The 44981-nt window shown below is 54.7% G+C and carries 30 protein-coding genes (1 of these 30 cut by a window edge); 26 read left to right on the plus strand and 4 right to left on the minus strand.

Annotated features, from left to right (window positions below):
• From AC6ROY_RS08775 to gyrA, 17 genes are all read left to right on the plus strand, one after another.
• Positions 1-453: the 3' portion of a cell wall elongation regulator TseB-like domain-containing protein gene (locus AC6ROY_RS08775; protein WP_500099845.1), read on the plus strand. It extends 45 nt beyond the left edge of the window; the window shows 453 of its 498 coding nt (coding positions 46-498); its start codon lies beyond the left edge, outside the window; the stop codon is at positions 451-453.
• A 203-nt stretch (positions 454-656) separates the two neighbouring features.
• Entirely contained in the window at positions 657-1196 is a 540-nt protein-coding gene (locus AC6ROY_RS08780; RefSeq protein WP_500099846.1) for a hypothetical protein, read from the plus strand.
• Complete coding sequence (locus AC6ROY_RS08785) at positions 1189-2688, plus strand: AAA family ATPase (RefSeq protein ID WP_500099847.1); 1500 nt, start codon at positions 1189-1191, stop codon at positions 2686-2688. Before AC6ROY_RS08780 ends, AC6ROY_RS08785 begins: the two co-directional genes overlap by 8 nt.
• 159 nt (positions 2689-2847) lie before the next feature.
• Positions 2848-4503, plus strand: a complete 1656-nt coding sequence (locus AC6ROY_RS08790) for an N-acetylmuramoyl-L-alanine amidase family protein (protein WP_500099849.1) — start codon at positions 2848-2850, stop codon at positions 4501-4503.
• A 12-nt stretch (positions 4504-4515) separates the two neighbouring features.
• Positions 4516-5094, plus strand: a complete 579-nt coding sequence (locus AC6ROY_RS08795) for a GerMN domain-containing protein (protein WP_500099850.1) — start codon at positions 4516-4518, stop codon at positions 5092-5094.
• Between the two features lie 45 nt (positions 5095-5139).
• Positions 5140-7908: an S-layer homology domain-containing protein gene (locus AC6ROY_RS08800; RefSeq protein WP_500099851.1), complete on the plus strand. Its 2769-nt coding sequence runs from the start codon at positions 5140-5142 to the stop codon at positions 7906-7908.
• Between the two features lie 190 nt (positions 7909-8098).
• Complete coding sequence (gene nth / locus AC6ROY_RS08805; RefSeq protein ID WP_500099853.1) at positions 8099-8818, plus strand: endonuclease III; 720 nt, start codon at positions 8099-8101, stop codon at positions 8816-8818.
• Between the two features lie 2 nt (positions 8819-8820).
• Positions 8821-9093 (plus strand): NAD/NADP transhydrogenase alpha subunit, encoded by a 273-nt coding sequence (locus tag AC6ROY_RS08810; protein WP_072327619.1) that lies wholly within the window; start codon positions 8821-8823, stop codon positions 9091-9093.
• 95 nt (positions 9094-9188) lie between these two features.
• Positions 9189-12890, plus strand: a complete 3702-nt coding sequence (locus AC6ROY_RS08815) for a dynamin family protein (RefSeq protein WP_500099855.1) — start codon at positions 9189-9191, stop codon at positions 12888-12890.
• A 790-nt stretch (positions 12891-13680) separates the two neighbouring features.
• Positions 13681-15567 (plus strand): ABC transporter ATP-binding protein, encoded by a 1887-nt coding sequence (locus tag AC6ROY_RS08820; protein ID WP_500099856.1) that lies wholly within the window; start codon positions 13681-13683, stop codon positions 15565-15567.
• The gene (locus AC6ROY_RS08825; RefSeq protein WP_500099857.1) at positions 15564-17414 is read left to right on the plus strand and encodes an ABC transporter ATP-binding protein; all 1851 of its coding nucleotides are present in this window, start codon (positions 15564-15566) and stop codon (positions 17412-17414) included. Before AC6ROY_RS08820 ends, AC6ROY_RS08825 begins: the two co-directional genes overlap by 4 nt.
• A 7-nt stretch (positions 17415-17421) precedes the next feature.
• Entirely contained in the window at positions 17422-17931 is a 510-nt protein-coding gene (locus AC6ROY_RS08830; protein ID WP_500099858.1) for an RpnC/YadD family protein, read from the plus strand.
• Between the two features lie 173 nt (positions 17932-18104).
• Positions 18105-19076, plus strand: a complete 972-nt coding sequence (locus AC6ROY_RS08835) for a GDSL-type esterase/lipase family protein (protein ID WP_500099859.1) — start codon at positions 18105-18107, stop codon at positions 19074-19076.
• Positions 19077-19100: 24 nt separating this feature from the next.
• Positions 19101-20078, plus strand: a complete 978-nt coding sequence (locus AC6ROY_RS08840) for an ABC transporter ATP-binding protein (protein ID WP_500099860.1) — start codon at positions 19101-19103, stop codon at positions 20076-20078.
• Positions 20071-21063, plus strand: coding sequence for an ABC transporter permease (locus tag AC6ROY_RS08845; protein ID WP_500099897.1), 993 nt, complete (start codon positions 20071-20073; stop codon positions 21061-21063). The genes AC6ROY_RS08840 and AC6ROY_RS08845 overlap by 8 nt, the downstream gene beginning before the upstream one ends.
• 68 nt (positions 21064-21131) lie before the next feature.
• Positions 21132-23108: a DNA topoisomerase IV subunit B gene (parE, locus tag AC6ROY_RS08850; protein WP_500099861.1), complete on the plus strand. Its 1977-nt coding sequence runs from the start codon at positions 21132-21134 to the stop codon at positions 23106-23108.
• 14 nt (positions 23109-23122) lie between these two features.
• Complete coding sequence (gyrA, locus tag AC6ROY_RS08855; protein ID WP_500099862.1) at positions 23123-25561, plus strand: DNA gyrase subunit A; 2439 nt, start codon at positions 23123-23125, stop codon at positions 25559-25561.
• On the opposite strand, the gene AC6ROY_RS08860 is transcribed toward gyrA, so the two are convergent.
• A complete protein-coding gene (locus tag AC6ROY_RS08860; protein ID WP_500099863.1) occupies positions 25562-25729 on the minus strand; it encodes a hypothetical protein in 168 nt (55 codons plus the stop codon).
• A gap of 214 nt (positions 25730-25943) precedes the next feature.
• On the opposite strand from AC6ROY_RS08860, the gene AC6ROY_RS08865 reads away from it, so the two are divergent.
• Positions 25944-26357, plus strand: coding sequence for a MarR family winged helix-turn-helix transcriptional regulator (locus AC6ROY_RS08865; protein WP_500099864.1), 414 nt, complete (start codon positions 25944-25946; stop codon positions 26355-26357).
• 111 nt (positions 26358-26468) lie between these two features.
• Here the strand turns inward: AC6ROY_RS08865 and AC6ROY_RS08870 are convergent, their stop codons facing one another.
• The 3 genes from AC6ROY_RS08870 to AC6ROY_RS08880 all read right to left on the minus strand — a co-directional run bounded on the left by AC6ROY_RS08870 (position 26469) and on the right by AC6ROY_RS08880 (position 29259).
• Entirely contained in the window at positions 26469-27167 is a 699-nt protein-coding gene (locus tag AC6ROY_RS08870) for an RluA family pseudouridine synthase (RefSeq protein WP_500099865.1), read from the minus strand.
• A 2-nt stretch (positions 27168-27169) separates the two neighbouring features.
• Entirely contained in the window at positions 27170-28033 is an 864-nt protein-coding gene (locus AC6ROY_RS08875) for a class I SAM-dependent methyltransferase (protein ID WP_500099866.1), read from the minus strand.
• A gap of 110 nt (positions 28034-28143) precedes the next feature.
• A complete protein-coding gene (locus tag AC6ROY_RS08880) occupies positions 28144-29259 on the minus strand; it encodes a peptidylprolyl isomerase (RefSeq protein ID WP_500099867.1) in 1116 nt (371 codons plus the stop codon).
• 232 nt (positions 29260-29491) lie between these two features.
• Here AC6ROY_RS08880 and glgB point away from each other — a divergent pair, with 232 nt between their 5' ends.
• The 8 genes from glgB (at position 29492) to AC6ROY_RS08920 (ending at position 44945) form a co-directional block, all read left to right on the plus strand.
• Positions 29492-31438 carry a 1,4-alpha-glucan branching protein GlgB gene (glgB, locus tag AC6ROY_RS08885; protein ID WP_500099898.1) on the plus strand — a complete coding sequence of 649 codons (1947 nt, stop codon included), beginning with the start codon at positions 29492-29494 and terminating at the stop codon, positions 31436-31438.
• Entirely contained in the window at positions 31431-32600 is a 1170-nt protein-coding gene (locus AC6ROY_RS08890; protein WP_500099868.1) for a glucose-1-phosphate adenylyltransferase, read from the plus strand. Before glgB ends, AC6ROY_RS08890 begins: the two co-directional genes overlap by 8 nt.
• 7 nt (positions 32601-32607) lie before the next feature.
• Complete coding sequence (gene glgD, locus AC6ROY_RS08895) at positions 32608-33717, plus strand: glucose-1-phosphate adenylyltransferase subunit GlgD (protein ID WP_500099869.1); 1110 nt, start codon at positions 32608-32610, stop codon at positions 33715-33717.
• Between the two features lie 55 nt (positions 33718-33772).
• The gene (glgA, locus tag AC6ROY_RS08900) at positions 33773-35209 is read left to right on the plus strand and encodes a glycogen synthase GlgA (RefSeq protein ID WP_500099870.1); all 1437 of its coding nucleotides are present in this window, start codon (positions 33773-33775) and stop codon (positions 35207-35209) included.
• 408 nt (positions 35210-35617) lie between these two features.
• A complete protein-coding gene (locus AC6ROY_RS08905; RefSeq protein ID WP_500099871.1) occupies positions 35618-36361 on the plus strand; it encodes an RHS repeat domain-containing protein in 744 nt (247 codons plus the stop codon).
• Positions 36362-36376: 15 nt separating this feature from the next.
• Positions 36377-38821: a S8 family peptidase gene (locus AC6ROY_RS08910; protein WP_500099872.1), complete on the plus strand. Its 2445-nt coding sequence runs from the start codon at positions 36377-36379 to the stop codon at positions 38819-38821.
• Positions 38822-40794: 1973 nt separating this feature from the next.
• A complete protein-coding gene (locus AC6ROY_RS08915) occupies positions 40795-43782 on the plus strand; it encodes an RHS repeat-associated core domain-containing protein (RefSeq protein WP_500099899.1) in 2988 nt (995 codons plus the stop codon).
• 620 nt (positions 43783-44402) lie between these two features.
• Entirely contained in the window at positions 44403-44945 is a 543-nt protein-coding gene (locus AC6ROY_RS08920) for a hypothetical protein (RefSeq protein ID WP_500099873.1), read from the plus strand.
• Positions 44946-44981 lie beyond the last annotated feature (36 nt).

Below are 44981 nucleotides of genomic sequence, written 5' to 3' on the forward strand. Positions count from 1 at the left end.
ATCCTGATCGTTTTCGTGTTAAGCTGGATCTACCAGTCCGTGTCCCGGGAGGAATGGAAGCTGCAGCGGGCTGCCGTACAGACGGCTTATGAGAAGACCGCGCTTGTCAAGGCAAATGTTGTGGAACGCTTTATCGCCGACAAGGCGTACACGGTCATTACAGGCGAAAACAAGCTGGGCCAAGGTCTGTACGTCTGGGTCGGCCGCGATGGCGAGCTTCGAACCGAGATGGCCGCGAACGGGATTACTGGCGACGCAGCCGCCCGGAAAGTAAAAGACAGACTGCCCGGAGCGGACATTTTACGAATAACGCCTGGCTTGCAGGCCGATAAGCCGGTATGGGAAGTTTTTTATACGTATACGCCGGAAGGACAGAAGGAACAGCACTTTTATGATTATTATCAATTTACGGACGGCGCTCTCATCGACACATGGCGTTTGACCATTCAATAGCCGGCTCTCCGGAATCAGGCGTCCCGTTGCGTTTTCGCGCAGCGGGGCGTTTTTTGCTTGTCCAAAGGCGGATATCGACATGCTGCCACACATTACATTGTCATTTCGTATATCACATATGCTATACTTTCTATACAAGTTTATTGATATACTTTACAGGCAATTACAACTCTGATTTCTCAGGAAAGGGTGAATATATACAGATGAACATACGTCCTGTGCCCGTTTTGTTAAGTCTGGTCATTACGGCATCCTTGTTGTTTGGCGGCTACTTTGCCTATCAAAGCTACGCGATGGAAAGTCCGCTCCAGAAGGCTGTCTCCGGGATCGAAGGGGTAGAGCTTGTATCGACCAAGCTGTCTGCCGATGCGGCTGAAGTTCAGATCAAGCTGGAAGCCGACAAAAGCTTGCGCGAGGTTGTTCAGCTTGTGCAAAGCGAAGGCCGTCAAGTGATCGGCAGCCGCGAGCTGCAGCTAAAAGTTGTTAACGAGCCGTCGGCCAAGCTGGAGTCGTGGTGGTCGTCCGCCTTGTTTGAGGTGGCCCAGGCGATGGATACGAAGCAATATGCGCAAATTCCGGCAACGCTGCAAGCCCGGATGGAGGCTGATCAAGCTTCGGGCATCCGCGCGAGCTCCGAGATGGATGAGCGATTCGTATATATTACACTGACCGACGGTCAGGCAAGCAAGTTTCTGATGCTGCCACGAACGCCGGTGAAGGTGGGGGTGTGGCCGAATGAGTAAATATGGGAAAGAGATTTTACTTGGCGCTGTGCCGGTTGTAATCGCATTTCTGTATGTTGTCGGCATTAATATCATTCCGATTGTATTTATGACGGTTATTTTGGGCGCTTTCTTCTATATGAATCGGACCCGCAACGGGGCGGGGGTCAGCCAGGGCCGAAAGGCGCGGGCGAAGACGCCGACGTTTATGACCTTTGATGATATCGGAGGACAGGACCGGGCGAAGCGTGAGCTGCAGGAGGCGCTTGACTTTTTGATCCGGCATGAGGATATCAAGCGACTCGGCATTCGCCCGCTCAAGGGGATTTTGCTGACAGGTCCTCCGGGAACCGGTAAAACGCTGATGGCCAAAGCGGCCGCTCATTATACGAATTCGGTGTTTATGGCCGCGGCGGGCAGTGAGTTTGTCGAAATGTATGTCGGGGTCGGGGCAAGCCGTATCCGTGATTTGTTCAAAGAAGCAAAGGCGCGCGCCCTGAAGGAAAAAAAGGAGAGCGCCATTATTTTCATTGACGAAATTGATGTGATCGGGGGCAAACGCGACGGCGGACAGCACCGCGAATACGACCAGACGCTCAACCAGCTTCTGACCGAAATGGACGGTGTGCATGCCAGCGAAAGTCCGCGCGTGCTCATCGTTGCAGCCACGAACCGCAAGGAGATGCTTGACAGCGCGCTGTTGCGTCCGGGCCGGTTTGACCGGCATATTGACGTCGAGCTGCCGGACAAGAAGGGGCGGCTTCATATTTTGCGCCTGCATGCGAAAAACCGCCCGCTCGCCGAGACGGCGAACCTTGAAGCGATTGCGAAGGAAACGTTTCAGTTTTCCGGCGCTCAGCTGGAAAGCGTGCTGAATGAAGCGGCGATTTACGCGATGCGCGAGGAGTCCGGCACGATCAGCCAGCAGCATTTGTCGCTTGCGGTGGACAAGGTGATGCTTGGCGAGAAGACGGATCGCGAGGCGACCAAGGAAGAACGCGAGCGGGTCGCGCTGCATGAGCTTGGACATGCGATTGTTGCGGAACGCGTCCGTCCCGGCTCGGTGTCCCAGGTATCGCTTAGCCCGCGCGGCAAGGCGCTTGGCTTCGTTCGGCATAATCCGCAGGCTGATCAGTATCTGTACACCCGGAAGCAGATTGAAGAGCAGATGATGGTCGCTTTGGGCGGCTCGGTGGCCGAGGAAATGTTCTACGGCGGCCGCAGCACAGGATCGCGCAACGATTTTGAGCAGGCGCTGCAAATGGTGCGGACGATGATGGACTCCGGACTGACGCGGCTCGGCATCATTGACCGGAATATGGTGACCAAGCAGGAGCTGATGCGGGAAAACGCCGCGATTCTGGAAGAGGTGACAGAAGCAACACGCGGTTTGCTGGAGCGTCACCGGCTTGTATTCGAGCAGTCGCTGGAGCTGCTGATTACGGAGGAAGTGATGTCGGGCGAGCAGTTTCGCGAGCTGCTGGCGCGGCTCGAACAATCGCAAATTGCGTAAGCATACCGCTTGCGGACGGAAGGCAATCCTGAAGGATTGTCTTTTTTGTCGTGCTGTGGGCGGGCGGCAAAAATTATCGCAAAGGCTGCAACTTTTTGGCCGAAATAAAGTCTAATAGAGTGATAGAAATTGTCAAATTTTTAAGGTTTGAGGTGTGAGATGAGGTTCATATCGGCTTGGTTCACATGTTTCCTACTGTCGCTGTTGTTGATTCCGGTCGCCTTTGCCGAAACGTCGTCGATCCAGTTGTTCATGAATGGCAAGCAGTTAATTCCCGAGGTTGCCCCGATTAATGTGAAGGGCAACGTTATCGTGCCGATCCGGATTATTGCCGAATCGGTTGGCTCCAAGGTCAGCTGGGATGCCAAGCAGCGCAAGGTGAGCATTGCCAAGGGTTCCACCGGTATTGAATTGTTTATCGACAAAACGTCTGCCACCGTAAACGGGAAGGCATACAAGCTGGAAGCGGCGCCCATTATCAAAGAAGGCAATACGATGCTGCCGCTGCGCTTTGTGGCTGAACAATTGAATACCGATGTTGAGTGGGAAGGCGCGACTCAGTCCGTATTTATGCATCAGAAGCAGTCGGTTGACGAAAGCGCTCCGGATGACGGCAAGCAGCCGGAGCCGAATCAGCCGGCAGCCGGCAAGCCGGAAGAAGAACCCGGAAGCAAGCCGGGGACAGCGGCTGGCGGCCAATCTGGCAGCATGCCGGACAAGCCCTCAAACAACGGCAGCAAGCCTGGCGACACGCCGGACAAGCCTTCGGGCAACGGCAGCGGGTCTTCCGGCAAGCCGGACGCGACATCCCCGTCCACCGGCAAAGATCCGGGTGCGGCTCTTCCCGTCGGCGGCTCGACAGGCGGCACCGGGACGCCGGTGAAAGCCGGAGAAGCAGGCTTGCCCCCGACGGGCCAGCAGCCGCTTCCTGACTCGCTGTATGCGATTACGCTGGACAAAGAGTCGCTGCTCATTCAAACGTCGCGCAAGGATGCGGTGAAGCCCGCTATGTTCCGGCTCAGCAATCCGAACCGGATTGTCGTCGACATTCCTGGCGTCCAACTGGATACGGCGCTGGCGAACAGGATGAATGGTTCGACGGAAGGCGCACTGGAAATCGCCAATGACAAGATTGCGAAAATCAGGTACTCGCTATTTTCAAAAGAAGATTCTATCGTTAGAATAGTAGTAGACTTGGCGCAACCCGCCCAGTTTAACCTGGTTCCTGGTGAGAAGGCCGGTGAATTTTCACTGAAGCTCGCCCCTTCGCGAACAAATTATGTCGTATTTATTGATCCTGGACACGGTGATCAGGATACGGGAGCTGTGGCGAAGCAAACGGGACGCTACGAGAAGACGCTGGTGCTGGCGATCGGCAAGAAGGTAGCGGCGCTGCTGGAGAAGGAGAAAAAAATTCAGGTCGTGATGACCCGCTCCGACGATACGTTTCTGGAGCTGCCTGAACGGGTTTCGCTGGCCAATCAGGCTGACGCCGATCTGTTTGTTTCGATTCACGCCAATTCTACAACTGGAGAAACGGTGCGCGGCACCGAAACGTATTATTACACGGAGCAAAGCGCTGATTTCGCTAAAGTGATGCACACGTTTCTGCTCAAGGGAACCGGCTTTCCCGACCGCAAAGTAAAGAAAAGCGCGTTTCATGTTATTCGTAATACGACCATGCCTTCCGTATTGCTGGAAATCGGGTTTTTAAGCAACCGCGCGGAAGAGAGTCAGATGTTCCAAGAAGCTTTTCAGGACCAGGTAGCCGCATCCATCGCAGCAGGCATCAAGACGCAGCTAAATCTGGAATAAGGAGTGTTTCTGATGCACAAACATTGGGGCAAGATCGCGGCCGCGACAGCGCTGTTTGCCTTGGTAGCTTCCGGCTGCGGCCAGAAGCCGGCCGTTCAGCCGCAGGCAGCTCCGGCTCTGGAGCCGGTCAAGGCAACCGAGCCCGCGAAGACAGGCAGCTCCACCGGACAAACTCCTCCGGCCGCGCCGCAAAAGCAGTCCGCTACCATCAAAGCTTATTACACCGACACGAACCTGGAGAAGCTTCTGGAGAAGCAAGTCAAGATCGAGTACAGCCAGGCTGCAGACAAATACGCCGCTGCCTTTCAAGTGTTGAAAAAGGCGCCGGACGACAAAGCTGTAGCATTGGCCGAGCATTTGGTGTTCAAAACAGCTGTGCTGAAGGATGGCCAGCTGACGCTTAATTTGTCTATGCCTGCTGAGGCAAGGCTGGGAGCCGGCGGAGAGGAAATGCTGCTGACCGCGCTCCAAAGCACGGCCTTTCAGTTTGAGGAAGTAAAGACGCTGGAGATTTTGCTGGAAGGCAAGCAAGTCGAAAGCCTTATGGGGCATATGGAGCTGCAGCATCCCTTCAAGCGGCCGGCCAAGTAACAGTCAGCAGCATAGCGGAAGACAAGGAGAGGGGAAAGCGAGTTCATGAAGAGAAGAAAGAATAAAAATCATACGCGCAAGCTGACAGCGGCCGTTGTGGCACTGACGCTTGCTTTCAGCGGATCGGCCTTCGCGGCTGATTCGACAACTGGCTCGTCGGCAGCATCTGGAGCCCTTGTGCTGCGGTTTGCCGATGTAGACGGCGCACACTGGTCGATCAAGCATGTCACGAAGCTGGCATCGCTTGGCATCATTCAAGGCTATGAGAAAAATGAATTCCGTCCCGATAATACGGTATCCCAGCAAGACGTCATCGTGATGGCCATTCGGATGATGGGACTTGAAACGGAAGCGCTGTCGAATAAAGCCGAGACGGTGCTGCCTGTGCTTGTTAGCGATTATGCGAAACCTTATGTCGCCTATGCCTTTGACAAGGGACTTATTACAGCGGCTGAGGAAGTGGAAAGCGGAGCGACCAAAAGCGTGTGGGGCTCGCGTGACGCCACCCGTGAATGGGTAGCCAAGCTGGTCATCCGGGCAATCGGGAAAGCTTCCGTAGCCGCGCAGCAGGCGGCATCGCCTTCCGCGTTCAACGACGCCGACAGCTTCTCCTCCTGGGCCAAGGGTTATGTCAACGCCGCGGTGACGCTTGGGATCGTGCAAGGCTTTGAGGACAACACATACCGCCCGGCCGGCAAAGTGACGCGCGCGCAGATGGCAACGTTTTTGAGCCGGGCGGACAAAGAGCTGACAACCCGCTCCAGCCGCGTGAACATCGGATACGTGATGGAGCTGACCGATAAAAAAATCAGCGTGCTGAATGAGAAGGGCGATACGACGACCTACAATTTGTCCACGGACACGGTTGTCTATCGGGCCAAGGACGACACCCGTATTCCGCTTAGCCAGATCAAGCTGACCAACGAAGTGTACCTGGTGCAAAACCTGAATAACGCGTTGTATATCGAGCTGACCAACGAAGAAGAAAAGATGGAAGTGACCGAAGGCACCTTGAACGATGTGTTTTTGGATGAGATGCGGGTTTCCGTTCAAGTAGGCGGCACCAGACGTCTGGCCGAAATTGCGCCAAACGTGTCGGTGACGGACAACGAAGGACGCGGGCAAAGCATCGGCTCCATTCCGCTGGGAAGCATCGTCCAGCTGAAGCGGAATACATTGCTCAAGGAAACCAAAATTACTCATATCGTGGTAAAGCAAACGCCGCTTAGCAAAACGGCTGACGGGACGATTCTCAGTCTTGACCAAACGGAGCGCCAGATCAGCTTCCTTGAAGCGACGGGCGGACAAAACGAAACGTATTCGACAGCGGAGCCGATTGTGGTCAAGCTGCAGGATGGGATGGTATCGGACTTATCCAAGCTGCATATCGGCGATGCGGTCAGCTATGAGATCAAAGCCAATAAGCTTGCTGCCATTACGGTGAAAAAGCAAGCTGATGTCGTGACGACGATACAGGGCAGCATGACGACAGAGGTGAGTAAAGACTCGCGTATTTTGACGATCACGCCAAGCGGCGGCAGCTCGCTCTCTTCTTATTATGTAAATGATAACGCGCTGGTGTCGATTGGCGGTCTGTCGTCGGCAAGCCTCTTCGATCTGGAAAAGGGCGACGAGGTTACGCTTGATTTGTTGAACGATAAGGTCGTGAAGGTGACGGTCAATAACCGTCAGGTCGATACGTTTGAATTTGCCAGCATCGTCAGCTATGAGTCGACGACCAAGGTGCTTACGGTGGCCAAGGATAATGGCGGGTACGGCGCATTTCAGCTGACGGATGCGACCATTATCAAATACGCAGGCTCAACGATTCCGCTGGCGAATTTCCAGACATCGTTTATTGGTACGCAAAGCGGCACCACGGTTACAGACCGCAACAAAAAGGTCAATATGAAGGTGTCGAAGGACAAGGTCGTGTCCATTGAAATCACGCAGTCCATTGATGGCGTGGTGTCTCAAATCAATACAACGTTAAGCGATGTTACGCTGCGTACAACCGGCGGTAAAAGCTTGACATTTAAAGCGCCGGGCGCGGTTGTCGACCTGCAAAGCAAATCAAACGGAACGTTGGCCGATTTGAAGGTAGGTGACTCGGTGCAGGCGAATCTGATTTTTACGCAGGATATGTTCAGTTCGTTTGCAGTGAAAAAATCCGGGGTGTTCAAGCTGCTCGTCGTTACGCCTTCAACCAAGCAGGTGACGGTGAAGGAAGAAAACGGCCCGGCGACCTTTACGTTTACGATCGACAGCCTCGATAAAATTTATAACCCGAACAAGCCTGCGTCTGCGTTCGAGGATTTACTGGTTGATGAGTATGTAAAAGCGAGCTTTACCGGCAGCAAAATGGATATGATCTCCATTGTCAATACGGTGCGCGGAAAAGTTAACACGGTTGATGCGGCGCTTGGCACCATTACGGTTCAAGATTTCCAGGGCGGCGTTCACGTGCTGCCGCTTGGACAAAACTTCACGGTCAAGAAAGCTGACGGGACATTGTCCGCAGCGCTGGGTGATCTGAAGGCGGGCGATCGCGTCGAAATTATCAAGGACGCCAGCGAGAAAACCATTATTCATCAGGCTGCGGCGCATAAGCGGACAGTTGCCTCGTATGATACGATTCTCGGTCATCTGCTGCTGAAGCCGGCGGCTGCAAATAGCAAGGATCGGTACGCCTTGTTTGGCCGAGCTTATGTGCATAAAGGCACGGGATTGGTGAATGCTTCCAGTCTGGTTGAAAACAATGAAGTGACGCTTTATACCATTGATGATAAAATCTATGAAATTGAGCTGCCTTAATTCGTTGTAGTGCAACCTTGCTATGCTGAAAATCGTCTCCATGGTGTGCAGATTTGCTGCTATGGGGACGATTTTTTGGCGTTTTGCGAGGATTTCGGAAAAAATTCGCAAATTCAAGACATATTTCATTGATTCGGCTTCGCTGATTCGGTAAACTAAAGGATAGAAGCGCAGGAGAGGCGGGTTGCTTGTGAACCGAGTACAGGCTCGACGGATACTGGACACCATTGCAGGCATGTTTCCCGACGCTCATTGCGAGCTGAATCATTCGGGCCCGTTTGAGCTGACGATTGCCGTGCTTTTGTCAGCGCAGTGTACGGACGAGACGGTCAACAAGGTAACAGCGACCTTGTTTCAGAAGTACAGGCAGCCGGAGGATTATTTGGCTGTTCCGCTTGAAGAATTGGAGCAGGATATACGCCGCATCGGGTTGTTTCGGAATAAAGCGAAAAACATTCAAGCCCTGTGCGCGCTTTTATTGGACAAGTTCGGAGGCGAAGTGCCTCGGGAGCATGCGAAGCTGATTGAACTGCCAGGTGTTGGCCGGAAAACAGCCAATGTCGTCATGTCCAATGCCTTCAGCGTGCCTGCGATTGCCGTAGATACCCATGTGGAGAGAGTATCCAAGCGGCTTGGGCTTGCAGGCGAGGATGATTCCGTGCTGGAGGTCGAGAAGAAGCTAATGAAGCGTGTGCCTCAGGAGGAATGGACGGATACCCATCATCGCCTTATTTTTTTCGGCCGCTATCATTGCAAGGCGCAATCGCCCAAGTGCGAGAGTTGTCCGCTGATTGACTTGTGCCGAGAAGGTAAAAAACGTATGAAACCTGTCTCCAAAAGGAAACCTAATCCAAAGCATGAAAAACCTAGATTAGTCGCAAAGGACTCGAATGAAGAAAGGATAGGATAAACATGAAGTGCATTTCGGTTTATACAAATGATTTTGAGGTTTTCTCGGATATTTATGAGCGTATTTTGCAAACGCCTCTGCAGGAGAACGAAGAAATGCAAGTGGAGGGCGTCGTTGTTTCCGAATCCGGCAGCGTACCGGAAAATTATTTGACTCGCATGAAGCAGCGTCCGGAAGTCGTCGTCATGAAAGTAAAAGACAAGGACATTACCATTTTGCAGCATCGCGACGTTTTTGAAATCTTTATCCCCGAGAAAGAAAATGTGGTACACTAAAAACCGAAGCAATTCGGTTTTTTCTTTTTGTCAGTAAGGGGATTTGGTAGGGCGTGTCTGAGACACGCCCTAGAGAGAGCAGGATGGGAGAACTCATGAAAAGCACACTTACTTCAACGCTGGAGTTGCCGGATCAGTCTGGCGAGCAACTTCAGCCTACCACGACTGAGGAAGCAATTAAGGGCTTGCAGGCGCAGATGCTGGCGGCCGGAGACGCGGCTCACGCGGAAAAGGTCGGGCAGCTGCTGGCCAAGGCGGAAAGCGGACGATTAAATCTCGCCTTCTGCGGCCATTTCTCGGCAGGCAAGTCAAGTCTGATCAATCGGCTTTGCGGGCATCAGCTGCTTCCGTCCAGTCCGATTCCGACGAGCGCCAATATTGTAAGCATCGCAAGCGGCGAGGAAGGCGCGACCGTTTGGTATCATCGCAAATCGTCGTCGGGGCAGGCTCGCTCTGAGCGTGTGCCGCTAGACCAGCTCGCTGAGCATTGCCGCAATGGCGAGGCTGTGGAGACGATCGAGATTACGTATCCGATCGAGCTGCTGCAGGGTCACGCGGCATTGCTGGATACACCAGGGATCGACTCGACCGACGATGCGCATCAGCTGGCGACGGAATCTGCGCTGCATTTGGCTGACGTCGTGTTTTATGTGATGGACTATAACCATGTGTTGTCCGAGGTGAACCTCGGCTTTACGCGAAAAATGGCGGATTGGGGCAAGCCGCTGTATTTGATCGTAAATATGATCGACAAGCATCGCGAGCATGAGGTGGCTTGGGACGCTTATCAAGCGGGTGTGCGCGACGCCTTCGCCAGCTGGGGCGTTCGGCCGGACGGCATCCTGTACACTTCAGTGAAGGCGCCCGACCATCCGGCCAGCGAATGGGCCAGGCTGGACTGGCTGATCGGCGGCCTGATCGAACGCAGGCAGGCACTGGTGCATCAGAGCCTGGAAAAATCGGCGCAGGCGCTTGCGCTCGCGCATGCGGAGAAGCAGGCGGAGCTGGGCGAGCCTGGGAAGGAAGCGCTGCGGCAGCAGCTGGCCGAAGACGAATCTGTCGGAGCCGCACAGTCGGAGTCGGTCGAAGCTGCGGCGGAGCTGCAGCGTCTGCAGGCGCTGCCGGCCGGGCTGCTGTCCGAGCTGCGTCAGGAATTAGGCAGGCTGCTGGATAATGCGAACATTACGCCTGCCGCTACGCGTGATTTGGCTCACACCTATTTGGAGAGCCGCAAGCCGGGCTTCAAGGTCGGTTGGCTTGGTGCGGCTGCCAAGACGGCAGCGGAGCGGGCGCAGCGGCTGGAGCTGCTGACCAAGGATTTTGCGTCGCAGGTGCAAACGCAAATTGCGCGTCATGTGCAGCAGGCTGTGAAGCAGCGGCTGGAAGGCCAAGGGCTGCCGTCTGAGCGGGTCAATGAAGCGAGCGGACGGATCGTGTGCGAGGTTGAACCCGCTTGGCTGGCTGCTCAAGTCAATGAAGCAGCGGTCTTCGGCGGGGAATATACGCTGACCTATGCGAAGCAAATCGCTACAGAAATAAAAGCGATGTACCGCAAGCAGGCGATGGCGGTTGTGGAGGAGCTGATCGGCGAGCTGGACGAAGCACTCGGTGAAGCACGCGAGGCGCTGACGTCCCGGCTGGGCGCATTGGAATCGCGGCTGGGCGCGTTCCGCGCGCTGGAGCGGCTGGAGCAGGCTGACGTCGCTTACCGCGACGGCCTGCTGGCGCAGCTGCCGCTGAGCGCAGCGCCTGCGCTGCCGGCGCTGGAGGCGGCGCCGCAATCCCAAGCGGCCTCCGCGCTTGCCGGAGCCGCGCCTGCAGCGAGCGCCGAGGCTGCGCCGGCGCTGGCTTGGCTGGCCGCCGACGCGAAGGCGGGCGGCGCAGCGACGCTGGCCGCAGGCGGACATCGCGAGCGGCTGCGGGAGACAGCGGGACGGCTTGAAGCCGCCGCCGCCGAGCTGAGCGGGCTGGCCGCGCTGCAATCGGTGCGGCGCTCGCTGCTTGATAAGGCCGAGCGCTTGCGCGGCAACCGCTTTACGATCGCGCTGTTCGGTGCGTTCAGCGCGGGCAAATCGTCGTTCGCCAACGCGTTGATCGGCGAACGGGTGCTGCCGGTGTCGCCGAACCCGACGACGGCGGCGATTAACAAAATTATGCCGCCGGAGCCGGAGGCCGGCTGGCCGCACGGCACGGCCAAGGTGCGGATGAAAAGCCGCGAGCGGCTTGTGGCTGATGCGCTGTATTCCCTTGAGGCGCTTGGGGTCAAGGTGGAGACAATTGAGCAGGCGCTGCAGGCAATCGGGCGGCTGGAGGCCGATCGCATACCGGGCAAAGGGAAGCCGCATTATGCGTTTTTGCGTGCGGTGCAGCAGGGCTGGGGCGCGATGAATGGGCTGCTGGGCGAGGATGTGCGAATTACCGCCGATGAGTTTGGAGCTTATGCGGCGGAAGAAGCGAAGTCTTGCTTTGTCGAACTGATCGAATTGTATTACATGAATCCGCTGACTGAGCAGGGAATTGTACTTGTCGACACGCCGGGGGCCGACTCGATTAATGCGCGTCACACCGGAGTAGCGTTTGATTACATCAAAAACGCCGACGCCATTTTATTTGTCACGTATTACAATCATGCGTTTTCCCATGCCGACAAGCAGTTTTTGCTGCAGCTCGGCCGGGTAAAGGAAAGCTTCGAGCTGGATAAAATGTTTTTCATCGTCAACGCCGCTGACCTCGCTTCCTCGGCCGAGGAGCTGGATGGCGTTGTCGGCCATGTCGAAAGCAATTTGCTGCAGCACGGCATCCGCCATCCGCGTATTTATCCGTTGTCCAGCTATTATGCGCTGGAAGGCAAGCTGCAGCAGGACGATACGCTTGCTGCGCAGTCGGGAATTACGGCCTTCGAGCGTGATTTTGTCCGCTTTACGTTCGAGGAGCTGACCGAGATTGCGGTTCGCGCGGGACAATCTGACATTCGGCGTGCGGCGGAAACGCTGCAAAGCTGGACCGACAGCGCGCGCACCGATGCTGCGGATCGCGCGAAACAGAGCGACAGACTGCGTGCCGCTTTGCAGGCAGGCGTGCAGCGGCTTGAGCAGGCGGCGGATGCAGCAGATGTGAGCGAGCTGTTCAAGGAAATCCAGGAGCTGCTGTATTACGTGAAGCAGCGGACAACGTACCGGTTCGGCGAGCTGTTTAATGTCGCGTTTAACCCGTCGCTGTTCAACGATGATCCGCGCGACAGCAAGGCCGTGCTGGCGTCCGCCTGGGAGGACTTGCGCCGGATGATTTCGTTTGATCTGTCCCAGGAGGTGCTTGCTACGACGCTGCGGATTGAAAACAAAATCAACCGCATGGCCAAGCTGGCGGCAGATGAATGGACGAAGCGGCTGCGGATGGACATTCCTTCCTTCGAGCCGGTTGATTTCGAGCCGTTCAAGCTGAACACGCCGGAGCTGCAGGAGCTGCTGCAGGCAGACGATGTGCAGGCGAAATGGCTGGCGTCGTACTTCAAAAACGCCAAGCAGTTTTACGAAGGCGATGGAAAATCGCAGCTGCGGCGCGACCTGGAAGCCAAGCTGGTCGAGCCGATGACCCGCTTTACTGAAGCGCAGGCGCAGCGGCTGGAGGCCGCGTATGCAGAGCAGCTGCGGGCCGTCGTCGCCGAGCTGGCGGGCCGGTGGACCACAGAGCTGCAGGAGCACGCAGCGGGGCTGCTGGAGGCGCTGGACATGAAGCTGGACCTGCCGGCCATGCGGGAAAAGCACAGCCGCCTGCAAGCGTTTTTGGCTTCCTTCTGAGCCATCATGTTGAGGGGCTATCCGTTGACCGGGCATCATTTGAATTCTGAGGCGCAGCTTCACGGACTTGAGCCGTGAAGCTGCGCTTTTACGTGTTTAAGCATGTACTGCCCGAGTTTTATCTCACATCGGATTAATGCGAATAATGACGGATTAGCGGTAAGGCGCCGCCGGATGTTCAAGCGAAGCTGAACTGAAAATAAAACGCTTTATTTCGGAAATAAGGTTGTTTTTAAGAAAAGCCTCTCAAAGGCTCGAATCCGTATTATTTGGGCGAAAAAGGTGGGTAGCGCCGCTGAAATCTCAAGATATGGGGCAATACCCGATCTCAGCCATGATTATGCACATAGAGGCTGTTGCCGCTTGTTACCGTTGGTGGTAAACTCCTAACAATAACGGCAAACGTTACGAGTTTTGTCACACTTTCAGCGCTGACCGACGCTTCAAGCGGTCAAATCGAGGAGCTGTGGGGCTTCAACAGCCCAGCGTTTCGTTCACTGAAGCAGAAGCATGGAGCTTTCACCCGGCCATTTGGCACTGAGGCTCTAAGCTGCTCTTTTGCTTTATTGCTTTACCGCTTTAATTCAGTTTTGAAGAATCTTCATCGAAGGCGCTTCGATCCGAAGCTTTTCTTGATATCGGTTTCAAGCGCTGACGAAGCACCAAGCTTCCCAGCCATGTATAGCGGTTACAACCGCGCCATCCAATCAAAAATGAACAGTCACGCAGGATGAACCAGCCCCGGTACTAGCAACAACAGGGCGGGCGTCCGGGAGGAGGAACGGGCAGTATGCATGTATTTAAGCAATTGAGAGAGTATTACTGGTCAGAGCGAAGGTTTTTTGTCATTTCGATGCTTTGCTTGATGACGGCGACTTGCTTAGGGCTCGTGTATCCGAATTTGTTTCGTTATTTGATCGACCAGGTCATTGGCAACGAGCAATATGATGAGGTGCCGCTGCTGGCCGGTGCGGTGCTGGGCGTCATGGCGCTGAAGGCGGTCTTTCAGTTCACTCACGGGGCGTTCAGCGCGAGACTTGGCAATCAAACCGCCTATAATTTGCGCAGGGCGCTGTACAGCAAGCTGCAATTTTTATCATTCCAATATTATGACAAGGCAAGAACGGGCGACCTGATGTCCAGACTGACTGCTGATTTGCAGGCTGTACGCGATTTTGTCGGCTTTGGTTTCGTTCAGATTTTGAACGTCATCATGATGTTTACGTTCGGAATGATGATGATGATGTCGCTGAACTGGCAGCTGGCGCTGATTACGCTGGCCGCAATGCCGTTTCTCGTGTTTACGGCCATCCGGTTCGAAGGGCGTATTCATCCGGCGTTCCGGCTGATCCGCAAATCCATGAGTACGATGACGACTACGGTTCAGGAAAATATTACAGGTGTGCGCACGATCAAGTCATTTGCCCGCGAGCCGCATGAAATCGAGAAATTCGCGGAGCGCAACAATGAATACAAAGATAACAACATCGTCACCTCCGGCATCTGGGCCAAGTTTTTCCCGCTGATGGAGCTGGTCGCCAACCTCAGCATCGTGCTGCTGATCGGGGCAGGAGGCTGGATGGCGATTCAGGGCAGCTTGACGCTCGGCGAGCTGGTCGCCTTCTACAGCTTGGTCGGGTACATTATTCAGCCGATGTGGAATATCGGGTTTCATATTAACAACTTTACGCAATCCAAGGCGGCGGGCGAGCGGCTGCTGGAAATTTTACACCAATATGTGCATGTGAAAAATAAAGAAAATGCTTATGCGCTTGTCCCGCAGCAGGTTCAGGGACATGTCCGTTTCGAAAACGTTACGTTTGCCTACGGGGAATCCCGAAAGCCGGCAATCGCCGACCTTAGTCTGGATGCGCCGGCCGGCTCGGTGATCGGGCTGCTCGGCGGTACCGGCTCCGGCAAATCGACGATTATTCAGCTCCTGTTCCGCGCCTATCAGGCCAAGGAAGGGCGAATTACGCTGGATGGACACGATATCCGCGACGTGACGCTGGAAAGCTTGCGCAGCCAGATGGCGGTCGTATTTCAGGAAACGTTTCTGTTTTCCTCGACGATCCGCAACAATATTGCTTACGGCTCCGGCGATGTGTCACAGGAGCAGATCGAGCATGCGGCCCGCCTGGCCAAGGCGCATGATTTTATTATGGAGCTTCCGCTCGGGTATGACACCGTTGTCGGCGAGCGCGGGCTTGGGCTGTCCGGCGGCCAAAAGCAGCGGATTGCGATTGCCCGCGCGCTGCTGCTGAATCCCAAGATTTTGATCCTCGATGACGCGACAAGCGCGGTCGACATGGAGACGGAGCATGAAATTCAGCAGGGCTTCCGGGAAGTGATGCGTAACCGTACGACCTTTATTATCGCGCACCGGATTTCGTCGCTGAAGCATGCGGATGAAATCGTCGTGCTGGACCAGGGACGTGTCGCGCAGCGTGGCACGCATCAGCAATTGATGCAGGTGTCCGGTCCATATTTGGATACATACAACATTCAATTTTCAGATCGTCCGGCATTGGCGCTTGATTCGGAGCCTGCTGCGATCGGGGCGGCGCCGCCGAACCGGAAGCACGACGAGCGCAAGGCTGAGCTTGAGGAGCAGCAGGCGTCCCAGGAAGCGGCCGTCTCCAGCTCGTTTACGAAACGGAGGGGACTTGCTACATGAGCACGCCATCACACACAGCTTCCAAGAAGCGGACAGCTGAACCGAATGAGCAGGTCAAGTCGCGGTTTGTGTACCAGGATGACGAAGAGCTGGATAAAGGCTTTGATTGGGTACAGGTAAAACGGGTCGGCAAATATATGAGGCCGTACGCCCGCCAGATGGTGCCGATTATTATGGTGATGATGGTCGTCGGCGCGATCACCAAGCTGCTGAATCCGATGCTGCTGGCGTTTGCCATAGACCACGCGATCAAGGACAAAGACAGCACGCAGCTGCTGATCCTCGTCGCAAGTATGCTCGGCTTGTATGTCGTGCAGTGGCTGGCGAACAATTACCGCATCCGCTACACAAATATGATCGGACAGCGGGTTATTTACGACTTGCGCGACGACTTGTTCAGCCATGTTCAGCAGCTGTCCTTCCGTTTCTTCGACAAACGTCCGGCCGGATCTATTTTGGTGCGGATCACGAATTACGTCAATTCCCTGCAGGATTTGCTGACCAATGGCGTTGTCAACCTGATCATTGACTGTGTGCAGCTGCTCGGGATCATCATCATTTTGCTGGTATACAACTGGAAGCTGGGACTGGCGATTATGATTACCGTACCGATTATGTTTATCGTCTCGACGAAGGTGCGTTTGCGCATTCGCCGGGCTTGGCAGGTCGTACAGGTGAAAACCTCGCGGATTAACGCCCATCTCAATGAGTGCATCCAGGGGATTAAGGTGACTCAGGCTTACACGCAAGAACAAGCCAATATGGCGTTTTTCGAGGAAATGAACAAGGACAACCACCGGGCATGGAACCGCGCGTCCACCCTCAATCAATCCTTTAACCCGATTATCGAGGTGACAGGGGCGGTCGGTTACTTTATTTTGTTTCTGTTCGGCTCGTATCTGGTCATGCAGGGGCAAATTACGGTCGGTATTTTGGTCGCATTTGGCGCGTACATCAGCCAGTTCTGGGAGCCGATCAACCGCCTGGGGCAAATGTATTCGCAGCTGCTGATCGCGATGGCTTCCTCGGAGCGCATTTTTGAATTTATTGATGAGCAGCCGAACGTGGCGGAGCGTCCGAATGCGAGCCAGCTGCCGCCGATTCAGGGCAATATTGCCTTTGACGGCATCGAGTTTGAATATGAGCCTGGGCGGCATGCGCTGAAACGGGTTGATCTGCAGGTGAAAGCCGGATCATCCATTGCATTGGTCGGCCACACAGGCTCGGGCAAAAGCACGATTATCAATCTGCTGTGCCGGTTTTACGATGTAACGGGGGGCAGCATCCGGATCGACGGTCACGATATCCGGGACGTTACCTTGCACAGCTTGCGTTCCCAGATCGGGATCGTGCTGCAGGATACGTTTATTTTCTCCGGTACGATCCGCGATAATATTCGCTTCGGGCGGCTGGATGCGACCGATGAAGAGGTCGAAGCCGCGGCGAAGGCGGTGCGGGCCCATGAGTTTATAGTCAATTTGCCGCTCGGTTATGATACAGAGGTACAGGAACGGGGCAATGTGCTGTCGATGGGACAGCGGCAGCTGCTGTCATTTGCCCGGGCGCTGCTGGCCGACCCGCGCGTGCTCATTCTGGATGAGGCGACGGCCAGCATTGATACGGAGACCGAAGTGAAAATTCAAGAGGCGCTGCAGACACTGCTGGCTGGCCGCACGTCCTTCATCATCGCCCATCGGCTGTCCACGATTCGGCATGCCGAGCAGATCGTTGTGCTCGATCACGGTGAAATCAAGGAGCAGGGCAGCCATGACGAGCTGATTGCGCAAGAGGGCGTCTACTATGGGCTGATTCAAGCCCAGTACCGCTTTTTGAAGGAGACGGGATGACGATATTTTGCGCTTTGAATTTCTCAAGGTCGAGCTGAAGCGGCAGGCGTGGCGACGGTTCACGGATTCGGACAATCCGGTGGCGGCTGCGCTTTTGGCCAAGATGGGCTACAGCAAAAAAGAGGCGCGCGAGGTCCGGATGACCTATTTGCGCATGCTGCTGCGGCTGCGTCCCAAGCTGGACGATGCCCGGCTGGCGCTTGTGATGTCGATCGCTGACATGTATTTTGCGCCGGACAAGGAGCAGGAGGCTGAGCTGCTGCGTGAATTCAGGGAACAATACCCGGAGGAGGGGGAAGAGCTGATGGAACTGATGCCGGTTTGGCAAAAATGGGCTTTTGAAGAAGGCATGGAGCAGGGACTGGAGCAGGGACTGGAGCAGGGGCTAGAGAAAGGACTTGAGAAAGCCGTTCAAAAAATGCTGCAAAAAGGGTTCACGGCGGACGAAGTGGCGGATACACTGGAGCTGCCGGTAGCGAATGTCCGCAAGCTGGCGGCGGATAAGACGCACGAGTAAGCAAGCCCAGCAAAGCCAAGCGCAAGGACATTGCCGTTTCCATCCGGCCATGTCCTTTTTGGCATGCGTTCCGCATGCGGGATTTGTCTGAATTTGCAAATCATCCGGGGAACCGCTACTCTAACGATAGTGCCACTAGCAGAAATTACACAACAGGATGAGGGGGATGAAACATGAGCTCTACACGCTGGATGTGGCGTGCAGTAGGCGCAGGCGTGCTCGCTTCGACGGTGATTTGTGTCGGAGGGTTTGTCTTTGCGGTGAATCAAATTATGTTTCCTGAGGCCGGAGCGGCAGGCTCCGGACTAGCGGCTGCGCCACCCGCCGCTTCCGGCCCGGCGACGGCCGAGCCTGGGGGGACAGCAGCCGCCGGTGCGGATTGGGCAAGCAAAAGTGAAATCCGGATCGTCGCCTGGGGGGACTCGCTGACAGCGGGAACCGGCGACATTACCGGCCAAGGTTATGTGCGCGGCGTGCGGGAGCGGCTGGAGCAGCAGCTCGGGAAGCCGGTATTTGTGCACAACAATCTCGCTGTGCCGGGCTACCGGACAACGGATCTGCTCAAGGATTGGGAGGCGAAGCCGGATGTCGCCGAGGCGATGGCGGAGGCCGATCTGATCCTTCTGACAGCGGGAGGCAATGACTTGTTCCTTGGCGGAGAAGGCTTATTCGGCCAGAGCGGAGGCGCAGCCGATTCGCAGACGGCAAACGGACAGCAGCAGGCCGCCACCGGCCAGCAAGCAGGAGACGGGCAGAGCGAGTCGAAGCCGCAAGCCGGCAGCGGCATCGAATTCGGCGAAGGCTTCAATCCGCAGGCAGCGGCGGACCGCATCCCGGAAGCGGCGAAGCGGCTGGGGGAGCTGTTCGACAAGATCAGCAAAGCGAGCCCGAATGCTCGCATTGTATATGTGGGACTTTATCATCCTTTCCTCGACCTTGATCAGGACCGGGCTGGAGCGCCGATCGTCCAGCGCTGGAATACGACGGCCTTTGAGCTGGCCAGCCGCTACCCGAATATTACGGTAGTGCCTACGTATGATTTGTTTCAGCTGCAGGGGACGAGGTTTCTGTATACCGATCATTTTCATCCAAACCAGCAGGGCTATGAGCGGATTGCAGACCGCATCGCGGCCATTTTGAACTAACAGTGGGAGAGGGGAGCAGGCGGGATGGAGCAAGCGGTCAAAAAAGGCAGAGATGCCGACATCGTGCTGTCCGTAGAAGGCGTGAAAAAAAAGATCGGCAAACGGCTGATCATCAAAGGCATCTCATTTGATGTGCGAGCGGGCGAAATTTTCGGCTTCTTGGGGCCGAACGGCTCCGGCAAGACAACCACGATCCGGATGCTTGTCGGTCTGATTGCGCCGACTGAGGGCAGTATTCATATTTGCGGGTACGATGTGTTCAAGCAGCATGAGGAAGCGCTTCAATATGTCGGTTGTATTGTTGAAAACCCGGAGCTGTACCCGTATTTGACCGGCTGGGAAAACCTGGAGCAATTTGCCCGCATGCTCAAGGGCGTGGACGAGCGCCGCATCCGCGAGGTAGTCGAGATCGTCGGCATGGACGGGCGTATTCATGATCGGGTCAAGACGTATTCGCTGGGGATGCGGCAGCGGCTCGGGATCGCGCAAGCGCTGCTGAACGATCCGAAGCTGCTTATTTTGGACGAGCCGACGAACGGGCTTGACCCGCAGGGAATCAAGGAGCTGCGTGAATTTATCCGCAGACTGTCCGAGACAGGCCTCAGTTTGTTTGTGTCCAGCCATTTGCTGAGCGAAATCCAGCAGCTGTGTGATCGCGTAGCCATCATTAGCCGCGGCGAGGTCATCCAGGTCGGCGAGGTGGATTCGCTGGTGGATGATAAGCAGGCGACGATTGTGTGGACGGTTAGTCCGCCCGAGACCGCGCTGCGTGTGCTGCAGGCATCGCCGCTCGTTCAGGGGCAAGGCATGTCGGTTGACGATGGCCCGGACGGAGCGGCAGGGCCGATGGCCCGGATCGTCACGCAAGCGCCCGATGAGGCGGTTCCGCTGCTGTCCAGGCAGCTGATCGAAGCCGGGGTGGAGCTGCACGGCATTGAGCGGAAAAATCCGACGCTTGAGGACTTATTTTTGCTGCTGACGGAGGGTGAGCGAATTGGCTAGCCTGTACAATCTGGTGATGAATGAAAGCATCAAGATGGTGAAGAAAAAACGGCTGCTGGTCGTACTGCTTATCTTGGCCGCGATTATTCCGATGTTTACTTACGCGCAGCTGAAGGTTGCGCAAAATACGCTCAAGCAGTTTGGCACAACGGACTGGAAGGTCGAGCAGCGGCAAAAAATTACCGACTTCACACGCAGACTGGCAAGCGCGAGAATGCCGGAGGAATGGAAGCAGCGCGTTCAGGTAGAAATCAAGATCGCCCAATATTATTTGGATAAAGATGTGAATCCCGCTTCGCCGAACGGGGTAACCTTTACGGTACAATTTGTCGAAAATGCAGTCGGCTTGTTTATTCCGCTGATGGTTATGGTCATCGCGGCCGATATTGTGTCGGGCGAGCATACGGGAGGCACAATCAAGCTGTTGCTGACCCGGCCTGTATCAAGGCGAAAGGTGCTGCTGAGCAAGCTGATTACACTGGTGCTGTTTACCTCATTTGTCGTCGTGGCGACAGCGCTGCTCAGCTACCTGATATCCGGCCTGTTTTTCGGGTACGGGGGATGGGATTTGCCGCGGCTGCTCGGTTTTGCCGTGACCGGCACGGAAGTCGATTTCTCGCGGGTACATGTGGTGGACCAATGGTTCTACTTGCTGCTGGAGCTGGGACTTGTATGGGCTGCGGCCATCTCGGTTGCGTTAATGACGCTGATGGTATCGGTACTCGTCCGCTCGACGGCGGCGGGGATGGGCATTATGCTTGCCGTGCTCATTTCTGGAACAATCCTGACCAATATGGTCTCCGCATGGGAGACGGCCAAATATTTTTTTATGGTCAATCTGGACCTGACCAACTACTTAAGCGGGGGGCTTCCGCCGATCAAAGGGATGGATTTACCGTTTTCATTGGCGGTTCTGAGCATCTGGGTGGGGCTGTCCGTGATCGTATCGTTTGCAGTATTCACGAAAAAAGATGTATTGAACTAATCCGTTCGAATGATATAATGCAACATAGTTGAATGATTGGTGACTTAACAGGTTTTAGGAGGCTTTCGATGACGGATCAACTCGATTTGGCGGAACAACTCGCGACGGCGGCGTCGGCCGACTACGGCGCAGATGATATTCAGGTGCTGGAAGGGCTTGTCGCTGTGCGCAAGCGGCCGGGCATGTATATCGGCAGCACCAGCTCGTCGGGCTTGCATCATCTCGTCTGGGAAATTGTCGATAATGCAGTGGATGAGCATTTGGCCAAATTCTGCACGCAAATTGATGTAACGCTCCATAAGGATCAATCCATCACTGTACAGGACAATGGGCGCGGCATCCCGACAGGCATGCACAAAACGGGCATCCCGACACCGCAGGTCGTATTTACGATGCTGCATGCCGGGGGGAAATTCGGAGGCGGGGGGTACAAGAAGTCCGGGGGCCTGCATGGCGTCGGCGCTTCCGTGACCAATGCGCTGTCGGAATGGCTTGAGGTTGAAATTTACCGCGAGGGCAAAATTCATCGCCAGCGGTTTGAATATTGGGTGGACGAAGCAGGCAAGGAGCATGTCGGGGAGCCGGTTACCGGGCTAGAGCTGCTCGGAAATACGCGCAAAACCGGCAGTAAAATTACGTTCAAGCCGGATAAGCGTGTCTTTCAGGGCGGCACCTCGCTGAATTACGATACACTCGCCGAACGGCTGCAGGAGATCGCTTTCCTGAATTCCGGGTTAAAGGTAACCTTGACCGATCAGCGCAGCGATAAGGCGGACGTGTTCCAGTACGAGGGCGGCGCGAGCCAGTTCGTCGAGTTTCTGAACGAAGAGAAGAGCGTGCTGCACGAGGTCATTCATTTCGCGGCCGACAAGGATGACATCGAGGTGGAAATTGCGCTGCAATACAATGACGGATATACGGAGACGATCGTATCGTTCGTCAACTCGATCCCGACCCGCGGCGGCGGCACGCACGAAACCGGCTTCAAGACCGCGTATACGCGCGTCATGAACGAATACGCCCGGAAGACGGCGCTGCTCAAGGAGAAGGAAAAAAATCTCGACGGCCAGGATCTCCGCGAAGGCTTGATGGCCGTTATCAATATCAAGATGGGCGAGGTTGAATTTGTCGGCCAGACGAAGGATCAGCTCGGCAGCGCTTCGGCGCGCAGCGTGGTGGATTCCATCGTCGCCGACAAGATGGCTGTGTTTCTGGAGGAAAATCCGCAGACGGCGCAGCTTGTGATGAAGAAGGCGATTCAATCGGCCAAGGCGCGCGAGGCGGCCCGCAAGGCGCGGGAGGAAATCCGCAGCGGCAAAAAGGGCAAAAGCGAAAGCTCGAACCTGAACGGCAAGCTGACGCCAGCGCAATCGAAGGATGCGAGCCGCAACGAGCTGTTTATCGTGGAGGGCGACTCGGCAGGCGGTTCGGCCAAGCAGGGCCGGGATTCACGTCATCAGGCCATTTTGCCGCTCAAGGGCAAGCCGATGAACCCGGAGAAGGCGAAGCTGCTCGACATTATGAAAAACGACGAGTACAAGGCGATTATTTCGGCTATTGGGGCTGGCGTCGGGCCGGAGTTTGAATCAGCGGAGTCCAACTATGCCAAAATTATCATTATGACCGACGCCGATACGGACGGTGCGCACATTCAGGTGCTGCTGCTGACCTTCTTCTACCGCTATATGAAGCCGCTGATTGATGCAGGCCATATTTACATCGCTCAGCCGCCGTTGTACAAGGTGACGAAGAAGGCGGGCAAAGCCAGCTCGGTGCATTACGCATGGACGGACGAGCAGCTGCAGCAGCTGACCAAGAAGCTCGGGAAAAATGTAGAGCTGCAGCGCTACAAGGGGCTTGGCGAGATGAACCCGGACCAGCTGTGGGAAACGACGATGGACCCGGCGACACGTACGCTGCTGCAGGTGCAGATTGAAGATGCGGCCAAGGCGGAGCGGCGCGTCTCGACGTTGATGGGCGATAAGGTCGATCCGCGCAAGCGCTGGATTATCGAGAACGTTGACTTCACCGAATATGAAGAATAAGCGGGGGGCAGCAAGTGACTATACTTGAGAATTTTTTGCCGGCCTTTCTGGAAGAGGTTGTAGGCGACCGGTTCGGCCGGTATTCCAAATACATTATTCAGGACCGTGCCATTCCCGATGTGCGTGACGGGCTGAAGCCGGTGCAGCGGCGTATTTTGTACGCGATGTACGATGCGGGCAATACGCCGGACAAGCCGTACCGCAAGTCGGCGAAAACCGTCGGCGACGTGATGGGCAACTACCATCCGCACGGCGATTCCTCCATCTATGAAGGCATGGTGCGGATGGCCCAGCCTTGGAAAATGGGACATGTGCTGGTGGATGGCCACGGCAACTGGGGCTCCATGGACGATGACCCGGCGGCGGCTATGCGTTACACGGAGGCCCGCTTGTCCGAAATTGCGCTGGAGCTGCTGCGTGATATCGAGAAGCGAACGGTGCAGTTCAAGGACAACTTCGACAATACGACGAAGGAGCCGGTCGTGCTGCCGGCGCGGTTTCCGAATTTGCTGGTCAACGGCGTCAGCGGTATTTCGTCCGGCTTTGCCACGGAAATTCCGCCGCATAATTTGCGTGAGGTGATTGATGCCTGCATCGCGTTGATCGACCGTCCCGGCAGCAGCCTGGAGGATATGATGACGGTCGTTCAAGGGCCGGACTTTCCGACGGGCGGCATTATTATGGGCTCCGAAGGCATCCGGGAGGCTTACCGGACCGGGCGGGGCCGCATCTATTTGCGCTCGCGCACAGCAATCGAAGATATGCGGGGCGGACGGCAGCAGATCGTCATCACCGAAATTCCGTACCAGGTGGTCAAATCCCGGCTTGTTACCGCGATGGAAAACATCCGGCTGGAAAAAAAGATCGAAGGCATCGCCGAGGTGCGCGATGAGAGCGGCCGACAAGGGCTGCGCATCGTCGTCGAGCTGAAAAAGGAAGCGGACGCCCAGGGCGTGCTTGCTTATTTGCTCAAGAAGACGGACCTGCAGGTTACGTACAACTTCAATATGGTCGCGATTGTCAACAAGACGCCCAAGCAGCTGGGACTGCTGGAGATGCTGCAAGCGTATATCGACCATCAGAAGGAAGTCGTCACGTTCCGATCGCGGTATGAGCTGGACAAGGCTCAGGACCGGGCGCATGTGCTGGAAGGCCTGGTCAAGGCGCTGAACATTTTGGACGAGGTAATCGCGGCAATCAAGGCTTCGAAAAATCGTCAGGATGCCCAAAACAATCTGGTTGCCCGCTTCGGTTTTACCGAGCGACAGGCGGACGCGATTTTGACGCTGCAGCTGTATCGGCTGACAAACCTAGAAATTCATGCGCTGGAGAAGGATCTCAAGGATATCCAGAAGACGATCGCTTACTTGCAGGGCATTCTCGGCAGTGAGAAAAAGCTGCTTGCGGTCATCAAGGACGAGCTGGGGCAAATTCGCGACAAATATGCAATCGCGCGGCGTTCCGGTATCCAGGACGAGGTCGAGGAGCTGAAGGTGAATCTTCAGGTGATGGTCACCGCCGAGGATGTGTTTGTCACGTTATCGAATGAAGGCTACATCAAGCGGACAGGTAAGCTGTCCTTCATTCGTTCGGGCGGGGAAATCGACAAAACCGGCCTGAAGGAAGGCGATTACCTGCGTCAGCTGCTGGATGTGAACACGCTCGACAATTTGCTTATTTTCACGCAAAAGGGCCAATATTTCCTGCTGCCGGTCCATCAGGTGCCGGAGTACAAGTGGAAGGAAAACGGGACGGCGATCGTCAACATTATTCCGCTGGCGAAGGATGACCGGATCGTCCAGGTCATTCCGCTGCGCGACTTTGAAGGGGCGGGGCAATCCTTGCTGTTTGTCACCCGCAAAGGTCAAGTGAAGCGGACCGAGCTGAAGGAATATGCAAAAGCCCGCTCCGGCGGCATCGTCGCCTGCAAGGTCGGCGATCAGGATGCGCTGCTGCAGGTGCTGCTCAGCACAGGACAGGCGGATCTGCTGCTGGTCACGAAGCAGGCGATGGCGATTCGCTTCAAGGAGGATGAGGTCAACCCGATGGGCCGGTCTGCGGCCGGTGTCCGGGGGATGGCGCTCAAGGACGATGATGAGGTCGTTGCAGCCGAGCTGATCGAGGGCTATGAGGGCGAAGTTGTCGTCGTGACCGATCTCGGCTATGCGAAGCGCTCGCTTGTGGCGGATTACCAGCTGCAGGGCCGCGGCGGCAAAGGGATTATTTCGTTTGAGTTTAAGGAAGGCAAGGGCGTGCGGCCAAACGGCGCGGTGCTGCGCGGCGCGTTTACCGTCAAGGAGCCGTTTGATGTGACGGTTGTGTTGGCTGGCGGTGAAAAAGCAACGTTCTCAACGGAGCTGGCGCCGCTTGAAGACCGCCGCTCGAAGGGCAAAGCGCTCGTTGCGGCGGCTAGCAAAACAAACCTGGTCGCCGACGTGCTGAAGCTGACCTAATCAATCATAGCTGCTGTAGGACGGCTCCTGCCGTTCCAGCACCTCCAGCATGAGCTCCAATACGGCCCACACCGGCATCGCGTCATCAAGACGCTCCAGCCAGTGTGGGTCTTTAATAATGCCCTTTTTCAGCGCAGCTTCCCCGATTTTTTGCTTCCAGACGTCCACATGATCCGCTCCTTTTACATGGAATGACAGGCTGCGCTGCCTATTGACAAGCAGCGCCGCCAGGCGAGGTTCTCTGCAGCAGCATATGTTGAAGCCCGTCAAACAGTACCTGATTTTATCGGTTGATGTCTTAAAATATTTAGGGCATTAACCTTTTATTACCGGCTAGGGGATGATATAATCAGGAAGACGTTAGGATGCGGGGAGTGATGGTATGGTAACGCAAGATTTCGCCAAGCTGTGGTGGAAGCTGTCCAAGGACTTGCGCACGCATATGGAAACGGAGCTGGCACCAGGGCTGACGGAAGGTCAGCTGACGGTGCTTGAGCTGCTGATGGTGGCAGGCTCGCCGAGAATGAAGCCGTCGGATTTCATTGAATTTTTGACGACGACGCCTGCGGCGATTACGACTTTACTGGACCGAATGGAGAAAAATGGACTGATCGTACGGGAACGGGACGCGAAGGATCGGCGAATCGTCTGGGTGGTGGTGACGGAGCGGGGCAAGTCGGAGTATGCGCGCGGGTTGAATGTCCGCGAGCAGTTTCTGCAGCAGTATTTGGGGCGTATTTCGGCGCATAACCAGCAGCTGCTTGTTTATTTGCTCGGCAAGGTAGCCAATGCCTGAGGCAGACGGGAGCCGCAAGCCCCCAGTATGCGCTATATGACGACAACAACAGCAAACAGCCTGCGGCCCGAAATCGGGCTCGCAGGCTGTTTGCTGTTGCAACGATCACGTTTATGAGGTTTGGCGGTCCCAGAGCAGCCAAGGATACGCGTTCGGCGGCTCCGACCGGAAGCGCAGTGTTTCCTTGCTGACCGGATGCTCGAAGCTGAGCGCTACGGACCACAGCGCAATTTGCTGACCGGGCACGGCGGTTGCTCCGCCGTAGCGCTGGTCGCCGACAAGCGGGCAGCCGATGGCGGCAAACTGGACGCGAATCTGGTGCGGCCGTCCCGTATGCAGCTCGATGTCGACCAGCGACAGTCCTTCCTGTGAGGAAAGCACCCGGTAGTCGAGAATGGCTTCCTTGGCTCCGGGCACATCGGCCTTCACGACAGCAACTGTATTCGTGCGGCTGTCCTTCAGCAGGTGATGGCGCAGCGTATCGGCGGCGGATGACGGCTTCCCGTGGACGACCGCCTGGTACTGCTTGCGGATCGAGCGCGTGCGGACCGCATCCGACAGCCGAGACGCGGCCTTGGACGTTTTGGCAAATACCATCACGCCGCCGACCGGGCGGTCAAGCCGGTGAACGAGGCCTAGAAATACGTTGCCCGGCTTGCCATGGCGCTCCTTGAGATCGGCCTTGATCAGCGTCAGCAGGTCGGGATCACGCGAGTCGTCCTCCTGCGTCGGCACATTCGGCGGCTTGACGACAACGATGATATGATTGTCCTCGTACAGAACCGGAATGGAGCTTGTGCCTCCGGACATCGTTAGGCCTCCCAGCGGCCGAGTATGCCGCACGGCAGCGACAGGCCGGACTGAGTAATCGGCAAACCGATTTCCCCGCAAGTGATCGTCCCGCCGTGTGTGCGCCCAAGCGACAGCGACAGGACGTTGTGCAGCACGGTGGACGAGATGCCGGTTGTGTACGAGTTGATCAGCATAAACAACGGATGATCTGTCATAATGCTCATGCACGTCTCGACGAACGGATACAGATTCGTTTCCAGCTTCCAGGTCTCGCCGTTTGGCCCGCGTCCGTAGGATGGCGGGTCCATAATAATCGCATCGTATCTGGTGCCTCGGCGCTGCTCGCGCTGAACGAACTTGAACACATCATCCGTCATAAAACGGACAGGGCGGCTGCCGAGACCGGACAGCTGCAAGTTTTCCTTCGCCCAGTTCACGACACCCTTGGAGGCGTCGACATGACATACCTCGGCACCTGCATAGGCGCAAGCAACGGAAGCGCCTCCCGTATAGGCAAACAGATTCAGCACGCGGATCGGCCTGCCCGCCTGGCTGATCTTGTCCATCATCCAGGCCCAGTTGACCGCTTGCTCCGGAAACAGGCCGGTATGCTTGAAGCTGGTCGGCTTGATATGGAACGACAGGTCGCGGTAGCGGATTGTCCAGCGCTCCGGCAGCTGCTTCTTGTATTCCCACTGTCCGCCGCCGCTGGAGCTGCGGTGGTAATGCGCGTCAGCCTGTCGCCAGACCGTCGGGTTGCCGTTGATCGGCCAAATAATTTGCGGGTCCGGGCGGCGCAGCACAAGTTCGCCCCAGCGTTCCAGCTTGTCGCCGTCCCCGGTATCGAGCAATTCGTAATCCTTCCAGTCGGTTGCTTGAAACATAAGTCAGTCCATCCTTTTGCGTTCTTATTCATGCGCAGCCAGCCGGATCGGGCCGGAAGGGCCGAAATCCGGCTGTAGTCATTCTATCTATTTTACCTGAAATTTGGCGCTCAATCCAGATCAATCTTCTCGATCAGACCAGGCAGCTCCTCGGAGACAAACGTATGGTACTCGTCGGCCATCCCGTCCTGCTGCAGCAGCTCCTTTTCCTGTTCGAAGCTGACAATACCGCGGGATTCGACGCGAATAATATGGTAACCGAATTCCGTCTCCACCGGCTCCGAGATGTCATTGAGCTTCAGTTCCATCGTCGCTTTTTTGAAAGGCTCCACCCAATCGTTCACCCGGGCATCCTTGTACAAACCACCGGTTTGGCTGGAGCCGGGATCATCCGTTTCCTCTGCAGCCAGCTTGGCGAAATCCTCGCCTTTGCGCAGCTTGTCAACGAGCAGGTCCGCTTTCGCTTTGGCCTCCGCCTTCGTGCGCGGCTCGCCGGCCGCATCCCCAAAACCGATTAATATATGACGAACGGATGCGACGTGCAGATCGCCCGCGGCAAGCTTCTGATCATAAGCAGCCTGCAGCTTCGCCTCGGATATGGACGCCTCCAATCCCTTGCGCGCGAAGACGAGCTGTTCGATAAATGCCCGAACATCCTGATCGCTGAGTCCCAGCTCCTGCAGCTTGTCGGGACTCACGCCTTCCTGAATCAGCATCTCATATTCGTGCTGGGCGGCTGTGGCGGCGGCGGCTTTGCCGGCATCGTCCAGCCGCGCCCCGAGCAGGCGGTATGCGATCATTTCCGTCAGTACATTTTTCTGATATTCCAGGTCTTCAGTCGGCAGCTCGCCGCCATAGCTGAAAATATGTTCCAGGGCGATTCGCTTCTGCAGCTCCTGCATCGTGATTTGCCCGCCCTTGTAGGCTGCTACGGGGTGACCCGGCTCAACCCGCTTGCCTACCCAGATCGTCCCGGTGTCGTTGTCGAAAGCAACCTCCTTGCCAAGCGCCTCGCTGACGAAGCGCAGCGGCACGTACGTCGTCCCGTTATAAATAAAGCCGGCTCCGCCCTGATCGGCGGTCGGAGTTTTTTCCACGCCGTCGAATTTGAAGGTCAAATTGCGGAAAAACACTTCAATTTGCGTACCGCTTGCATAAGCGACGCTGCCTGTGAGCATGGCGCCAAGCGATAGGCCGATTACCAGCCCTTTAATTTTATCATTCATCTCCGTCATCCTCTCTGTGGTCAAGCTGTAGTCGGCACATGGAAGGCCCGTACCCCTACATTCCACAAAAAGAGCGGAAATCCTGCCTGAAACGGCGTATTCCAACCGCGTGTAGCAGACCTTCGCAATTTTCAATAAGTTTTTACAAGTGCGGAAAGGATTTTGCGACAGTCGTGTAGTATTTGTGTAATAGTGGCAAAATATAAACATAAAGGGGGATGTCTGCAAAGTGATGAGTGTGATCCCCGGTCCCGAGGATTTATACCTGTTTCATGAAGGCAACCTGCACCGAAGCTACCGGATGCTAGGTGCGCATCCCGCCCAAGAAAATGGCGCGGCCGGGTTCCGGTTTGCCGTATGGGCCCCGCATGCGGTGGAAGTCAGAGTAGTGGGAGATTTCAATGAATGGAACGGCGCCGGCCATCCGTTGGTCAAGCGCAGCGTCTGGGGCGTCTGGTCCTTATTTGTTCCCGGAGTCCGTGCAGGCGAGTACTACAAGTACGAAATCCTTACTCAGGATGGCACCTTGCTGTATAAGGCTGACCCGTATGCGTACTGGTCCGAGCTGAAGCCGGGAACGGCCTCGCGCGTCGTGGATCTGGGCGGCTACGTCTGGTCGGATCAGGCGTGGCGGGAACGGCCGGGAGCACGCTCCGTGTATGAATCCCCGCTTAATATTTACGAGGTGCATCTGGGCACGTGGAAAAAGCATCCGGACGGCTCTTACTTGAGCTATCGCGAGCTCGCCGAGGAGCTGGTTCCTTATGTGAAGGATATGGGCTACACGCATCTGGAGCTGCTGCCGCTGGCGGAGCACCCGTACGACCGTTCATGGGGCTACCAGGCCACTGGGTATTTTTCGGTTACGAGCCGGTTCGGTTCGCCTCATGATTTCATGTATTTTGTAGACTGCTGCCATCGGGCAGGCCTTGGCGTCATTATGGATTGGGTGCCGGGCCACTTTGTCAAGGACGAGCATGGCTTGCGCCAGTTCGACGGCAGACCCCTCTACGAGCATAACGACCCCAACATGGCGGAGAAGCCGGAATGGGGCACGCTTTCCTTTGACTTTACGAAGCGGGAAGTCGTGAATTATTTAATTTCGAATGCGTTATTCTGGATGGATGTTTACCATATTGACGGGCTGCGCGTGGATGCGGTAGCCAGTGTGTTATATTTGAATTTCGGCAAGCCCCGCCATATGTGGGTCAACAATCAGCATGGCGGTGAAGAAAATCTCGAAGCGATTGAATTTCTCAAGAAGCTGAACCAGACCGTGTTCCACTATCATCCGGAAGCGCTGATGATGGCCGAGGATTCGACAGCATGGCCGCTCGTCACAGCGCCTGTGCATGAGGGAGGACTAGGCTTTAACTACAAGTGGAATATGGGCTGGATGAACGATATGCTTAAGTATATGGAGACGGATCCGTATTTTCGGGGCGGGAGCCACCGGCTGCTGACCTTCAGCTTCATGTACGCCTTCTCGGAAAACTATGTGCTTCCGCTCTCGCATGACGAGGTCGTGCACGGCAAAAAATCGCTGCTGAACAAAATGCCTGGCGATTACTGGCAGAAATTTGCCAATTTACGTGCGCTGTACGGCTATATGATGGGGCATCCGGGAAAAAAATTACTGTTCATGGGAGGAGAATTTGGTCAGTTTGACGAATGGAAGGATCTGGAGGACCTGGACTGGGAAATGCTCGGCTACGACAGCCATCGCACCATGCAGCGGTTTGTCCGCGATCTGAACCGGCTTTACTTGCAGGAGCCTGCGTTGTGGGAGCTGGATCACCGTCCCGAGGGCTTCGAGTGGATTGATCCGCACGATGCGGGTCAGAGCGTGACGAGCTTCCTGCGCCGTTCACGCAAGCCGGAGGAAATACTCGTGATCGTGACCAATTTTACGCCTGTTTACCATGAGCATTACCGGGTCGGCGTTCCGTTCTCAGGAGAGTACGTTGAGTTGTTTAACGGCGACGCTGGAGAATATGGAGGCTCCGGCAAGCTGAATGAAGGCAGGCTGGCGACGGACGGCGTTCCGTGTCACGGGCGCGCTGACAGCCTTCATGTGTCGCTGCCGCCGCTGGCGACGATTGTATTTAAGCCGATTCACATTGTCCAACCACCGAAGACTACGAAAGCGAAGCGAGGAAGGGGCAAAGCCGATGCGTAAAAAAGAGTGCGTCGCCATGCTATTGGCGGGAGGCGAAGGAAGACGGCTAGGTGTACTGACCAAACAGTTGGCCAAGCCTGCGGTACATTTTGGGGGGAAATACCGGATCATTGATTTTACGCTCAGCAATTGTACCAATTCCGGCATTGATACCGTCGGCGTATTAACCCAATACCAGCCGCTCGTGCTGAATACGTATATCGGCATCGGAACGCCGTGGGACCTGGACCGCAAGCATGGGGGCGTTACCGTGCTTCCGCCTTATATGGAGCAAAGCGGCGGCGACTGGTACAAGGGGACAGCCAATGCGATTTACCGGAATATCCCGTTTATCGACCAGTATGACCCGGAGTATGTGCTTGTTATTTCCGGCGACCACATTTACAAAATGGACTACGACCGGATGCTGGATTTCCATAAGCAAAACGAAGCCGATGCAACGATTGCGGTCATCGAGGTAAAGTGGGAGGAAGCGAGCCGCTTCGGCTTGATGAGCATCGACGAGGAGCGCCGTATTACCGAGTTCGCGGAGAAGCCTAAGGAGCCCAAAAGCAACCTTGCGTCCATGGGCATCTACATGTTCAATTGGAAGGCGCTCAAGGAGTATTTGATCAAGGACGAGCAGGACCCGGATTCAAGCAAGGATTTCGGCAAGGATCTGATCCCAAGCATGCTGCAAGACAAGCGCAAGATGGTCGCGTATCCGTTCGAAGGCTACTGGAAGGATGTCGGTACGATCCAGAGCTTGTGGGAAGCCAATATGGACCTGCTGGAGGACGAGCCGGAGTTCGACCTCAACGACCGGGAATGGCGGATGTATTCCGTGAACCCGTTCCAGCCGGGACAATATATCGCGCCAACGGCCCAGGTCAGGCGTTCGCTTGTGAACGAGGGCTGCGCGGTGTTTGGCGAGGTTGACCACTCGGTATTGTTTTACGGCGTTCAGGTGGGTGAGGGCAGCGTGATCCGGGATTCGGTCATCATGCCCAATGTGAAAATCGGCAATCATGTCAAAATTCATAAAGCGATTATCGGCGACGGCACAGTCATCGAGGACGGCAGCATCATTGGCAGCCCGGACGGAGACGGCGAGCAGGATATCGTGCTAATCGGCAGCAATGAGCATATCAGCTCGAACATTACGTCTTCGGTGAAAGGGTGAACCGCTTATGAAACGACTGATGGGTGTAATCAATCTTGTGAACGAGCCGGATGATCTGGAGGAGCTGACCTATTCGCGCTGCGTCGCTTCGGTTCCATTTGGCTCCAGATACCGGCTGATCGACTTCACGCTGTCCAGCATGGTCAACTCCGGCATCGGCAACGTAGCCGTGTTTACCCAGCATAAATTCCGGTCGCTGATGGACCATCTCGGCTCCGGCAAGGAATGGGACCTGGACCGCAAGCGCGGCGGCTTGTTCCTGCTGCCTGCGGTGCTGCAGGAGACGACAGGCATGGCCCGCGGCGATCTGTTCCAGTTCTACAGCCATCGCGATTACTTTTACCGCGGCCGTGAGGAGTACGTGCTGATCACCCGCTCGCATATGGTGTGCAATATCGACTATGACGCCGTGCTGGACTACCATCTGGAGCGCAATGCGGACATTACAGTCGTGTACAAGAAAGCCGATGATTCGGAGTGCGCGCGCTTCCGCCGGATGGCGATCAAGGATGACGGCCAGGTGACCCTGATCGAGGATCAGGCCGGGCGTCTGCGGACGGATAACATTTCCATGGAGATGTACATTATGAGCAAGGAGCTGCTGCTGGATATGGTGGAGTCGTGCCTGGCGCAAGGGTATGACCATCTGGTTCGGGACGGCATTATGAAAAACATCGACAAGCTCGGCGTGTACGGCTACCTGCATGAAGGCTATACCGGCATCGTCAATACGGTGCAAAGCTATTACAAGCACAGCATGCAGCTGCTGAACCCGCAAGTGTGGCGCGAGCTGTTTTTCGACAAAAACCTGATTTACACCAAGGTCAAGGATGAGCCGCCTGCGCGTTACGCTGCTTCGGCCCACGCCCGCAATTCGTTGATCGCGAACGGTTGCGTCATCGAGGGCAAGGTGGAGAACAGCGTGCTGTTCCGCGGGGTCAAAATCCGCAAGGGCGCGTATGTGAAAAACAGCATCATTCTGCAAAACTGCGAAATCGAAGAAAATGTCATCATCGAAAATGCTATTTTGGACAAGGATGTATTTATTAACCGGGGTCGCGTCCTGACCGGGGACAAACAAGCACCGTTTATCGCTTCCAAGACGAAGGTCATCTAAATATGATCAGCGCTGCGCTTGCTGCGGCGCGATAAATAAGGAGTGGTAGGAAGCCATGAAAGTGTTATTTGCCGCCTCAGAAGCCGTACCTTTTATCAAAACGGGGGGGTTAGCCGATGTGATCGGTTCGCTCCCGAAAGCGCTGGCCAAGCAGGGCGCGGAAGTGCGGGTTATTGTACCGAACTATGCGCAAATTCCTGCCAAGTACAAGGAGCAGATGGAGCAAGTCGCCGCCTTCGAGCTTCAGATGGGCTGGCGGGCGTTGTATTGCGGTATTTTCCAGCTGGAGCATGAAGGCATCCGGTTTTACTTCGTCGATAATGAGCATTACTTCGGCCGCAACGGCTGCTACGGCTACGGCGACGATGCGGAGCGCTTTGCCTTTTTTTGCCGGGCGGTGCTGGATTCGCTGCAGCATACGGGCTTTATGCCGGATGTCATCCATTGCCACGACTGGCAGGCCGGGATGATTCCGGTGCTGTACAAGGCCCACTTCAGCTATCAGCCGGCTTATGCGCATATCCGTACGGTGATGACGATTCATAACCTGAAGTACCAGGGTGTGTTCGGCCAGCAGGAATTCCGCGATTACTTCGCGCTGGGGGACGAGCACTTTCATGGCTATGCGCTGGAGCTGCACGGCGGCGCCAGCTTCCTGAAGGGCGGGCTGCTGTATTCGGATATGATTACGACGGTCAGTCCGACGTATGCCGAGGAAATTCAGACGCCGTATTACGGCGAGCATCTGGACGGCTTGCTCCGGAGCCAAAGCAACCGGCTGCAGGGCATCCTGAACGGGCTGGATTATGAGGAATTCGATCCGATGAACGATCCGCATGTGGAGTTCCATTATCGCGACTCGCAGGCGAAGAAGCAATTAAACAAGCTCAAGCTGCAGGAGCGCGTCGGATTGCCCGCACGCAAGGATGTGCCGCTGATTGCGCTGGTTACCCGGCTGGTCGATCAGAAGGGACTGTCGCTGATCGACCGGGTGATCGGCGAGCTGCTGGAGCTCGACGCGCAGTGGATTATCGTCGGCACCGGCGAGCCGCAGTTCGAGCAGTTGTTTCGCTGGGCGGCGGATGCGTTCCCGGACAAAGTATCGGCGAACATATTGTTCGACGAATCGCTGGCCCGGCAGGTCTATGCGGCGTCCGACATGTTTCTGATGCCGTCCCTGTTCGAGCCGTGCGGGATCGGCCAGCTAATCGCGATGCGCTACCGCAGCGTGCCGATTGTCCGCGAGACCGGCGGGCTCAAGGATACGGTCACGCCGTATAACGAGGAGACGGGGGAAGGAACCGGCTTTACATTTGCCAACTACAATGCGCATGACATGCTGTATACGATCGAGCGGGCGGTGCGTCTGTACCGTGAGCCGGGCGTCTGGGCCGGACTCATGGCAAATACGAAGAAGAAGGATTTCAGCTGGAAAAAGTCCGCGCAGCAGTATATGGAGCTGTACGAATCGCTCGTGCCGGTCGGCGTGTAGCGATTGGTTGGGTGAGTGGCGTGAAGGGAAGCAGTCGGCGAGTTGTCGCCGGCTGTTTTTTTGCGTGGAGAAAATTTATTCGACAAAAATAATGATTTTAACTGAAAATTCCGTAAAATATGCGATTAATCGACAAAAATTTACATTATCTCTTAAAGAAATATGTATTTTTATGTGATATGTTAGTTTGTAAGCTATTGTCAGGAATTATGCTCTTATTATGGATTTTTTACGTGCATCCAAGCAGCTTGAAGGATCGGTTGTTGGCAGTACACACTTTAGTGTGGAGAAAGGGGCTATGCTTTAAAGGTGAGTGTGGAGAGTTGTAATCAGAAGATGCAGTGCTTGTTCTGACTTTACAAGAGGATGGAGCAGGTACGATAACTACATTATTGGGAGTGGCTTGAGTTGAAATCTCAATCAGGACTGCAGCGAGGTTTAATTATATTGCTGGTATGGATGGTGGCCATCGTTTCTTTTTCAAATTCGGCTGCGGCAGCATCAATGAACCACTATACTTACGACGCATCGGGAAGATTGAATTCTGTCATGAATGCACTTGGGGAAGGTTATTTCTACGAATATGATACTAATGGGAATTTGATTCAACGATTGACTACGGAAACGGCCAATCTTCTAGTCAATCCTGATTTTGAAGCGTACAGCGGAACAAATGGAGTAGCTGACGGGTGGACAACGTGGATGACCCCGGCAGGGTTTCCCAGCAAAAAGGAGATCGTGCCCGGACCGGTGTCGTCGGGAAGAAAGGCACAGAAATGGAGCGGGACAGGAATAGCCAAGGACAGCTTCGAGGTGATCGGTCAAGGTGTCGTCATCCAGCCGAATCGCCAATTGATGCTGAGCGGGCGCGTATGGGTGGAAAGCGTCAAACATGCAGAGGTCGTGATTGGTCTGGACTTCTACGACAGCAATCGCAACTTTATCACGGGACAGCGGACAGAGCATCGAAGCACGACGGGAAATGGCTTTACGACGATGAGTATTGGAGGCACGGCGCCAGCGAACGCCAAAACCGCGGAGGTATTTTTCCTTGTTTTGGGGACGAATGCCGCCGAGGAGGGTGAGGCTGTGGTGTATGTAGATGAAATGAGCTTGAAGAATGACCAGGATTTGAAGTCTAAAGAGAAATGAACAGGAGAAGATGTCATGCGTAAATGGTATTTAACTTGCCTAGCGGTCGTAGTTGCAGGAGCGGCTCTGCTCCCGACTCCGACACTGGCCAATGATCAAGCCAAGACGAGCCCCTCGCTGGAAGGCCATTCTGAGCCGAAGCGAAGAGTAGTCGTGACGTTTAAGCAACAGCCTGCTGCATCCTTGCTGCAGAAAACGGCTAACAGACTGCGAGGCAAGGCGCCGCAGCGCTCCTTCGAAGCCAAGCTGCTCAAGGACAGCGAGATCGAAGCCTTACGAGACGATCCGTCGGTACAATCCATTGAGCCGGATATCGAGCTGTCCCTGTCAGCGGAAACCCGGGATTGGGGAGTTGCCGTGACGGAAGCCGCATATGGCTGGGCATCCGGCTACACCGGTAAAGGCGTGAAAATCGGCGTGCTGGATACCGGCATTTCCTCGACGCATGAAGATGTGGAGGTTGCTGGCGGTATTTCCTTTGTCGAGCAAGCGGATTCTTACGAGGATGATCATGGTCATGGCACGCAAGTGGCCGGAATTATTGGTGCCAAGCATAATGGAATCGGGATCGCGGGCATGGCGCCGGATGCTTCCCTCTATGCGATCAAGGTGCTGAATGCAGCCGGTAGAGGCTACTTGTCCGATGTGCTGGCCGGCCTGGACTGGGCCATTGAGCAGCGGCTGGACCTGCTTAATTTGAGCATGGGTACGGATGTGGATTCTCCTGCGCTGCGGGAAGCGATCAACCGCGCTCAAGCCGCAGGTTTGATCGTGGTCGCAGCAGCCGGCAATCGCGGAACGGCGGCTGGGACGGGCACGACCCTGCAGTATCCGGCCAATTATCCGCCGGTCATTGCTGTAGGGGCGGTGGACGCTCAGCAGGCGCGCGCACCGTTTTCTGCGACAGGCAATGAGCTGGACCTGGTTGCGCCTGGGGTGGCTGTAAGGAGTACGTCGCTATTCAATTCCTACACGAGCCAAAGCGGTACGTCGCTGGCCGCTCCATTCGTGACCGGCGGCTTGGCACTGCTGAAGCAAGCTAACCCGACATGGAGTGCGCAGCAGCTGGAAGCCAAGCTGAAGCAGAGCGCAAAGCCGCTGGCCTCCGGGCGAACGCCTGAGTACGGATTCGGTCTCATGCAGCTTCCTGTGGACCTGCATGCCCTGCCCGCCACAGCCACAGACCCGGTCACCGAAGCGGTGTACCAGCCGGTGACAAGTGTCGTGTATGGCGATACCTTGGTGACCGCCAGTATGTCGGGCAATTCTGTTTACTATGGCGTCGGTAACCAGTTGACCAATGATACAGCGAATTGGCCCAGTCTGGTAAATGCCAAGTCGATTACGATGTCCAGCAAGGAAGTCAATGGCGGCATTAGACGGTTTGTTCTGTATACTAATAACACCATACGTGCTACAGGGGGGGGCGGTCCGGTCTATGACGACACGGCGAATTGGCCTTCACTGGTCAATGTGAAATCCATCGCTTATTTTTATCATACGTATGAACAGATTAGCTATAGATTTGTCCACTATGAGGACAACACGGTAAAAATGAGACGATACGTACCTTCCGAGGGGATCAAGCCTGAGGAGGATGCGACCAGCTGGTTCGGTAATCTGACGAATGTGAGAAGCATTGCGTACAATCATGGAGCGTTTGTATTGAGGAATGATCAACAAGTACTGGATCGATATAATTCCTATGATAATCCCGATACCCAAAACTGGCCGACGATTGAGGCTTCCGCCCGTTCGTTGGCCATCTATCGGGGGAACGATTGGAAAGGCGACTATCGTACCCGGTATGTAGGTTATCTGGATGTGGCCCCGGAGATCACCGTTTCCTCACATGCAAATCAACGGGTAGTGAAGGGGGCGGCAGAGACGGAAATTACGCTGACCGGCCAGGTATACGATGTGGACAACGATCAGGTGACCATTCAGGCGTCGATTGCCGGGGTCACAAAAACCGTGAGCTTGTCCGGGACGAAAAAGCGTCCTGCTTGGAGCTTGACCTGGCGGGTCAACAGCGATCAAATTCCGACAGGCGCTTACCGAAATATTTCGATCTATGCCCACGATGGATTATGGGGACAAGCCAGCGTCCTGTATCAGGGAACCGTAGTGGTCAACTCGCTGCCAGCGGTGCCGGTGGGTGTGTCGCCAGGAAGCCCGTCGGCGGCGACGCCAGCCCTTCTCACCAGCCTGACCCCGGTGATCCGCTGGAGCTTTCAGGATGCTGATGCAGGAGACACCCAATCCGCCTATAAGGTACAAGTGTTTCGGGGGAGCACCTTGGTCTATACATCAGACTGGATTCGCGCCAAGCTGCCAAGCTCGACGGTGCCTTCGGGAGTGCTGAAACGCGGGGAGACCTACAGCTGGAGAGTGGCCGTCAAGGACAGCCGGGGAAGCGAATCCGGCTACTCGGCGCCGCTCTATCTGAAAGTCAACTGATAGCTAGGCGGGGCCTGAGCGGCCCCGCTGCATGCTCGTGACAACGATAATTAAAGGAGTCCTTTATGAACAACTTACAAAGACAGATCAGCCTGAGCTTGCTTGCGCTGCTCCTGATGCTGAGCAGTCTGATCGGGCCGGCTCCGCAAGCAAACGCGCAAACCGCCTCCTCAGCGACGGAGCAGCGCCGGCAGCAGCTGCAGACGAACTACGACATATCAGATATGGACATTCAGCACACCCTTGATCAAGGGTACAGCTTGTCCGATGTCGAATGGGCGTTCGCCAACCAATCAACAGCGGGCGGGAGCCTGCAGGATAACTTGGAGATAATCAAGCCCCGATTTGTCAATCATTCGCAGACGGTGCAGAGTCAGGTGACCTCGGAGTCCATGCATTATAGCTCGAACACTCCCCCTGAATCGGTGTTTTCCATGCTGAGCACAGAGATGCCTGACCGGAATGTAGTGGTCGCCAAGCCAGATGAGGCGCCGTTTGCATTGCGGGGGGAACACGAGAGCATCTCGACGTTATCTGGCGGGCTATCGCTTCGCCAAACGGATATGACGCTTCCCGGCCGAGGGGGCCTGTCCTTTGCGTTAACCCGAGTTTACGACAGCAACAACTCACAAATGTTTTTGCCCTCGGTGCCTCCGACCAGCCAGCGCTACTATGGCTTAGGAAGCGGATGGTCCTGGGATCTTCCTCAGATACATGGCAGTGAAGACCAGAACGGGAGCTACCGCAGATATCTTTCGCTGAACGAGTATGGCACTTATGAAATAAAAAACAATCAATTGGATAAGTACCCCTGGAAAAATATCCAGTTAAGCAGCTTTTCGAACAAACGAATTAACAATGAGCTTGTTCAGGGGACCGAAGTTAAAGTTGTAGGAGGCTATACCTACTATTTCGATGGATTCTGGGGAAGGTTAGCGTTAATCGAGGATAATTATGACAATACGATCACCTTCAGCTACACGCCGGAAGGCCGACTGCATTCGATTCGGGACAGTGTGGGCAATCAGATTGACATTCGATATGAACCAGGTGCGGTTCGGGTGACAAAGGGAAATGAAACGGTCACCTTGTCCAAGCAGTTCATTGGGAATGAACGAGAGGTACTGACGCATGCCGTCGATTCGTTAGGGCGAAGAACGACCTATGATTATGCCATTCGGGAGGCATCTGGATTCGGGGGAAGTGGCCCTTACGCTTTGATTTCCGGTGTCACGCATCCTTCCGGAATAAAAAGCGTTTACAGCTATGAGTCATCTGCGGTAAAGCGATACGTGGACTTCGATGGTATGAACTTCTATAATACCAACCAGCAATACCGCATCGCTTCACGTCAGGATCAGGCGACCACCTGGTTGAATCAACCGATCGTCTATAACCGGAAGGATTTTGCGTATGCTGGAGATATGGGGAGTTCGTACAGCCATGTACCGTCCTTCAGCACAACCATCACGGATGGATTAACGACCAAAACCTTCACGCACAAGAAGGTCGACACCGTGAATTATAACCAAAGCATCCAGCATAGCTCAATCGCAGATGGGATCACCTCTACGCAGTTAACGGAATATACCTACGATGAGGCCAAGAAGCAGACAAAACCGACGCAAACCAAGGTCACCGTATCCGCCTCAGGTCGAACGGACAAGCAAATCCTGGAGAGCGCGAGCGTGTTTGATGAGTACGGGAACATCACAAGCAGTACGGACCCGTTGGGCAGGGTCACGACGTTGCGATACGACCCGGTTACCCATCTGCTCGCGCAGCGGGTCATGCCGTTCAAGCCGGATCTGAGGAGAACGGAACAATACACCCGGAATACCCAAGGCTCCGTGATCAAGACCGAGGTGTATGAGGGAGACAGTTCCGGTGAGCCTGTCCAGACTATTCATCACGAAAATGTGGACGCGCATGGCAATGTGGGGAAAACTCGTGTGACCGATCCGGGCGGGGACATGGTGCTGCAAACCGAATACGCGGCTGCACCCTACCAAGGGGCATTTCCAACGAAGGATACTGTGCAGGTGCGCCAAGCGGACGGCTCGACGACGACAGTCACGAGGACGTACGACTACCACATCAACAGCGGCAAGCTGAAAACCTTCACGGATGGAAACGCAGGGGTTACCTCGTATGAGTACGACGCGTTAGGTCGGTTCAAGCGGGTTGTTCAACCCGATCAAAGCGAAGTCAAGGTGGACTACGACGACCTGCGCAATGAGATCGTCTACACCGACGAGCTGGGAGCGCAAACCTATACCCAGTGGAACCCGTTAGGTTGGAAGCTGGATAGCGGCATCGTAGACCGGGGCTTGCGCCAATCGCGACTGAAGAACGGTTACGATGCGCATGGCCGACTAAGCTGGACCGAGGATGCGCTGGGCAACCGGACGGTCTTCGAATACGACCTGTGGAGCCGGGTGCGTCGTACCGTGTACGCGGACGGAACCGCGTCGACCACGGACTACGATGATGTACAGCATACGGTTACGCAAAGCGATGCAGGCGGATATGCGATCAGAAGCCAGATGGACAAGGCTGGCCGGGTGACGGGCAAGCAGGAGCGGAAGACGGCGGCCAGCGACTTTCAGCCGCTGAGCATGCAAACGTATGACGAGATGGACAACCTGCTGACAAGCACGGACAATCAAAGCCCGCCGAACACAACCACGTATGCGTATACGGCGCTGGGCCAGATCAAGTCGGTGACCAATGCGCTGCAGGAAAAGACCACCTATACCTACAACCGATTGGGCCACCTGACCGGGATCACGTTTCCGGATAACGCCAGCATTGAAAAAGCCTACGACCAGTTGGGGCGGCTGATCCGGTCAACGGATGCGCTGGGAGCAGTGCGGACCTACACCTACGATGGAAACGCGAACGTGATCGGAAGCGTGGACCGCAATGGCAAACGGTTCAAACAGACCTACAACAGCCGTAACCTGCTGATTCAGCAAGACATTGTAGATACAGTCGGGCAGCCGATAGCCGGCGAGGAGCGCGTGAGCTTTGCGTACAATAAGGCGGGGCGCAGAACGGCGATGACAGACCTGACGGGAACGACCCGCTATGCCTATGATTCGCTGACTGGGGCCCTAACCAAGCTGACCTACCCGGATGACAAGTCCATTCAGTACGATTACAATGTGGCGGGCAGCCGGACCATGATGGAGGACCCGTTCGGGCAGCAGCAATACTATCGGTACGATGCGAATAACCGGCTGTATCAGGTTGCGGCTTCGCCTGAGTTTGACCGGGATGCGGAAGTGAAGTACGCCTATGCTGCCAATGGCTTGCTCGAGCGGATTCAGCAGCGCAACGGGAACGAAGCTTTGCTGACGTATGAAGGAAATCGACTGAACACGCTCACCCATAAGCAAGCGGGCGGTAATGTACAGGCGGCCTACAGCTACACGTACGACGCCGGGGGCAATATACGGACGCGAGTCGAGAACGGGCGGACGGACAGCTTCACTTACGACGCGCTGGATCGGATCGCGACGGCGTCGCCCTTCCAGGAGATTTACGACTATGACGCCCGGGGAAATCGTCGCGAGCTGCGAAGCGACCGTGTTAACGAAATGTCGGAGACGGCGTATGGCTATGATTCGAGAAACCGTCTGACCTCGGCTCAGGTCCCCGCGAAGCCGTCAGTTACCTACCGATATAACGGAGATGGTCTGCTGTGGGAAAGAAGCGAAAACGGCGAAACGACGAGGTATTACTACGACGGAGCGCATCTGATCGCAGAAGCCAAGGTGACCCAAGGAGCAGCGGTCCTGAAGGCGCGCTATATCCGGGGTCAGGGGCTGATCCTGCGTGAAGAGGCTAACGGGGGTAAGGCGTACTACCAGCATAACGGACACGGCGATGTGACAGGAATGACCGACGAAGCAGGCAACCAGATCAACACGTACACGTATGACCTGTGGGGCAATCCGCTGACCACGCAGGAAACGGTCAGTCAACCATTTCGGTATAGCGGCGAATTCTGGGATAGCAGCACGGGACTGCAGTATTTGCGGGCGCGGTGGTATGATCCGGGTATGGGGCGGTTTATTAATGAGGATACGTATGAAGGGGAACTAGCGAATCCGCTGAGTTTGAATTTGTATACGTATGTGATGAATAATCCGTTGAGGTATATTGATCCTACTGGACATGATAGTTATGTGTTATATGACCCTGATAACTTTGAAGGTCAAGCAAAATCTGAAGCAGAGCGACTAGAAAAACAGTATAAAACGACAACGCATCTCCTCCCAATAAAAACAGANATGAATAATCCGTTGAGGTATATTGATCCTACTGGACATGATAGTTATGTGTTATATGACCCTGATAACTTTGAAGGTCAAGCAAAATCTGAAGCAGAGCGACTAGAAAAACAGTATAAAACGACAACGCATCTCCTCCCAATAAAAACAGAGGATGATTTTAAAAAGGCTTGGAATGGTATTGGTATTAACTCGGATGGAAAAGGGATTTCAGTAGAAGGAGTTTCGTTAGTTTTTCATGGTTCTCCAAATGAAATCCACATTAACTCTGAGAACGGGGAATATATTACTACACACGAGGATGGAAAAACAACTGTTTCAAAAACTGATGCTTTGTTTGTTGGGAATTTAGATGAAAAAACTATGGATAAATTGTCAATAATGACATGTGATGGTGGAATTATTGATTATGGTGACAATATTGCAAGAACGTTTTTGAAATATAACAATATTAATACTGTTTTTGCATGGGATGGAAATTTAGGGTATTGGAACTTTTTCGGTAACTACACGCCAAGAAAATCATTTGATCAAGAACAATTCTACGCAAAGAGAAAATCAGAGAGAGACCCACTTGGACTTGTTATGTATACAAAGGATGGGGACGGGAACATATCACTATGGACTAAATATTCCATCAATCCTTATACTGGGAGGCCATAACAATTAAACCTATTTTATATGGCATTATGATTTTTGTAATCATACTAGGAATTGGGTATCAATTTATTTTTTTACCGTATACGAAATCGATACCAATTCAATTAAACGCACTAACGCAAATTGAGACAACGAAAACCATCCCTAGTAAGTGGTGGATAGTTGTAACTAATGAAGATTATAGTAAAACAAATGGCTATGACATCCGTCTACCTTCAATTGACTTTACGAAAAAAAGTCTGATTGTTTCAGGTGGTAATGAGATTGAGTCGTTTTCTTATTCTAAGTCCACCAGTGACGAGTTAAGCTACAAAAAACAATACCTTGGAAAAGCTGTCTTTAAGGATGCATATAACCCTCATGTTCTCTACGTCTACGAAATTGATAAAATTCCGATTATAAGTGATACACCTTAACTTTCTAAGCCGCAATGCGACTAATCGTGAACTGTAACAAACCTTTATGCGCCAAGCTTTTGGCGCAGGTTAAGTTCTGCGAAAGTTGAGTTCACAAGACGTCCAAGACAGAAAAATCCCCTAGAATTATAGGTACGGGTAGTCCCTACCGTCCGGGCTGCTCAATGCAGCCCGGATTTTAAGCTCAAGAATGTATGAGGGATGATCATGATCAATTTGGTGAAAACAATTTGGATATTGGCTGTATTAACCAGTCTATCTGCTGTTATATGGTTCATTGTGGGATCAACCGCCAATTTTAATCGAGGATTCGATTTAGTATCAACAGTAATTTTGGTTTATTTTGGAATACCATCCATTTTGCTAATTGTTGCATCCGTCGTTTTGATTTTAAAAGGTTGGCCTTCTTCACTCCGGAGCGTCGTAGGAGTTTCTTTGATAACACTAAGTATGCTATTGATGGTTCCAGTATTATTTGAAAACGTAAATAAACATGGGTGGCTAATTGAGAATACAACAACAGACACAATACAAATAACCTCGGATAATCAGTATGAATATCAGCTTGAACTCATTAATTTGTTCCAGAAAAATAGCTCTGCGCGGCTCTATCTAAAAAACATTTCTACAGGGAAACAATCACGCATTCTCTTAGATATGCCTGTCAATAAAATTGCAGGGTTAAGTAAGGGTAAGGTAAATTATTGGATTTTATTAACTCAACTTTCGCAGCTTGAAATCGGCAAATAAGCCTTGATGTAGCTGGGCAAACCGGCGATCCACTGC

This window comes from Paenibacillus sp. sg306046 (assembly GCF_059821225.1).

Bases quoted from the DNA above. Each gene is read 5' to 3' on its own strand.
- AC6ROY_RS08780 (WP_500099846.1), top strand. From the start codon at position 657: ATGAACATACGTCCTGTGCCCGTTTTGTTAAGTCTGGTCATTACGGCA.
- AC6ROY_RS08785 (WP_500099847.1), top strand. From the start codon at position 1,189: ATGAGTAAATATGGGAAAGAGATTTTACTTGGCGCTGTGCCGGTTGTA.
- AC6ROY_RS08790 (WP_500099849.1), top strand. From the start codon at position 2,848: ATGAGGTTCATATCGGCTTGGTTCACATGTTTCCTACTGTCGCTGTTG.
- AC6ROY_RS08795 (WP_500099850.1), top strand. From the start codon at position 4,516: ATGCACAAACATTGGGGCAAGATCGCGGCCGCGACAGCGCTGTTTGCC.
- AC6ROY_RS08800 (WP_500099851.1), top strand. From the start codon at position 5,140: ATGAAGAGAAGAAAGAATAAAAATCATACGCGCAAGCTGACAGCGGCC.
- AC6ROY_RS08810 (WP_072327619.1), top strand. From the start codon at position 8,821: ATGAAGTGCATTTCGGTTTATACAAATGATTTTGAGGTTTTCTCGGAT.
- AC6ROY_RS08815 (WP_500099855.1), top strand. From the start codon at position 9,189: ATGAAAAGCACACTTACTTCAACGCTGGAGTTGCCGGATCAGTCTGGC.
- AC6ROY_RS08820 (WP_500099856.1), top strand. From the start codon at position 13,681: ATGCATGTATTTAAGCAATTGAGAGAGTATTACTGGTCAGAGCGAAGG.
- AC6ROY_RS08825 (WP_500099857.1), top strand. From the start codon at position 15,564: ATGAGCACGCCATCACACACAGCTTCCAAGAAGCGGACAGCTGAACCG.
- AC6ROY_RS08835 (WP_500099859.1), top strand. From the start codon at position 18,105: ATGAGCTCTACACGCTGGATGTGGCGTGCAGTAGGCGCAGGCGTGCTC.
- AC6ROY_RS08840 (WP_500099860.1), top strand. From the start codon at position 19,101: ATGGAGCAAGCGGTCAAAAAAGGCAGAGATGCCGACATCGTGCTGTCC.
- parE (WP_500099861.1), top strand. From the start codon at position 21,132: ATGACGGATCAACTCGATTTGGCGGAACAACTCGCGACGGCGGCGTCG.
- AC6ROY_RS08865 (WP_500099864.1), top strand. From the start codon at position 25,944: ATGGTAACGCAAGATTTCGCCAAGCTGTGGTGGAAGCTGTCCAAGGAC.
- AC6ROY_RS08870 (WP_500099865.1), bottom strand. From the start codon at position 27,167: ATGTCCGGAGGCACAAGCTCCATTCCGGTTCTGTACGAGGACAATCAT.
- AC6ROY_RS08875 (WP_500099866.1), bottom strand. From the start codon at position 28,033: ATGTTTCAAGCAACCGACTGGAAGGATTACGAATTGCTCGATACCGGG.
- AC6ROY_RS08880 (WP_500099867.1), bottom strand. From the start codon at position 29,259: ATGAATGATAAAATTAAAGGGCTGGTAATCGGCCTATCGCTTGGCGCC.
- glgB (WP_500099898.1), top strand. From the start codon at position 29,492: ATGAGTGTGATCCCCGGTCCCGAGGATTTATACCTGTTTCATGAAGGC.
- AC6ROY_RS08890 (WP_500099868.1), top strand. From the start codon at position 31,431: ATGCGTAAAAAAGAGTGCGTCGCCATGCTATTGGCGGGAGGCGAAGGA.
- glgD (WP_500099869.1), top strand. From the start codon at position 32,608: ATGAAACGACTGATGGGTGTAATCAATCTTGTGAACGAGCCGGATGAT.
- glgA (WP_500099870.1), top strand. From the start codon at position 33,773: ATGAAAGTGTTATTTGCCGCCTCAGAAGCCGTACCTTTTATCAAAACG.
- AC6ROY_RS08910 (WP_500099872.1), top strand. From the start codon at position 36,377: ATGCGTAAATGGTATTTAACTTGCCTAGCGGTCGTAGTTGCAGGAGCG.
- AC6ROY_RS08920 (WP_500099873.1), top strand. From the start codon at position 44,403: ATGATCAATTTGGTGAAAACAATTTGGATATTGGCTGTATTAACCAGT.